This is a genomic window from Streptomyces sp. NPDC029159 (genome assembly GCF_055564055.1).
The window spans coordinates 170,796-226,808 of sequence record NZ_JBVHWT010000004.1 but is presented as its reverse complement, the minus strand read 5'-3'; the positions used below and the strand labels follow the sequence as shown (position 1 = coordinate 226,808).

General features: G+C 73.6%; 53 protein-coding genes and 1 tRNA gene (2 of these 54 running past the window's edge). 23 read left to right on the top strand and 31 right to left on the bottom strand.

The features are described from left to right. Positions 1-438, bottom strand: partial view of a MarR family winged helix-turn-helix transcriptional regulator gene (locus tag ACZ4U4_RS10620; RefSeq protein ID WP_467871430.1) — the 5' portion only. The gene continues 69 nt to the left of window position 1, outside the view; 438 of the gene's 507 nt are visible here — the first part of the coding sequence; it begins with the start codon at positions 436-438; the stop codon falls past the left edge of the window. Between the two features lie 179 nt (positions 439-617). On the opposite strand from ACZ4U4_RS10620, the gene ACZ4U4_RS10615 reads away from it, so the two are divergent. Next, the gene (locus tag ACZ4U4_RS10615; RefSeq protein ID WP_467872084.1) at positions 618-1,385 is read left to right on the top strand and encodes a dioxygenase family protein; all 768 of its coding nucleotides are present in this window, start codon (positions 618-620) and stop codon (positions 1,383-1,385) included. 71 nt (positions 1,386-1,456) lie between these two features. Here the strand turns inward: ACZ4U4_RS10615 and ACZ4U4_RS10610 are convergent, their stop codons facing one another. Further along, positions 1,457-2,506 carry a questin oxidase family protein gene (locus ACZ4U4_RS10610; protein ID WP_467871427.1) on the bottom strand — a complete coding sequence of 350 codons (1,050 nt, stop codon included), beginning with the start codon at positions 2,504-2,506 and terminating at the stop codon, positions 1,457-1,459. Between the two features lie 199 nt (positions 2,507-2,705). Between ACZ4U4_RS10610 and ACZ4U4_RS10605 the strand changes: the two genes are divergently transcribed. Then, positions 2,706-3,182: a cupin domain-containing protein gene (locus tag ACZ4U4_RS10605; RefSeq protein WP_467871424.1), complete on the top strand. Its 477-nt coding sequence runs from the start codon at positions 2,706-2,708 to the stop codon at positions 3,180-3,182. A 239-nt stretch (positions 3,183-3,421) separates the two neighbouring features. Further along, on the top strand, positions 3,422-3,895 hold the full coding sequence (locus tag ACZ4U4_RS10600; RefSeq protein ID WP_467871422.1) for a pyridoxamine 5'-phosphate oxidase family protein: 474 nt from the start codon (positions 3,422-3,424) through the stop codon (positions 3,893-3,895). A 149-nt stretch (positions 3,896-4,044) separates the two neighbouring features. Here ACZ4U4_RS10600 and ACZ4U4_RS10595 read toward each other — a convergent pair whose 3' ends face one another. Next, positions 4,045-4,599: a hypothetical protein gene (locus tag ACZ4U4_RS10595; protein ID WP_467871420.1), complete on the bottom strand. Its 555-nt coding sequence runs from the start codon at positions 4,597-4,599 to the stop codon at positions 4,045-4,047. A gap of 563 nt (positions 4,600-5,162) precedes the next feature. On the opposite strand from ACZ4U4_RS10595, the gene ACZ4U4_RS10590 reads away from it, so the two are divergent. Next, positions 5,163-6,164: a sigma-70 family RNA polymerase sigma factor gene (locus ACZ4U4_RS10590; protein ID WP_467871417.1), complete on the top strand. Its 1,002-nt coding sequence runs from the start codon at positions 5,163-5,165 to the stop codon at positions 6,162-6,164. Positions 6,165-6,357: 193 nt separating this feature from the next. On the opposite strand, the gene ACZ4U4_RS10585 is transcribed toward ACZ4U4_RS10590, so the two are convergent. After that, the gene (locus ACZ4U4_RS10585) at positions 6,358-7,686 is read right to left on the bottom strand and encodes a L,D-transpeptidase (RefSeq protein WP_467871415.1); all 1,329 of its coding nucleotides are present in this window, start codon (positions 7,684-7,686) and stop codon (positions 6,358-6,360) included. 82 nt (positions 7,687-7,768) lie between these two features. Beyond that, the gene (locus ACZ4U4_RS10580; RefSeq protein ID WP_467871413.1) at positions 7,769-8,983 is read right to left on the bottom strand and encodes a CaiB/BaiF CoA transferase family protein; all 1,215 of its coding nucleotides are present in this window, start codon (positions 8,981-8,983) and stop codon (positions 7,769-7,771) included. Positions 8,984-9,324: 341 nt separating this feature from the next. Between ACZ4U4_RS10580 and ACZ4U4_RS10575 the strand changes: the two genes are divergently transcribed. After that, complete coding sequence (locus tag ACZ4U4_RS10575; protein WP_467871411.1) at positions 9,325-9,585, top strand: hypothetical protein; 261 nt, start codon at positions 9,325-9,327, stop codon at positions 9,583-9,585. A gap of 10 nt (positions 9,586-9,595) precedes the next feature. Here ACZ4U4_RS10575 and ACZ4U4_RS10570 read toward each other — a convergent pair whose 3' ends face one another. Continuing rightward, positions 9,596-10,195, bottom strand: coding sequence for a YIP1 family protein (locus tag ACZ4U4_RS10570; protein WP_467871408.1), 600 nt, complete (start codon positions 10,193-10,195; stop codon positions 9,596-9,598). 83 nt (positions 10,196-10,278) lie between these two features. On the opposite strand from ACZ4U4_RS10570, the gene ACZ4U4_RS10565 reads away from it, so the two are divergent. Beyond that, complete coding sequence (locus ACZ4U4_RS10565; protein WP_467871405.1) at positions 10,279-10,995, top strand: VIT1/CCC1 transporter family protein; 717 nt, start codon at positions 10,279-10,281, stop codon at positions 10,993-10,995. Positions 10,996-11,011: 16 nt separating this feature from the next. Here the strand turns inward: ACZ4U4_RS10565 and ACZ4U4_RS10560 are convergent, their stop codons facing one another. The 4 genes from ACZ4U4_RS10560 to ACZ4U4_RS10545 all read right to left on the bottom strand — a co-directional run bounded on the left by ACZ4U4_RS10560 (position 11,012) and on the right by ACZ4U4_RS10545 (position 16,074). Further along, a complete protein-coding gene (locus ACZ4U4_RS10560; RefSeq protein WP_467871402.1) occupies positions 11,012-12,151 on the bottom strand; it encodes a P1 family peptidase in 1,140 nt (379 codons plus the stop codon). 108 nt (positions 12,152-12,259) lie between these two features. Next, positions 12,260-13,066 carry a L,D-transpeptidase family protein gene (locus ACZ4U4_RS10555; protein WP_467871399.1) on the bottom strand — a complete coding sequence of 269 codons (807 nt, stop codon included), beginning with the start codon at positions 13,064-13,066 and terminating at the stop codon, positions 12,260-12,262. 600 nt (positions 13,067-13,666) lie between these two features. Continuing rightward, a complete protein-coding gene (locus ACZ4U4_RS10550; protein WP_467871397.1) occupies positions 13,667-14,824 on the bottom strand; it encodes a low temperature requirement protein A in 1,158 nt (385 codons plus the stop codon). A 218-nt stretch (positions 14,825-15,042) separates the two neighbouring features. After that, positions 15,043-16,074 (bottom strand): methyltransferase, encoded by a 1,032-nt coding sequence (locus ACZ4U4_RS10545; protein ID WP_467871394.1) that lies wholly within the window; start codon positions 16,072-16,074, stop codon positions 15,043-15,045. A 177-nt stretch (positions 16,075-16,251) separates the two neighbouring features. Here ACZ4U4_RS10545 and ACZ4U4_RS10540 point away from each other — a divergent pair, with 177 nt between their 5' ends. Continuing rightward, positions 16,252-17,595 carry an amidohydrolase gene (locus ACZ4U4_RS10540; protein ID WP_467871392.1) on the top strand — a complete coding sequence of 448 codons (1,344 nt, stop codon included), beginning with the start codon at positions 16,252-16,254 and terminating at the stop codon, positions 17,593-17,595. A 317-nt stretch (positions 17,596-17,912) separates the two neighbouring features. Beyond that, a complete protein-coding gene (locus ACZ4U4_RS10535) occupies positions 17,913-19,013 on the top strand; it encodes a MerR family transcriptional regulator (RefSeq protein ID WP_467871389.1) in 1,101 nt (366 codons plus the stop codon). Between the two features lie 297 nt (positions 19,014-19,310). Here the strand turns inward: ACZ4U4_RS10535 and ACZ4U4_RS10530 are convergent, their stop codons facing one another. Beyond that, positions 19,311-20,684, bottom strand: a complete 1,374-nt coding sequence (locus tag ACZ4U4_RS10530; protein ID WP_467871386.1) for an MFS transporter — start codon at positions 20,682-20,684, stop codon at positions 19,311-19,313. Between the two features lie 534 nt (positions 20,685-21,218). Between ACZ4U4_RS10530 and ACZ4U4_RS10525 the strand changes: the two genes are divergently transcribed. Continuing rightward, positions 21,219-21,743: an AMP-binding protein gene (locus ACZ4U4_RS10525; RefSeq protein ID WP_467871383.1), complete on the top strand. Its 525-nt coding sequence runs from the start codon at positions 21,219-21,221 to the stop codon at positions 21,741-21,743. A 119-nt stretch (positions 21,744-21,862) separates the two neighbouring features. Here the strand turns inward: ACZ4U4_RS10525 and ACZ4U4_RS10520 are convergent, their stop codons facing one another. The 4 genes from ACZ4U4_RS10520 to ACZ4U4_RS10505 are packed head-to-tail and all read right to left on the bottom strand — an operon-like array spanning position 21,863 to position 26,230. Continuing rightward, positions 21,863-22,927, bottom strand: coding sequence for a dipeptide epimerase (locus ACZ4U4_RS10520; protein WP_467871381.1), 1,065 nt, complete (start codon positions 22,925-22,927; stop codon positions 21,863-21,865). Next, the gene (locus tag ACZ4U4_RS10515) at positions 22,924-24,072 is read right to left on the bottom strand and encodes a PLP-dependent cysteine synthase family protein (protein ID WP_467871379.1); all 1,149 of its coding nucleotides are present in this window, start codon (positions 24,070-24,072) and stop codon (positions 22,924-22,926) included. Before ACZ4U4_RS10515 ends, ACZ4U4_RS10520 begins: the two co-directional genes overlap by 4 nt. Beyond that, positions 24,069-24,956, bottom strand: a complete 888-nt coding sequence (locus ACZ4U4_RS10510) for a hypothetical protein (protein WP_467871377.1) — start codon at positions 24,954-24,956, stop codon at positions 24,069-24,071. The genes ACZ4U4_RS10515 and ACZ4U4_RS10510 overlap by 4 nt, the downstream gene beginning before the upstream one ends. After that, complete coding sequence (locus ACZ4U4_RS10505; RefSeq protein ID WP_467871374.1) at positions 24,953-26,230, bottom strand: ATP-grasp domain-containing protein; 1,278 nt, start codon at positions 26,228-26,230, stop codon at positions 24,953-24,955. Before ACZ4U4_RS10505 ends, ACZ4U4_RS10510 begins: the two co-directional genes overlap by 4 nt. A 214-nt stretch (positions 26,231-26,444) precedes the next feature. Between ACZ4U4_RS10505 and ACZ4U4_RS10500 the strand changes: the two genes are divergently transcribed. Then, positions 26,445-26,786, top strand: a complete 342-nt coding sequence (locus tag ACZ4U4_RS10500; RefSeq protein WP_467871371.1) for a hypothetical protein — start codon at positions 26,445-26,447, stop codon at positions 26,784-26,786. A gap of 40 nt (positions 26,787-26,826) precedes the next feature. Here the strand turns inward: ACZ4U4_RS10500 and mscL are convergent, their stop codons facing one another. From mscL to ACZ4U4_RS10475, 5 genes are all read right to left on the bottom strand, one after another. Then, a complete protein-coding gene (gene mscL / locus ACZ4U4_RS10495; RefSeq protein ID WP_467871369.1) occupies positions 26,827-27,336 on the bottom strand; it encodes a large conductance mechanosensitive channel protein MscL in 510 nt (169 codons plus the stop codon). 764 nt (positions 27,337-28,100) lie between these two features. After that, positions 28,101-28,934 carry an S-methyl-5'-thioadenosine phosphorylase gene (locus ACZ4U4_RS10490; RefSeq protein ID WP_467871366.1) on the bottom strand — a complete coding sequence of 278 codons (834 nt, stop codon included), beginning with the start codon at positions 28,932-28,934 and terminating at the stop codon, positions 28,101-28,103. 78 nt (positions 28,935-29,012) lie between these two features. Beyond that, complete coding sequence (locus ACZ4U4_RS10485; protein ID WP_467871363.1) at positions 29,013-29,360, bottom strand: FmdB family zinc ribbon protein; 348 nt, start codon at positions 29,358-29,360, stop codon at positions 29,013-29,015. A 68-nt stretch (positions 29,361-29,428) separates the two neighbouring features. Then, a complete protein-coding gene (locus ACZ4U4_RS10480; RefSeq protein WP_467871360.1) occupies positions 29,429-30,727 on the bottom strand; it encodes an MFS transporter in 1,299 nt (432 codons plus the stop codon). Positions 30,728-31,011: 284 nt separating this feature from the next. Continuing rightward, entirely contained in the window at positions 31,012-32,523 is a 1,512-nt protein-coding gene (locus tag ACZ4U4_RS10475; RefSeq protein ID WP_467871358.1) for a potassium/proton antiporter, read from the bottom strand. Between the two features lie 261 nt (positions 32,524-32,784). On the opposite strand from ACZ4U4_RS10475, the gene ACZ4U4_RS10470 reads away from it, so the two are divergent. Further along, positions 32,785-35,505 (top strand): penicillin acylase family protein, encoded by a 2,721-nt coding sequence (locus tag ACZ4U4_RS10470; RefSeq protein ID WP_467871355.1) that lies wholly within the window; start codon positions 32,785-32,787, stop codon positions 35,503-35,505. 124 nt (positions 35,506-35,629) lie between these two features. Here the strand turns inward: ACZ4U4_RS10470 and ACZ4U4_RS10465 are convergent, their stop codons facing one another. Beyond that, positions 35,630-36,199 carry a 5-formyltetrahydrofolate cyclo-ligase gene (locus tag ACZ4U4_RS10465; RefSeq protein WP_467871352.1) on the bottom strand — a complete coding sequence of 190 codons (570 nt, stop codon included), beginning with the start codon at positions 36,197-36,199 and terminating at the stop codon, positions 35,630-35,632. 111 nt (positions 36,200-36,310) lie between these two features. On the opposite strand from ACZ4U4_RS10465, the gene galU reads away from it, so the two are divergent. The 7 genes from galU to ACZ4U4_RS10430 all read left to right on the top strand — a co-directional run bounded on the left by galU (position 36,311) and on the right by ACZ4U4_RS10430 (position 41,718). Next, a complete protein-coding gene (galU, locus tag ACZ4U4_RS10460; protein ID WP_467871350.1) occupies positions 36,311-37,213 on the top strand; it encodes a UTP--glucose-1-phosphate uridylyltransferase GalU in 903 nt (300 codons plus the stop codon). A 4-nt stretch (positions 37,214-37,217) separates the two neighbouring features. Next, positions 37,218-38,534: a molybdotransferase-like divisome protein Glp gene (gene glp, locus ACZ4U4_RS10455; RefSeq protein WP_467871348.1), complete on the top strand. Its 1,317-nt coding sequence runs from the start codon at positions 37,218-37,220 to the stop codon at positions 38,532-38,534. 234 nt (positions 38,535-38,768) lie between these two features. Continuing rightward, positions 38,769-39,251, top strand: a complete 483-nt coding sequence (gene moaC / locus ACZ4U4_RS10450; protein ID WP_467871345.1) for a cyclic pyranopterin monophosphate synthase MoaC — start codon at positions 38,769-38,771, stop codon at positions 39,249-39,251. Then, the gene (locus tag ACZ4U4_RS10445; RefSeq protein WP_467871342.1) at positions 39,248-39,748 is read left to right on the top strand and encodes a MogA/MoaB family molybdenum cofactor biosynthesis protein; all 501 of its coding nucleotides are present in this window, start codon (positions 39,248-39,250) and stop codon (positions 39,746-39,748) included. The genes moaC and ACZ4U4_RS10445 overlap by 4 nt, the downstream gene beginning before the upstream one ends. Beyond that, positions 39,745-40,368: a GNAT family N-acetyltransferase gene (locus ACZ4U4_RS10440; protein WP_467872081.1), complete on the top strand. Its 624-nt coding sequence runs from the start codon at positions 39,745-39,747 to the stop codon at positions 40,366-40,368. Before ACZ4U4_RS10445 ends, ACZ4U4_RS10440 begins: the two co-directional genes overlap by 4 nt. Positions 40,369-40,519: 151 nt before the next feature. After that, a complete protein-coding gene (gene sepX, locus ACZ4U4_RS10435) occupies positions 40,520-41,572 on the top strand; it encodes a divisome protein SepX/GlpR (protein WP_467871339.1) in 1,053 nt (350 codons plus the stop codon). A gap of 73 nt (positions 41,573-41,645) precedes the next feature. After that, positions 41,646-41,718: transfer RNA gene (locus ACZ4U4_RS10430), tRNA-Ala, on the top strand. A 260-nt stretch (positions 41,719-41,978) separates the two neighbouring features. Here the strand turns inward: ACZ4U4_RS10430 and ACZ4U4_RS10425 are convergent. After that, positions 41,979-42,131 (bottom strand): hypothetical protein, encoded by a 153-nt coding sequence (locus ACZ4U4_RS10425; RefSeq protein ID WP_467871337.1) that lies wholly within the window; start codon positions 42,129-42,131, stop codon positions 41,979-41,981. A 35-nt stretch (positions 42,132-42,166) separates the two neighbouring features. After that, on the bottom strand, positions 42,167-43,510 hold the full coding sequence (locus tag ACZ4U4_RS10420) for an aminotransferase-like domain-containing protein (RefSeq protein WP_467871335.1): 1,344 nt from the start codon (positions 43,508-43,510) through the stop codon (positions 42,167-42,169). Positions 43,511-43,851: 341 nt separating this feature from the next. On the opposite strand from ACZ4U4_RS10420, the gene ACZ4U4_RS10415 reads away from it, so the two are divergent. From ACZ4U4_RS10415 to ACZ4U4_RS10405, 3 genes are all read left to right on the top strand, one after another. Next, positions 43,852-44,499, top strand: a complete 648-nt coding sequence (locus ACZ4U4_RS10415) for a LysE family translocator (protein ID WP_467871332.1) — start codon at positions 43,852-43,854, stop codon at positions 44,497-44,499. Positions 44,500-44,622: 123 nt separating this feature from the next. Continuing rightward, on the top strand, positions 44,623-45,150 hold the full coding sequence (locus ACZ4U4_RS10410) for a hypothetical protein (RefSeq protein ID WP_467871330.1): 528 nt from the start codon (positions 44,623-44,625) through the stop codon (positions 45,148-45,150). Then, complete coding sequence (locus ACZ4U4_RS10405) at positions 45,147-45,524, top strand: transcriptional regulator (RefSeq protein ID WP_467871328.1); 378 nt, start codon at positions 45,147-45,149, stop codon at positions 45,522-45,524. The genes ACZ4U4_RS10410 and ACZ4U4_RS10405 overlap by 4 nt, the downstream gene beginning before the upstream one ends. Positions 45,525-45,570: 46 nt before the next feature. On the opposite strand, the gene ACZ4U4_RS10400 is transcribed toward ACZ4U4_RS10405, so the two are convergent. The 7 genes from ACZ4U4_RS10400 to ACZ4U4_RS10370 form a co-directional block, all read right to left on the bottom strand. After that, entirely contained in the window at positions 45,571-47,019 is a 1,449-nt protein-coding gene (locus tag ACZ4U4_RS10400) for a glycosyltransferase (RefSeq protein ID WP_467871325.1), read from the bottom strand. 553 nt (positions 47,020-47,572) lie between these two features. Next, a complete protein-coding gene (locus tag ACZ4U4_RS10395; RefSeq protein WP_467871322.1) occupies positions 47,573-48,406 on the bottom strand; it encodes a MerR family transcriptional regulator in 834 nt (277 codons plus the stop codon). A gap of 380 nt (positions 48,407-48,786) precedes the next feature. Then, positions 48,787-49,185 (bottom strand): GntR family transcriptional regulator, encoded by a 399-nt coding sequence (locus ACZ4U4_RS10390; protein WP_030282050.1) that lies wholly within the window; start codon positions 49,183-49,185, stop codon positions 48,787-48,789. A gap of 181 nt (positions 49,186-49,366) precedes the next feature. After that, positions 49,367-50,389 carry an ABC transporter permease gene (locus tag ACZ4U4_RS10385; protein ID WP_467871318.1) on the bottom strand — a complete coding sequence of 341 codons (1,023 nt, stop codon included), beginning with the start codon at positions 50,387-50,389 and terminating at the stop codon, positions 49,367-49,369. After that, entirely contained in the window at positions 50,386-51,315 is a 930-nt protein-coding gene (locus ACZ4U4_RS10380; RefSeq protein WP_467871316.1) for an ABC transporter ATP-binding protein, read from the bottom strand. Before ACZ4U4_RS10380 ends, ACZ4U4_RS10385 begins: the two co-directional genes overlap by 4 nt. A gap of 167 nt (positions 51,316-51,482) precedes the next feature. Next, positions 51,483-52,007, bottom strand: coding sequence for a P-loop nucleotide/nucleoside kinase family protein (locus ACZ4U4_RS10375; RefSeq protein ID WP_467871313.1), 525 nt, complete (start codon positions 52,005-52,007; stop codon positions 51,483-51,485). Between the two features lie 106 nt (positions 52,008-52,113). Continuing rightward, the gene (locus ACZ4U4_RS10370) at positions 52,114-52,596 is read right to left on the bottom strand and encodes a GNAT family N-acetyltransferase (protein ID WP_467872078.1); all 483 of its coding nucleotides are present in this window, start codon (positions 52,594-52,596) and stop codon (positions 52,114-52,116) included. Between the two features lie 156 nt (positions 52,597-52,752). On the opposite strand from ACZ4U4_RS10370, the gene ACZ4U4_RS10365 reads away from it, so the two are divergent. Further along, positions 52,753-53,556 carry an exodeoxyribonuclease III gene (locus tag ACZ4U4_RS10365; protein WP_467871310.1) on the top strand — a complete coding sequence of 268 codons (804 nt, stop codon included), beginning with the start codon at positions 52,753-52,755 and terminating at the stop codon, positions 53,554-53,556. A gap of 53 nt (positions 53,557-53,609) precedes the next feature. Here the strand turns inward: ACZ4U4_RS10365 and ACZ4U4_RS10360 are convergent, their stop codons facing one another. After that, a complete protein-coding gene (locus tag ACZ4U4_RS10360) occupies positions 53,610-54,422 on the bottom strand; it encodes a MerR family transcriptional regulator (protein WP_467871307.1) in 813 nt (270 codons plus the stop codon). 163 nt (positions 54,423-54,585) lie between these two features. On the opposite strand from ACZ4U4_RS10360, the gene ACZ4U4_RS10355 reads away from it, so the two are divergent. Continuing rightward, positions 54,586-56,013: the 5' portion of a flavin-containing monooxygenase gene (locus ACZ4U4_RS10355; RefSeq protein WP_467871305.1), read on the top strand. The gene runs 96 nt beyond the window's last position; the window shows 1,428 of its 1,524 coding nt (coding positions 1-1,428); it begins with the start codon at positions 54,586-54,588; its stop codon lies off the right edge, out of view.

Here is a 56,013-nt window from a genome sequence, read left to right as displayed (position 1 = left end):
GAGTTGGGCGACCTGTTCGGGGGAGAGGCGGTCGAAGAGCGCACCGCGTACCGCGGCGACGTGTCCGGGGGCCGCCTTCTCCAGGACGTGCAGGCCCTCGTCGGTGAGGTGGGCGAGCTGGCCGCGCTTGTCCGACGGGCAGTTCTCGCGCCGTACCCAGCCGTTCTTCTCCAGGCGGGCGACGGCGTGCGAGAGGCGGGAGCGGGTGATCTTGGCGTTCTGGGCCAGTTCGGTCATCCGCATCCGGCGCCGCGGGGCGCGCGAGAGCTGGACGAGCAGGCCGTAGTAGACGTGCGGCATTCCGGCGTCGCGTTGCAGCTGGCGATCGAGGTGATCCTCCAGCAGCGTGGTGGCGTGGAGGTAGGACTGCCAGGCGTATTGCTCCTCGTCGCTGAGCCAGCGCGGCTCGGCTGCGGGTTCGGTGCTCATGCCATCCATTCTCGCACCGCCCCGACTCTTCTTGAAGGTTGAACAATCCATGCGGAGCGGAGTAGTCTCGAAATATTCGCTTGAAGATTCAAGTAGATGTTCCGAAGGCTTCGGGACGGTACCCCTACGGGTCCGCCCGGGCCCGTACCCATGACGATCTCCGGGGAGTCGCGATGTCCGAGATGCCGATGCCGGCCCTCTATCTCAGCCACGGTGCGCCGCCGCTCGCCGACGACGCCCTCTGGCCTGGTCAGCTGGCCGCCTGGTCCGCCGAACTGCCGCGCCCCACCGCCGTACTGATCGTCTCGGCCCACTGGGAGGAGGCCCCGCTCGCCCTCGGCGCCACGGTCACCACCCCGCTCGTGTACGACTTCTGGGGCTTCCCGGAGCACTACTACCGCGTCCGGTACGCGGCGCCCGGCGCGCCGGAGCTGGCCGACCGGATCCGCCGCACACTGGGGACGGCCGGCACGCCGGTGCAGGACATCCCGGACCGCGGGCTCGACCACGGCGCCTACGTCCCGCTCGTCGAGATGTTCCCGCAGGCCGATGTGCCGGTCCTGCAGATCTCCATGCCGACCCTCGACCCCCGTGCGCTCTTCGCCCTCGGCCGCAAGCTGGCGCCGCTGCGCGACGAGGGCGTGCTGATCGTCGGCAGCGGCTTCTTCACCCACAACCTCGCAGCCCTGCGCCACCAGGGGCCGGGCGTGCCGTCCTGGTCGGCGGAGTTCGACGACTGGGGGCGGCGGGCCCTGGAGGGCGGCGACCTCGACGCGCTCTTCGACTTCGGCCACAAGGCGCCCGCCGGGCAGCTGGCCCATCCGCGCACCGAACACTTCGCGCCGCTCTTCGTCACCCTCGGCGCCGCGGACGCACACGGTCAGCTCGGGGACGGGCGGAGCGTGATCGACGGGTTCTGGATGGGGCTGGCGAAGCGGTCGCTGCAGTTCGGCTGAGCCGGACCGGGTAGCGGCGACCGGCCCGCCGAACGCGGTGCGCCGATCGCCTCCGGGCGTATCGCGGCAGGTCAGGCGCCCGGTTCGATCAGCTCCAGGGCGCGGAGCGCGGCGGCCAGCGCGCGGTCGTCGCCGTCCGGCGTCCAGGACGCCACCTCCAGCGCGGTGTCGGTCATCTTGATGGCGTGCGCATCCCCGTGCTCGGCGGCCCGCCGGAAGACCTCCTCGGGGGTGAGCTGCCCGGTCCGCAGCTCAGGCAGTGCGTCCGCCGCCCCGTAGATGGAGGTCAGCGCCGCGCTCGCGGCCCACGCCACGGTGAACGACGGCGCCCACAGGGTGCGCGGCAGCGCGGGCAGGGTACGCAGCACCGCATTGGGCGCGGTCGCCGCGTGGACCAGCATGATCTCCTCGCCGTGCCCGTGGTCGGCGTAGCGGTGGGTCGCCGCCTGCACGAGCGCGGTGAGCTGCGCCCGGGCGTCGTCCGGATCGCGCGGCGCCCGGACGGCCTCGGCAGCCGTCTGCCAGCCCGGGGTGCCCGGCAGTTGGGCGAGGCCGCCGAGCGCGCTGGTCCGCTGATCGGCGACGCGCGGGAGGGCGTCGAGCGCCTCGTCCGGCGCGACCGTCCCGCCCGGCGTCGGCACCACCGGCAGCGGGGTGTGCCGGGCCGCCCAGTAGCCGAGGGCATGGGCCAGTTCGGCGCGGCGGGGCTCCGTCTCGTCCCCGGTCAGCAGGGTGCGGACGATGTGGCCGACGCGGATGGCGGGGTGGGTGGCCGCGCCCGCGAGGCCGGGCAGCAGCCGGGGCCACCACTCGGCGAGCACCTCGCGCCAGGGCCGCTCGGCGACGGTGCGGGCGAAGTGGTCGGTCCAGTCGGTGACCCGCAGCGGATCACCCAGGGCCTGCTGCCAGTTGGCCTCGGTGAGGGTCTCGCGGGCACCCGGTACGTCCTCCAGCCGCGCGGAGTACGCATCGAGCCAGCGGTGGACGCCGCGCCCCTGCCCGTGGTGGGCCAGGGCCTCGACCGCCATGGGCCCGTGGTTGCTGAGATAGCCGTGGAATTCCGGTCCGGTGGAGTGCAGCCGCTCCAGGGCCTCGTCGAAGGTGCCGTGGTGTGCCGTCATACCCGTGAGGCTAGGAGCACGGACGCCGCCGGGTAACGGGCTGCGGACCTAGACCCCCCGCGCCGTGCGACGGAGGCGCGCTCGGTCGCGGGGAGGGGGACGCGGGGCGGAGCCCCGTGGCGTCGGGCGGAGGGCCTGGTGCGGCCTTCGGACGGGCGAGCGCCGGGACGTTGTCAGTGGCGGCTGGCACCATGAAGTCATGGAGAAAAACAGTGGAGTTGACGGCATGGAGCGCCCGGTCGACGCGGTGGAGAGGGCCGGTGGGGCGAGCGGCGGCGGCGCGGCGCCGGTGGCCGGGGCGACGGATCTGGCGGCGGCCTTCGCCTCGTTCGAGGAGACGTGGTCGCCGCGGGTAGCCGGCGGGGTCAACGACTACGACGTCAAGATCGCGAAGGTGGAGGGTGCCTACGTCTGGCATGCGCACCCCGACACCGACGAGTTCTTCCTGGTGCTCGCCGGTGAGCTGACCCTGGAGCTGGCGGACCGCGCGCCGGTGGTGCTGGGCCCGCAGCAGATGTTCACCGTCGAGCGCGGGCTGCGGCACCGCCCCGTGGCCGCGCCCGGCACCCGCATCCTCATGTTCGAGCGCCGCGGCACGGTCAACACCGGCGACGCCGAGCTGACCGGCGAGGCGGCGTGGGCCCGCGCCTCCCAGGGGGTGCCGCTGGGGGAGTAGCCCGGACCCGGGGGCGATCGGGGGCGCCGCACGGTCGGAAGCATGGAGGAATCCAGACAGCAGATGTCCGGTTGGGAGGCGACCGTGGAGGCATGACAGGAAGCACAGAGGGAGACAGCTGGGCAGACACGGGTGCGCACGGGCCGGAGGTGTGGACCCCGGCCCCCGGGGCGCCGATGCCCGTGCCACCGCGCTCAGGGGCGCCGGGCGCACGGGCGGGGTGCGGGCCGGGTGCGGCCGTGCCGCGCGGTGTCGGCTGGGCGGTGGCCGAGGCGCGGGAGCCGGGGTTCGTCCGTGAGGTGCGGGAGCGGTTCGGGCGGTACCCGCACCATGTGCTGGGCACCCTCCGCGCGGACGGCTCCCCGCGGCTGACCGGCCTCGAAGCGGGCTTCCGCTTCGGCGAGCTGTGGCTCGGCATGCTGACGGGCTCCCGCAAGGGCGCGGACCTGCACACCGACCCCCGGTTCGCCCTGCACGCCAACCCCGGCCCCGGCACGGACCTGTCGGACGGCGACGTCCGGGTCTCCGGCCGGGCGGTCCACATGACCGACGAGGAGGTGATCAGGCGCTACGCGGACGAGGTCCGGCCACCGGAGCCGTTCCTCCTCTTCCGGGCCGAGGTGACGGAGATCGTACGGGTGGCGGTACGGGACGCCACGATGATCGTCCAGAGCTGGCGGCCGGACCAGGGGCTGCGGACGGTCCGGCGGTAGGGCGCGGGCGGGGCGCCCGCGCCGCCGGTACGCGCGAGCCCGCCCGCGCCCGGGTCCCCTGACTTGGGGTGCCCGGGTGCGGGCGGGTACGGGTCCGTGGCCCACGCCGGACGGCCCATGGCGCATGTGCGCCACGCGGTGGCGCCTGCTCAGTGCGCGCCGTGCGGTGTGCCGTGGCCGTCCGGGTGCTGCTTCCGGGGCCGGTGCAGACCGTGGGGTTCGCGGACGCGGTGGCCGCGGAAGATGTAGAGCGAGACGACGAACATCACCGCACCCATCACCAGGCCCCAGGCCGACGACTTCAGGACGGACGGGCCGCTGAGGTTGTAGAGCCAGCCCATGCTGGCGCCGAACAGCACACCGTAGGCGAGCGCCCGCGTGTCGGTGATCATCGTGGACTGGAAGTGCACGAGCACCAGCCCCAGCGCACCGGTGACCACCGCGGCGATCAGCCCGAGCAGCGCGGCATGGCCGCCGCTGGAGCCGCCGGTGTGGTCGATCCAGATCGTGTAGCAGCCGAAGCCGAGCGCGGCGATGACGGGCCACACCACCTTGGCGGACAGCAGCCGGCGGCCGCCCCGGGGGTGGGCCGCCGCGGACTCCGTACCCGGGGCCGGGGCGTCGGCGGTCGCGCCGTGCTCCCGTTCGACCACGCCGTGTGTACCGGCGGCCCGCGCGCCATGGCGCGGAGCAGGGTTCTCCATGACGGGCTCCTCTCGCTTGCCCCTCCTGTCCAGGCGACACCCGCACATCGCCCCCGTCAACTGGATCAGAGGGCCCCGGGAGCAGCCCCGGGAATGCCGAGGAGGCATGGGCGGTTTTGAGGGAATCCGGCAGCCATGGGTGGATTCGGGGCAACCCTGGGGTGGCGCGGGTCGTCTTGGGGGTGGGAAGCCGAGGTCGCAGCGGCCACCGGGACCGCGGGGCCTCCGTCGCGTTCGTCGGTCGCCAGGGCGGCGCAGGGGTGAGAAGCCGCCACCGCAGTGACGGACGTCTCAGGTGAAGGAATTCGCCGCCGCGGCGGAAGGCGCGCGGGGCGGGGCGGGAACGCCATCTGACCTGGGGTTCTTCCGTTCCGGCAGCGCTCGGCCGCCGTAGGTGACCGTGCAGGGTACTGCATGATCAGAAAAATAGACGGGCAGCTTGGGAATTCTGTCCGGTTTCCAGCCGTTGTTTCCTTCGGACGGGGCAGTTCGGGCACCCGGGCTTCCGCGTCCACCGTCCCGCGAACGACTCATCACCGACTCATCGCAAAGGGAGCTCACGCATGGCAACCCGTGCCGTCGCCCGTCGTCAGACCACCAGCAGCGGTGCTGACGGGGGCAGCAGTGTTCGCGCCGTAGGCGGGGAGATCGCCGACCGCGACCTGGTCGGCATGTACCTCGACGAAATCGCGCGCACGCCCCTGCTCGACGCCGCCAAGGAGGTCGAGCTGTCCCAGACCATCGAGGCGGGCGTCTATGCGCAGAAGATCCTCGACGAGGTCGTGACCGACGGCAACGCCGCGGGCGCGAGCCGCGAGGAGCTGGAAGCGCTGATCGCGGAGGGTGAGCGGGCCAAGGACGTCTTCATCCGCTCCAACCTCCGGCTGGTCGTCGCCGTCGCGCGGCGCTACCCGCGAGCCGGGCTGCCGCTGCTGGACCTGATCCAGGAGGGCAACGCCGGTCTGGTGCGCGCGGTGGAGAAGTTCGACTACGCCAAGGGCTTCAAGTTCTCCACGTACGCGACGTGGTGGATCCGCCAAGCCATCACCCGTTCCATCGCCGACCAGTCGCGCACGATCCGGCTGCCCGTGCACCTCGTCGAGGAGCTGGGCCGCATCCGCCGTGTCCAGCGCGAGTTCAACCGCGAGAACGGCCGCGATCCGGAGCCCGCCGAGGTCGCCGCGGAGCTGGGCTCCACCCCGGCGCGCGTCACCGACGTGCTCGACTGGGCCCGCGACCCGGTCAGCCTCAACATGTCCGTGGACGACGACGGCGACACCCAGTTCGGTGACCTGCTGGAGGACACCTCCGCCGCCTCCCCCGAGCAGTCCGTGCTCTCCCTGCTGCGTAGCGAGGAGTTGGAGGACCTGATCGACCGTCTCGACCACCGCACCGCCTCGATCATCAAGGCGCGCTACGGCATCGAGGACGGCCGCGAGCGCACGCTGACCGAGGTCGGCAAGCAGCACGGCCTGACCCGCGAGCGGATCCGCCAGATCGAGAAGCACGCCCTGGTCGAACTGAAGCGGATGGCCCACGACACCGGCTTCGACGCGGCGGCCTGACGCCCCGGCGCGCCTGTCACGGGGTCGGCGCGCCCGTCACGGCGGGTGCGCCCGTAGGGGGCGCGAAACCGCGGACGGCGAGAACGACGGCGCCCTACACATACCGACGGCCGACCCTCACGAGGAGGATCGGCCGTCGATTCGCATATATCCGGCGGTCAGGCGCGGGAAGGCCGCGCGCCCGGGGGCACGCTCAGACCGCGCTCCCCGCCTTCCACTGGGACCAGGAGAGGTTCCAGCCGTTGAGGCCGTTGTCGGGCTGGACGGTCTTGTCGTGGGAGTTCTTGACGATCACCACATCGCCGATGAGCGACTCGTCGAAGAACCACTTGCCGGGGGTGTCCCCGCCGCCGCCCTTCGCGTCGCGCAGACCGACGCAGCCGTGGCTGGTGCCGGACTTGCCGAAGATCGAGGGCGAGCCCCAGTAGTTGCCGTGGATGAAGGTGCCGGAGGAGGAGAGCCGCATGGCGTGCGGGACGTCCTTGATGTCGTACTCACCGCCGAAGCCGACCGTGGATCCGTCCATGCGGGTCTGCGTGAACTTCTCCGAGATGACCATCTGGCCGTTGTAGGTCGGGTGGTCGGAGCTGCCGCCCGAGATCGGCACGGACTTCAGGACCGAGCCGTTCCGCTTGACCGTCATGGTCTGGGTGTTCATGTCGACGGTCGAGACCTGCGAGCGGCCGATGGTGAAGGTGACGGTCTTGGACTGGACACCGGTGATGCCGTTACCGCCCTGCACGCCGTCCAGGTCGATCTTCATCGTGACCTTGGAGTTGGCCTTCCAGTACTCCTCGGGCCGGAAGTCGAGACGCTGCGCGCCGAACCAGTGGCCGACGACCTCCTGGCCGCTGTCGGACGTCACCGTGATGTGGGACTGGACGTCCTTCTTGTTGGTGATGGCCTTGTCGAAGTTGAACGACACCGGCATACCGACGCCGACGGTCTTGCCGTCGTCGGGCGTGTAGTTGCCGATGAAGCTGTGGTCCGACGAGACGGTGCTGAAGGTGGCGTTCTCGGTGGCGGAACGGCCCTTGGCGTCCTTGGCGTTCGCCACCAGCTTGTACTTGGTGCCCCGCTCCAGCTGGGCGCCGGGCTTCCAGGAGGTGCCGTCGCCGGATATGGCGCCTTCGACCGGCGCGCCGCTGTCGGCCACCGTCAGCTTGACGTCGGTCAGCTTGCCGCCGGTGACCTTCACGCCGGTGTCGTTGATGCTGGCGTCCGTCGCGCCGTCCTTCGACGAGACGGTGATCTTGGCGTCCGAGGCGTCCTTCGCGGCGGCGGCGTCCGCGCCCGCCTGGCCGTTCTTGCCGTCGCCCGAACCGGCCTCGGCGCTGCCGCCGCACGCCGAGAGGGTGAGCGCACCGGCCGCGAGCAGCGCCGACAGCGCGAGGGCGCGGCGGTTCCGGCGACCCCGGCGCGGCGCCGCGGTGGCGTCCTGCTCGGGCGGCTGGAGCAGCTGGTGCGAGGTGCGGGACCGTGCGGTGGTGGAGTTGTCCGGCGATGTCACGAGCTGCTCCATACAAGGGTGTTGTGTGATCCGTGCTGGTAAACAGCACGTACGGCGGGAATTGGTTGCGGATGGCCTGAACTTGTGGGCAAGGTCACACGCATGGCGGAAGGGGATGGTCGGGAGGGCCTGACAGCCAGGTTCGCAGCGGTGTGCCGTGTTCGTCCAGACGCGGTGGCGGCGTCGGGGCTGTGACAGGTGTCTCGGAGAGCCGCAGTGCACTGCTGACCTGCGGAATTCTCCCCTCTCCCACAGGAGTCACAGGCGCGAGCCCGAGCCCCTCGGCGAACTCCAGCGCCTCGGAGAGGGTGTTGATGGGCCCACAGGGTACGGAGGCCGCGGTGAGCCGCTCCGTCCACCTCCGCGGTGTATCTGACGAGAGCGACTTCTCCAGCAGTTCGACCAGTTCCGTGCGGTTCTGTACGCGATCCTGGTTGCGGCGGAAGCGGTCGTCATCGGCCAGTTCCGGGGTGCCCAGGGCCTCTGCCAGTGCCCGGAACTGCCGGTCGTTGCCCACCGCGACGGCCAGCAGCCCGCCCCGGCAGGCCAGCGTCTCGTACGGGGCGATGCTCGGGTGCCGGTTGCCCATCGGCCCCGGATCGCTCCCCGTCGCCAGCTGCCCGGACGCCTGGTTGACCAGCGAGCCCAGCAGCGACGACAGCAGATTGACCTCCACCAGCTGGCCCCGCCCGGCGCGCTCGCGGTGGTGCAGCGCGGCGAGGATCGCGGTGGTGGCGTCCTTCGCGGTGAGGACGTCGACGAGGGCCACCCCGGCCTTCAGCGGCGTACCGCCGGGCTCCCCGGTGATGCTCATCAGCCCGCCGACCGCCTGCACCACGAAGTCGTATCCGGCCAGATGGGCGCCGCCGCCGGAGCCGAAGCCGGTGATCGAGCAGTGCACCAGGCGCGGGTTGGCGGCGCGGGTGGAGGCGGCGTCGAGGCCGTACTTGGCGAGGGCGCCGGGCCGGAAGTTCTCGATCAGGACATCGGCGCGGCGGGCCAGTTCGCGGGCGGCGGCCGCGTCGTCGGGGTCGCCGAGGTCCAGCGCGAGGCCGCGCTTGGAGCGGTTGGCGGCGTCGAAGTACGCGGCGGTGCCGTCGGGGCCGAACGGCGGGCCCCAGGTCCGGGTGTCGTCACCGGCGCCGGGCCGCTCCACCTTGACGACGTCGGCGCCCAGATCGGCGAGGGTCGCCGCGGCCAGCGGGCCGGCCAGTACCCGGCTGAAGTCGGCGACGAGCAGCCCGTCGAGGGCGCGGGCGTGCTCCGGGGGCTGCTGCGGAGGCGGTGACTGCGGGGACGGCTGCGGCACGTGCGTACTCCTCACCTCGCGGACGGGTGCGGCCATCGTCGGGGAGGCTCCGGGGCGCGGGAAGGCGCCGCGGTGTCCAAGGCGGACGGGCGCATTCTGCCGCCCCGGAGAGGAGGCGGGGGAGCGGGACGGCCGGAGTCGGCAGACAGTTCCCGCATAATGGTGTGAAGTACTGCAATACCGGTAATTCTCTTGAGGGGTACAGGACTTCACGCGGTGCCCGTAGAGTGCCGCGGGAGGCCGTCCGCATTCTCCCCGATCACGGCATCCGCCCCATCCCCCGTAGCCGCCGCTCCCGCGGGGCCGCACCGTCCACCGCCCGCGTTGCCCTGGAGGACCGCATGCTCCTCACCCTTGAGACCCTTCAGCTGATCGGATTCGCCGTGCTCGGCGTCGCGAGCGTCGTCTGGGTCGTCGGGCTGCTCCGGCTGCTGCGCCGGGAGGAGCACCGGGCGGCGACCGGGCGCGACGGCCGGGCGCTGCTGGACCGGGTGCCGCGGCAGACGGGCCCGGCCGGTCCGCCCGCCGAGTGCGTGGAGCTGACCGCCGCCGAGCGCGAGGCGTTCGCCGTGCTCGTACGGCAGTTGACGCGCCGCGGCTGAGCCCGGTGGGTCACTGCGCGGGGCCGAGCTTGAGCAGCGCCAGCGCCGCCAGCATCTGCACCGATATCGCGGTGGCCGCCTTGTGCGTCGGCAGATGGTGCTGACCGCGTATCAGCAGCACCGCCAGGAAGTAGCCGAAGCCCCAGGTCGTCCACGTCAGCGCCTGGACGAAGGTGGCGTGCGGGGGCAGCCACGTCGCGAGGAGCAGCCGCGGCAGGTCGGTCACCCAGAACAGCACGATGAACAGGCTGGTGGTCGGCGCGAAGCGGCCGTTGCCGCCCAGTGTCCGCGCGATGGCGTGGGTGGCCGCGCCCAGCGCGAAGCTGGCGACGAGCACGCACCCGACGGCCAGCCCCAAGAGCTTCAGCGCCGCGCCCGGGTCGGACGCCCACTGCGCATGGAAGGCGTCCGCCGACAGCACCCCGGTGACACCGCTGACCAGGCACAGCACCACCGCGGCGCTCCACGCGGAGCGGTCCCGCGCCTCGTCCAGGACCTCCACCGGGCGGTACCAGAGGCCGAGGAACAGCCGGTGCCACCACAGCCGCCGCCGCTCGGGTACGGGAGGGGCCGGCTGGACGAGCGTGGGTGGGGGCGGCGGAGCGGGCATACAGCCGTTCTACCATCGGCCGTTCTGCCGCGACGCGGTGGCGTCGGCGCCGGGATCGGGGCCGTGGATGAGAGCCTGCGGACATGAGCGAGCAGACTCCCGATCACGGTGAGGCGCACAGCGGCGGGTTGGGCGGACGGCTCAACTGGCTGCGCGCCGCGGTGCTCGGCGCCAACGACGGGGTGGTCTCCACCGCGGGCCTGGTCGTCGGCGTCGCCGGAGCCACCAGTTCCCCCACCACCCTGCTGACCGCCGGACTCGCGGGGCTGCTCGCCGGGTCCATGTCGATGGCGGCGGGCGAGTACGTCTCCGTCTCCACGCAGCGCGACGCCGAGAAGGCCGCGCTGGTCCAGGAGCGGCGGGAGCTGGCCACCGAGCCGAAGGCCGAACTCATCGAGCTGACCGGCCTGCTCAAGGCGAAGGGCCTGAGCACGAAGCTCGCCCGCGAGGTGGCCGTGCAGCTCACCGCCCACGACGCGCTGCGCGCCCACGCCGAGGTGGAGCTGGGCATCGATCCGGACGAGCTGACCAATCCCTGGCACGCGGCGGGCGCCAGCTTCCTCGCCTTCACCGTCGGCGCGCTGCTCCCGCTGCTGGCGATCGTGCTGCCCCCGGACGGCCTGCGGCTCCCGATCACCGTCGTCTCCGTGCTCGCCGCCCTCGCCCTGTGCGGCTGGCTGAGCGCCCGCCTCGGCTCCGCCCCGGCCCTGCCCGCGGTCCTCCGCAACACCGGGGGCGGGGCGCTGGCGATGATCGTCACGTATGTGGCGGGCTCGGCGCTGGGCGCCAGCGGGGCCTGACGGCGGCGGACACCCCCTAGGACCGCTCCGGGCCCGCCCCGGGCGCGGCCGTCGCGCCGTACAGCTCCGTGTACGAGGGGAAGTGGCCGCCGGGGCCGTCGACGGAGGTGGCGGTGAGGAGGGCGTCGGTGACGGCGCGGGTCAGGACGTCGGCGCCCGCGGCGAGGAGGTCGTTGAGCACCCCGGCCCCGGTGTGCACGGCGAACGCCGGGTCGGTGCCCGCCCCCTCCGGCGCGAGCGGGCGGCCGCAGGTGGACAGCGCGAAGACGGTGTCGCCGTCGGAGAGCAGATGGACGGGGCGCACCGCGCGGGCCAGCCCGTCGTGCGCGGTGCCGGCCAGCTTCTGCGCCTGGGCGCGGGTGAGCACGGCGTCCGTCGCGACGACCGCCAGGGTGGTGTTGAGCGGCGGCCGGGCCGAGGCCGCCGACCGCTCCCGGGAGGTCGCGCGCGCCGCGGCCAGCGCCCGGACCGCCGCCTCGTGCCGCTCCGGTGCGGGCGGCGCGGCGGGCGCCCCGTCCGGCCCGAGGAGCTGCCCGTAGAGCACTCCGGTGCGCGGATCGACGGGCGATCCGGCGGCGTTGACGGCGGCGAGCGCGGCGACGGTGGCGCCGGACGGCAGCAGCACGCTCGCCGTACCGATCCCGCCCTTGAGCCCGCCGGCCACCGCGCCCGTACCGGCGCCGACGTTGCCGCGCTCGACGGGGCCGCCCGCCGGGGAGCGGTCCGCCGCATGGACCGCGGCCCGGCCCAGCGCGGCGTCCGGCCGGGCCCGCCAGTCGCCGCCGCGCCCGAGGTCGAAGAGGGCGGCGGCCGGGACGACCGGCACCACCTGTGAGGGATCCGGGCCGACGCGGAAGCCGCGGCCGCGCTCCTCCAGCCAGGCGGCGACCCCGGACGCGGCGTCGAGCCCGAAGGCGCTGCCACCGGTCAGGACGACGGCGTCGACGCGCTGGACGAGGTTGCGGGGGTCGAGGGCGTCGGTCTCGCGGGTGCCGGGCCCGCCGCCGCGTACGTCGACCGCGGCGACGGCGCCGCCCTCGGGCGCGAGCACCACGGTGGTGCCGGACAGCCGGCCGGAGCCGATGCGCTGGGCGTGGCCCACCCGCAGGCCGGGCACATCGGTCAGGGCGTCGTGGCGGTGCGCTGCGTCAGCCATGCCCCATGCGTACCACGGCGGGCGCGGCACGGGGCAGGGGTGAGGCGGGGCACGGAGCGGCCCCGGGTGCGGCGGGCCGGCCGGGCGCGGGGCCCGGCCGGCGGGCCGTCAGCCGGTGCCCGGGCCCATCACGATGACCGGGTGCTGCGCGGGGTCCAGGGTCCGCAGCAGCTCCCGCATCACCTCGGGCTTGAGGCTCACACAGCCCTGGGTGGGGCCGTCGTGGTCGACGTGCAGCCACACGCCGCCGCCCTTCTCGTCACCGTCCGGACGCTCCGGATCCAGCGGCGAGGTGCCGGGTACGCGGTTGTAGTTGATGGCGATGACGTAGTCGAACGCGCCCGCCAGGGGCTCGCCCTCCACGCCGGTGCCGTTGGCGACGAAGCTGTCGTTGTGGTCGTAGGGGAGCTTGGTGCCCTTGGGGGCGGGCAGCAGGCCACCGGCGTCGGTCAGGTCGAAGACGCCTTCCGGGGACCGCAGGTCGCCGTAGTGGTGGTCGTCGGTCCAGCCGTGCGCGGCGTTGTGGGCGGACCACTGCTCGCCGGCGTGCCAGTCGTCGGAGTCCTTGGCCCGGGTGTAGAGGACCACCTTGGAGTCGAAGGAGTCCTTGTCCGTGCCCCGTACGACGAGGACCTGACGGGAGTTGGCCGGTATCTGCTTCCGCTCCGCGTCGCTGAGGCCCGGGATGGGGCGTGTGGCGTTGGCGACGGTCTTGGCACCGGACGGTTTCTCCGGACCGGATACCGACGCGGGGGTGCCGTTCTTGGCCTCCTGCTGAGCGTCGTGGTCATCGCCGGATGCGGGCCAGGCCCACAGGGCGGTGCCCATCAACGTGGTCAGCGCGAGACCGCTCACGGCCTTCCCGCGGCGGGACATGCTTTTGCGCGCGCGGGGCTGAGCGTGGCGGGCGGCCATGGCTGGCGTCTCCTCAGATACGGATCAGATGCGGACGGTCGGGTACGGCGGTCGGACACAATCGGACGGTACGGGCTCTCAGATGCCTGCGGGCGAGCGGCTCGTAGGCATAAAAAGGGCAATCTGCACCCTACCGCGAGGCGGTCGTGTCGCCGCCCGGGCATCCGTCCGCGCATCCGGATCGCGGGGCCCGGACGCCCGGAATGTACGCCCGAAAGAGGTCGGAGTGTCGCGGTTTACGGTCCCTTCCGGGGTGACGGTGACGGTCCGTCGGCAGGGCCGGAACATGGCTGAAAATTCCCCGCAAAAACCCCTAGCTGTCCACGAGTTGACTCCCAATGCCGAGGAGTCGCAGGTCACGGGCGTACGCCGGAGGAGGGAGACCGGCGCGTGACGCCCCGTTGACCGGGGTGTGGGCGGTCCTGCGGCGCCGTGCGGAGCGGCGGACGGCCCCTCACGCGACCGGGGGAACCTCCCAGGCCACCGAAATCGGCCGCTGTGATTCCCCCGGTCGGGCCGGGGGACTGCTCCGTTCACCGGGGTGGCGGAGGCGCCGGGCCCCGGGCCTACGGGCTCCGGGGCGGTGCCCCTCCGCCGGGCTCACGCGCTCAGCGCCGCACCCTGGCGGGAGGTCAGGGCGACGCCCGCGGCGACCGCCGCCGCGCCCACCAGACCGGCCGCGAACACCGCGTACGTCCCGGCGAAGGTGCAGCCCAGCACCGCGACCGCGGCGACGGGCAGCACCAGCTGCTGCGCCCAGCCCCGCTTCTGATGGCGTGAGTGCAGCAGCCAGACGCTGAACAGGAACAGCGCGGCCGGCACCGTCACACACGCGGACGCCGCCGGGAGCGACAGATGCGAGGCGCCGACCGACTGCTCCACCGCGACCTCGATGCCCGCACCGATCGCCGCCGCCGACCCGAACACGACGTAGTGGCCGTAGCCCCAGACGAACGCCTGACGGCTGGAGCGCAGGTGCAGATGGATGGGGACCGCGAAGTAGATCCAGTACGCGGCGAAGACCAGCAGCAGACCACCGGCGGCGATCGGCAGCAGCGCTCTCAGCTCGTCGTGCTCGTCCAGTGCGGACTGCACCGCGACGGTGGCCGCCGAGATCGTCTCGCCCAGCACGATGATGGTGAACAGCCCGTACCGCTCCGCGATGTGCCCCGGATGCCACGCCGTCGCCCGGTGCCGCTCCGCGAACACCGGTACGCACAGCTCCGCCACCGCCATCACCAGGAACACCCACGGACGGCCCTGCTCCGGCGCGAACAGCAGCCCCAGCCAGCCGACCTGGCACAGGACCACGCCGCCCGCGTACCGCAGCGCGGTGCGGCGCTCCTCGCCGCCGCAGCCGTGCGCGGCCCGCAGCCACTGGCCGACCATCGCCAGCCGCATCACCAGATAGCCGAACCAGACGACCGCGAACTGGCTCTGCCCGAACGCCCGCGGCACCCCCGCCGCCAGGATCAGCACGCCCGCGATCTGCACCAGCGTGGTGATCCGGTAGAGCGTGTCGTCGGTGTCGTAGGCGGAGGCGAACCAGCTGAAGTTCACCCACGCCAGCCAGATGGCGAAAAAGACCATCAGATAGCCGCTGATGCCGTGACCGGGGTGCCCCTCGGCGAGGGCGTGCACGAGCTGACGTCCGGCCTGGGCGATGCCCACGACGAAACACAGGTCGAAGAAGAGTTCCAGCGGTGTGGAGGCGCGGTGCGCCTCGTCGGTGCGGCGGGCTCGCATACGGACCGGCACGGTGCGCTTCCTCCAGGGTCGGCCGGTGATCCACCCTGCGTGATCACACGGCCCGACGGTACGCGCCCCGCCCGGCGGACCGGCGCAGCCAACGCCGCCCCTCTGCCGTCGCGCGCCCGGCCCGGTGCGTGGCGGCTCGGCCCGTGACGCGCGGCGCCCGCCGTGGTCGGGGCGCCGCGCCCGGGCCCGCCGTACGCACGGGCCGGTGCCGGGTCAGCTCACTCTGCCACCGCCTCCACCACGGACGGCGTCGCGGCGGTCGGCAGGACGCGGGTGAGCCGGAAGCCGCTGGACGACAGCAGCGCCGCGAACTCCTCCGACTCCCGCTCCCGCCCGTCGACGACCGCCATCATCGCGACGTCCATCGTCTTGCCGAAGTGCGGGGCGTTGCCCGGCGGCAGCACCGATTCGACGATCAATATCCGGCTGCCGGGCGCCATCGCGGTCCGGCAGGTCCGCAGGATGTCCCGGCACCGCTCGTCGGTCCAGTCGTGCAGGACGTGCTTGAGGACGTAGACGTCGCCGCCCTCCGGGACGGACGTGAAGAAGTCGGCCTCCTCGGTGCGCCAGCGGCCCTTCAGCTCGTCGTCGTGGAGGAGGTGCCGGGCGAGCGGCGGTGCCTGGTCGACCAGGACGCCGGTCAGCTCGGGGCGGCGGAGCAGCACCGCGCGGAGCAGCCCGCCGCGCCCGCCGCCGACGTCGACGACCGTGCCGGTCTCCGGGAAGGGGTAGGCCGCCGCGACCGCCTCGTCCGCGGTGGCCGACAGGGAGGCCATCCCGTCGTCGAGGAGGGTGCGGGCCCGCTCGTCGCCCTGGAGGTACTGGAAGAGGGGCTGCCCGAAGAGACGCTCGAAGGGCGCCTCGCCGTCCCGGACGGTCTCCTCCAGCTTCTCGGACGTCTGCAGGAACAGCGGGTCGGTCAGCATCAGCACCGCGGTGTGCAGCGAATCGGGTGTGTCCGTACGCAGCAGCCGGGCGGCGGGCGTCAGTTGGTAGGTGCCGGAGGAGTCCTCGTGGAAGATGCTGCGGCTGGCGAGCAGCCGCAGCATCCGGCGCAGATGCGGGGCATGGGTGCCGGTGGCCTCCGCCAGCTGCTCGGGGGTGCGGGGGCCGCGGGCGAGGTGGTCGGCGATGCGGAGGTGGGCCGCGGTGCGCAGCGCGGCCGAAAAGAGGTGCCCCAGCGCCTGGTCCGTCAGGTGCGCGACGAGGTCGGTGGGCTCGCCGGTCGGTCGGGGGGATGAAGTGGCCAACGTCCGCCTCCGGTCATTGACGTGAAGGTGCTGGTCCACGGTGGCAGCGTCCGGCCCGCGTGTCACCAGAGCGCCGGGCCGCACCCGCGAAGTCCGGCCAGCCGGGCGCCCGGATCGCGCCGTACGGAGGTGGCCGACAGAGATGCCCGGACAGGCGGACCGTGATCGAATGCGTGTATGGGCCACCGTGACGAGGACCGCGAGACCAGGACCGATGCCACCGCCGGGCGCGGGGGCGGACACCCGGGCGGGGGCGGTCCCGGCGGCGGGGGCGCGGACGCCGCCGCGGACCGGGACGCCGTGCTCGCCCCGCTCGACGACCGCCTCGACGAGCTGGTGGCGCTCTACGAGGATCTGCACCGCCACCCCGAGCTGTCCTTCCAGGAGACGCGCACGGCGGCCGAGGCCGCCCGGCGGCTGACCTCCTGGGGCTACGACGTCACCACCCAGATAGCCGGGACCGGTGTCACCGGGGTGCTCCGCAACGGGTCCGGCCCGGTGGTGCTGCTGCGCGCCGACATGGACGCGCTGCCGGTCACCGAGGACACCGGTCTGCCGTACGCGTCGACGGTGCCCGGCGTGATGCACGCCTGCGGGCACGATGTGCACGTCAGCTGTCTGCTGGGCGCCGCGGATCTGCTGGCGGCCGGGCGGGCGCACTGGTCGGGGACGCTGGTGGTGCTCTTCCAGCCCGCCGAGGAGAACGGCGGCGGCGCCCGCGCGATGCTGGCGGCGGGGCTCTACACCGAGGGCATCGTGCCGACGCCGGACGTGGTGCTGGCCCAGCATGTGGCGCCGTTCGGCGCGGGGCTGATCGCGTACTGCCCCGGGGCGTGCATGGCGGCGGCCGACAGCCTGAAGATCACCTTCCATGGCAGCGGCGGCCACGGCTCCCGGCCGGAGACCACCGTCGACCCGATCGTCATGGCGGCGTCGTTCGTCCAGCGGGTGCAGTCCGTGGTGGCGCGCGAGGTGGCGCCCGGCGAACGGGCGGTGGTCACCGTCGGATCGTTCCAGGCCGGGGACACCGCCAACGTCATCCCCGACCAGGCCGTGGTCAAGCTCAGCGTCCGCACCTTCGACGACGCCGTACGGTCCCGGGTGCTGGGCGCCATCGACCGGATAGCCCGGGCCGAGGCGGAGGCGTCGGGCGCGAAGCGGGCCCCGGAGACCGCGGTCCTGGACGACTTCCCGGTGACCTTCAACGACGCGCGGACGCTGCGGCAGGTCAACTCCGCCTTCACCGGACTCTTCGGTGAGCAGCGGCTGTTCGCGTACGACCCGGCGGCCGGCAGCGAGGACGCGGGGCTGCTGGCGACGGCCGCCGGGGCGCCGCTCTACTACTGGTGGCTGGGCGGCTGGGACCCGGACGCGTTCCACACGGCGTTCGCCGCCGGGCGGTTGGCACAGGACATCCCCTCCAACCACTCGCCGCGCTTCGCGCCCGTCGCCCGCCCGACCCTCACCATGGGCGTCCAGGCCCTCGCCACGGCGGCCCTGAGCAGGCTCGAAGCGCCGTAGCGGCGGGGCGGGCGGCGCCCCGGGCCGGGCGGCGAGGTGCGCCGGAGCCGCTGCGGGGCGGCGGGCCCGGGACGCGGCGGCGCGGCCCGCCGCCGATACCCGTTCCGTACCGCCCGACGGCCGCTCCGACGCCGCCCGGTACGGCCCTGACGGCAGATGCCCGGACCCGGTGACGGACGTGGTTGACCTTGCCCTTGGGGGAAGCCACAGCATCGGTGGAGCCGGGCGACGGGCCCGGTACGAGGAGGACGGCCGGGCGCCTGGGCCGGGCGGCTGCCCGCCCCACGGCGGCCGGACGGCCCGGGAAGGGGCGGACGGTGACGGGGTACGGGGACCGCGGCGACGGGGCGGGGCTGCTGACCATCGGGGCATTCGCCCGCGCCTGCCGGCTCTCGCCCAAGGCACTGCGGCTCTACGACGACCTCGGCCTGCTGCCCCCGGCACACGTCGACCCGCTGACCGGCTACCGGCGTTACGCGCCGGCGCAGTTGGAACGGGCGCGGCTCGTCGCCTGGCTGCGCCGGCTGGGGATGCCGCTGGCCCGCATCCGGGAGGTGTGCGCCCTGCCGCCGGACGCCGCGGCCACCGCGGTCGCCGCGTACTGGGCCCAGGTCGAGGCCGACACCGCGGCCCGCCGGGACCTGGCCGTCTTCCTCGTCGACCAACTGTCCCGGAAGGACTCCACCATGGCGACCACTCCCACTCCCGTGACACTGCGCGCCGCGGCCCTGACCGATGGCGGGCTCGTCCGCACCGCCAACCAGGACGCGGCGTACGCCGGGCGGCGGCTGCTCGCCGTCGCCGACGGATACGGCGCGGCCGGCGGCCGGGCGGCGGCCACCGCGCTCGCCGAACTGACCACCCTGGAGACACGCGAGCCCGGGCCCGCGGATCTCCTCGACGCACTGGAGGAGGCCGCACACCGCGCCAACCGCGCGGTCCGGCAGCTCGCCGCCGAGGGCGCGGAGGCGGGCTGCACCCTGACGGCGCTGCTGCACACCGGGGCGCGGCCGGCGCTGCTGCACATCGGCGACTCGCGCTGCTACGTCCTGCGGGACGCCGGGCTGGTACGGCTGACCCATGACCACAGCCCGGTGCAGTCCCTCATCGACGAGGGACGGCTCACGCCCGAGGAGGCGCCCGGGCATCCGCAGCACGGGTTGCTGTCCCGCGCCCTCGACGGAGGTGAGGGGCTCGCCCCCGACCTTCAGCTGCTGGACGCCCGCCCGGGCGAGCGGTACCTGTTGTGCACCGACGGGCTCCACACCGTCCTGCCGCCCGGCACCCTCCAGGAGGTGCTGACCGCTGCGCCCGGCCCCGAACAGGCAGTGAGCGAACTGATCACGCGGGCGCGGGAGGCGGGTGCGCCGGACAACCTCGGGTGCGTGGTCGCCGACACGGTGGCCGCGGACGCCTGACCGCAGCAGCCGCGGCGGACGGCGCAGCCACCGCCAGGCCCGGCGCGGGTCCCCGCGCCGGGCACGGCACCCGCGCAGGGCGGCGTCGCAGCCGTCCGAACCGTGCTGCTCCGCCCGCCGGCCGATCGTCAACTTCCTCATTTCGTACCCCCGTTGTACTGCGTTCGGTCACGCTCCGTGCTCGTTTCGCGGGCTCAACATACGACCGGAGGCGCGTGTCGCGCCGGGCCTGTGGATAACTCCGCGGAGGTTGCGCGGCGGAGCGCTCCCGGCCGGACGGACGGGCCTGGGCGGCGGTCATTCACGCGTCCCCCGCCCGCCCCTCCGCAGCAGTCGTCGGAGCGTCCGGAGGGCGGCCGGGGCGGTCAGGCCGAGCGCCGTCGTCAGGCAGGCCGCTCCGAGGAGGGCGGGGCGGGGGCCGTCGTCCGGGACCGGCAGGGCGAGGCCCAGACCGGCGGTGACGGTCAGGACCGCCTTGGTCACCCCGGCGGCCGAGCCCGCGCCGTCGGCCGCCGCCAGTGCCTGCGTCCCGGTGAGGGCCAGCGCACCCGCCGTCCCCAGGGCGGCCGCCGCGACCGTCGCCGCCACCAGGAGCGGCAGCGGATCCGTACCGCCCAGGGGCAACGCGCCCCACGCGACGGCCGCCACGGTCAGACAGCCCGCCATCACCACCGTTCCGGCCGCCGGCCGCACCCGTCCGGCGGCCGGACCACCGGCGGCCAACGCCCCGGCCGGCACCAGGAACACCAGGCCGGCGACGGCCGGTGACAGCCCGGCGGACCGCTCCAGGAGCTGCGGCACGGTGAACAACAGGGCCACCGTCGCCGCGTTGGCCACCGCCCCCGAGGCCGTCAGCCGCAGATAGCGACCGTCGTGGAGCAGCGCCGGATCCAGGAGCGGCGCCGCCCGACGCGCTCGCCGTACGCAGCCGGTGCCGAGCACCGCAGCGGCGGCCAGCCAGGCCCACCACCGGGGGCCGCCGCCGAGGCCGAGCGCCAGACAGGCGCAGGCCGCCGTGGCGGCGGCCGCGCCCGCCGCGTCCGGATGCGCCGCGGTCCGCCCGGCCGCCCCAGGGGCGCGCCGGACGGCCGCCGTGGCCGCCAGTGCCGGGAGCGCGGTCAGCCAGAAGACGGCCCGCCAGGAGCCGTACTCCGTGGCCGCGCCGCCCACGAACGGGCCGCAGGCGGTGGCGAGTCCGGCCAGTCCCAGGGCGCGCCCGGTCATCCGCCGCCCCCGGGGGCCGGGGAATACCCGGGTGAGCAGCGCCAGCCCGTTCGGCATGATCAACGCGGCGCCCGCCCCCTGGAGCACCCGGGCCGCCACCAGGAGCGGCAGCGACGGCGCGAGGGCGCAGGCGGCGGCCGCAGCGGCGAACAGCAGCAGCCCGGCACGGAGCATCCGGCGCCTGCCGTACGCGTCGCCGAGCCGCCCGGCGAGCGGCATCAGCGCCCCGGCCGCCAGGAGATAGCCGCCGCTCACCGCGCGCCCCAGGGCAGGTGAGCCCGGCAGCTCGCCCCGGATGACGGGCAGCGCGAGATGCAGCGCGAACGAGTCCAGCTGGACGCAGAACGCGCCCAGCACCACCGCGGTCAGCGCCCACCTGCCGTCCGGCCCGGCCCCGTGCGGCGACGGGGACGACAGGGGCGGCGGGGCGTAAGGGGGCAGGGGCATCCGGGACGGCCTCTCGTACGGGCGCACGCGTGGGGCGCGCGGCGCGGACGGGCGCGCCGGGGCGCGGAGGCGCGTGGCGGGGGCAGATGGGGGCGACATCCGTCGCGGGGGAGGGGATTGGGTGCCCGGAACGAGGGGCAGGAGGGGAGGCGGGCCGGAGCCGTGCGGGGCGTCGGCGGTCGCGGGACCTGAGAAGATCCGCCGGGCGACCGGACGCGGCGCTCCTGGGAGACCGGGCACGGTGTCGGCCGTACGGAACGGCGCAGAAGCCGGAAGCGGTACCGGAAGAGCCGGTGCGCACCAGGTGAGGCACGGTGCGGAACGAGGCGGCCGGCGGTGACCGGTGGGACGGTCGCCGGGCGCGGTGCCCTTCGGTAGCGTAGCGGCCCGCGCCGCATCGGGGGCGCCCACGGGCGAACGGGCCCCGCGGACACGCGCCGTGACCGCCCGGGCGGTACCGCCGGCGGGTGCGTACAGCGGACGTTCAGCGATCGTTGATCGGTGATCTTCAGGCTGGTCCGCATGTTGCGCCGTGTGACCTCAGAGCATGCAGATGGCCCCAGCGAGCCGCGGGCCCCCCGTCGGCCGGGCGGTTCGCGGCCCGCACTGACCTGGTCCGGCGAGCCGGGACGGCTGGAGGAGCTGACGCACGGCATGCTCCTCGACCGGGCGGAGCGCGCCGCGACCGTGCTGAGCCGGTTCGGCGTCGGCGCGGGCGACCGGGTCGCCGTCCATCTGCCGCTGGTCCCGGAATCGGTGATAGTCACCCTCGCCTGCGGACAGCTGGACGCCATCCGGACCACGCTCCCGGTGCAGCTGACCGCCCCGCAACTCGCCGAACGCATACAGGATTCGGGCGCACGGGTGCTGGTCACCGCGGACGCGGCGTTCTGGGAGGGCTCCGTCCGCCCCGTGAAGCCGGTCCTGGACCGGGCCCTGCACCACGCCACCTGCCGCGAGGTGACGGCGCCCGTCCTCGTCGTCAGCCGTTGCGCCCGCCCCGTGGGCTGGAAGCCGGGTCGCGATCACTGGTGGCACGACGAGCTGGAGCAGGTCTGAGCGGTCGGCGCACCGGGTCCGGCCGCCGTCACGCGCCCGGACCGGCCCCCACCCCGCGCGGCCGGTGCGCACGGGCCGAGCCCCGCCGCCGCCTGCCGACCGGCGGCCCGCTCCCCGGCTCAGCCGACCGCCCCCGGGCGCTCTTCCCGAGCCCGCGGACGTACCCCCAACCCGGGGCCGTCGCCCGCCCGTACCGTCCCGTCCGTGCCGCCGATGCCGCGCCACGGGTCGTGGGCGAGGAGCAGATGACCATCGAGGTCGACCCAGCGGGCGCGGTGCAGCAGATGGACGGCGGGTGCGATGCCGAGGGTGCTGGCCGTCAGACAGCCCAGCATCAGCTCCGTGCCACTGCCTGACAGCAGCTCGGCGATGCGCAGCGCCGCGAACACCCCGCCGCATTTGGCGAGCTTGACGTTGACGCCCTGCACCCGGCCCGCCAGCCGCCGCACGTCCTCGTACGACACCGCGTCCTCGTCGGCGATCACCGGTAGCGGCGAGCGCGCCGCCAGCGCGGCCAGCGCCTCGGGATCACCGGGCGCGAGCGGCTGCTCCACCGCCGCCACCCCCAGCTCCGCGCAGCGCGGCAGCAGCTCCCGGGCCTGCGCGGCGCTCCACGCGCCGTTCGGGTCGAGCAGCAGCCGGGCGTGCGGGGCCGCCGCGCGCACTGCCCGGATACGGGCGAGATCGTCCTCCGGGTCGGCCGTGCCCGCCTTGACCTTCAGCAGGGTGAAGCCGCGGCCGGCCAGCCGCGCGGCGAGCGTCCCGGCCCGCTCCGGGGTGGTGATGCCGAGGGTGCGGGCGGTCGGCGCGGACGGCGGACCGGCCGCGCCCAGCAGGTGGTACGCACCGTGTCCTGACCGTTTGCCGACGAGGTCCAGCAGTGCCGACTCGACGGCCGCGGTGACGGCGGGCGGCGCCTGCGGCGACAGCTCACCGGCGCGCACCGCCGCCAGCGCGGACTCCGGGTCGGCATGGCGCGCGACCTCCGCCGACGCGGCACGCAGCAACCGCACCAGCGTGGCCGCGTCCAGCCCGTAGTAGGCGCTGGCCACCGCCTCGCCGTGGCCGCGCAGCCCGCCGTGCGCCACCGTGAACCAGGCCGCGTCCCGGGCGGCCATCGTGGCGCGGGATATCCGCAGCGGCTCGGCGAGTTCGAGGCGCGTGGTGCGCAGCGATGCCTTCACGCGGGGGTCTCCTGTGGGGGACGGGGCGGCCCGGGCGCCGCGCGGGGCGCGAGGACCGTGGTGCAGCGCGTCCAGCCGGTCGCCTCGGCCGCGTGCGGATGGGGGATCTCGACGGGGTGGGTGCGGGCGGCGGCGCAGTCCACGCCGTGCGCGGTGGTGAAGTCGTCGTCGTAGACGGACGACAGATAGCGGTGCGGGCCGTCGGGGAAGACCGTCGCGACGACCGCGCCGGGGCGGGTCCGCGCCGCCCACGCCGCCACCAGCGCCGCGGCGCCGGTGCTCCAGCCCCCGCTGACGAAGCTGGTCCGCGCCAACCGGCGGCAGGCGTCGGCGGATTCGGCCGGGCCCACCCAGTGCACCTCGTCGAACGCGGCGTGATCGACGTTGCGCGGGTGGATGCTGCTGCCCAGCCCGCGCATCAGCCGGGGCCGGGCCCGCTGCCCGAAGATCGTCGAGCCGGTGGCGTCCACCCCGATCAGCCGCAGCCCGGGCCGGGCGCGCCGCAGCGGGCCGATGAGCCCTGCACTGTGGCCGCCGGTGCCGACGCTGCACACCAGGACGTCCAGCCGCGGCAGCGCACCGGCGATCTCGGCGGCGAGCGAGGCGTAACCGGCGCGGTTGTCGGGGTTGTTGTACTGATCCGGCCAGTACGCGCCGGGCAGCTCCGCCAGCACCGTGCGCAGCCGCGCCAGCCGGGCCGCCTGCCAGCCGCCGCGCGCCGCCGGGCGGTCGGCCAGCTCGAGGCGTGCCCCGTACGCCCGCAGCAGCCGCCGCATCGACGGCTCCAGCTCCGCGTCACCGACCAGGACGACGGGATGGCCCAGCGCCTGCCCGGCGAAGGCCAGCCCGATGCCGAGGGTGCCGGACGTCGACTCCACCACCGGCGCACCGGGCCGCAGCTCACCGCGCTCCCGCGCCCCCAGCAGCATCGACACCGCGGCCCGCGCCTTCATCCCGCCGACGCCGTGCCCCTCCAGCTTCGCCCAGAACCCGGGCTGCGGGCCCGGCAGATCCGCGGTGATCCGCGCCAGCGGCGTCCGTCCGACCAGCGACAACAGATGCGGATCGGCAGCGTCCGGCCGCACCCGCCGCTGCGGTGCGCGCGGCGGCGCCGAAAGCGCGGCGGCGGTCGTCGGCGCGCTCATCGGCCGCTCCCCTCGCACCGGACGCCGTCGGCCGGCCCGCCGTAGCGGTACAGCGTGCCGGGCCCGCCGTCGAGCCAGAAGAACGGATACGGCTCCGCGCACACCGCGTGCACGCCCGCGCCGAGGAAGCGGGGCAGCACCGCGCTGCCGGTCTGGGCGAACAGCACCAGCGGCAGCCCGCGCGCGGCGGCCAGCGCGCGCAGCGGTCCGAACGTGCCGTTGCCGAGCGTCATCCCCGAGGCGAGCACCGCGTCACAGCCCCCGACGGCGCCCGCCGCGTCCCGCACCACCGTCTCGCCCCACTCCGTCACCCCGCCCTTCAGATCGCACGGCACATACGCCAGCCCGTACGACCGCAACGCCTCCAGCAGGGAGTTGACGACGCCGACGACCAGCACCCGGCCGCCGGCGGGCACCACCGGCGCCAGCAGCTCCACGACGGCCCGCGCCCGCGCCCGGGACTTCTCCAGGGAGGTGCCCGCGGCCAGCGCCAGCGGCCGCGCCCCGTGCGCCGCGGTGTGCGGCAGCCGGTGCATCAGATACGCGTCGAGCGCGGCGGTCCGCACCACCGGCAGCGGATGCGTCAGCAGCGTCGCCACGTCCGCGCCCACCGCGTCCGTCACCGCCTCGGGCGGCAGTGCGCCGGGCTCCGCCGCGCACGAGCCGACGGCCGCGCCCAGCCGCAGACTCAGCACCTCGTTGCGGTAGCCGCCGGACCGCCCGTCGTGGCGCACCGCCTGGCTGGTGGCGAACGCCGTGGAGATCCGTACCTCCCGCGGATCAAGGCCGAACGCGCCGTCCACCACGGCCTGTTGCAGCGTCTCCAGGTCCGGCCAGCCGGTGAGCGGGGCGGTGGCGGGCCGGACGGCGGGCGGGGCGCTCATCGGTCCACCGCCACACGCGGGCGGACGGCGGCGAGCAGCTCGGCGACGCGGCTGCGGGCGTCACCGGGCGGCGCGCCGCTCCCCGCCGCCATGACGTGCCCCAGATAGCCGTTGTTGTCGGCGGCGGCCCGCACCCGGGTCCCCGGCTCGGCCAGCACCACTTCCAGGACACCGGGGGCCGCCGGCTCCGGCGGCGCCTCGCATCCGGCCGGACCGTAGCCGGTCAGTACGCCGTCGGACTCCGCCAGCAGGAAGCCGATCGCCGCTTCCGGTATGCCCGTCGGCCGGACCTCCAGGTCAGGCACCTCGCCGAGCGCCAGGGCCACGCAGGCGGCCGCGAGGTCGACGCCGGTGACATGGCGGACGAGTTCGGTGATGCGGTTGCCCGCCGGGCGCGGATTGACCTCGATCACCCGGGGGCCGTCCGCGGTCAGCTTGATCTCGGTGTGCGCCACGAGCTGGTCCAGGCCGAGCGCGTCGAGTGCGGCACATGCGGTCTCCGCCGCCGCGGCGGCTTCGCCGGGGGCGAGCGCGGCGGGGAAGAGGTGCCCCGTCTCGATGAACGCCGGGGCGCCGCCCAGGCTCTTGTCGGTGACGCCGATGACGTGTGTGACGCCGCCGGTGGTCACGGTCTCGACGCTGACCTCGGGCCCCTCCAGCAGCTCCTCCAACAGGAGCGCGGGGGAGCGGCGTTGGCCGCGCGCATTGACCGGGAAGGCGCCCAGTGCACGGTGTGCGGCGGCCAGCTCCCGCTCGTCGTCCACCCGCCGGACGAACATGCCCGCACACAGGTCCACCGGCTTCACCACCAGCGGATAGCCGATCTCCGTGGCGGCGAGAGCGGCGGCGGGCAGCCCGTCGCAGACGGCGAACCGCGGCCCCGGCACCCCCGCCGCGGCGAGCGTGCGCCGGGTGCGGTCCTTGCGGCACGCGGCGGCCACGGCGTCCGCGTCCGGACCGGGCAGCCCCAGCTCCCCGGCGAGCGCGGCGACCGTCGGCAGGTAGTAGTCACAGGAGCTGAGCACCCCGTCGAACCCCAGCGCGCCGTGCAGCCGCCGTACGTACGGCAGCAGTGCGGCCGGATCGTTGGTGTCGGCGGTGAGGACGTTGCGGGCGCCGAGCAGCGGGTGGGCGGTCCCCTCGGGGGCGGACCGCAGGTAGTGCTGGAGATCCCGGGTGAGGAACGTGAAGGTGTGCCCGGCGTCGGTCAGTGCCCGTGGCAGCAGCCGGCTCATCGAGCCCACCCAGCTCTCGACCATCAACAGATGTCCCATGACTCCCCATCGCCGCGAGATGCGCGGGGACCCGGAGTCCGGGAACCCCGGACCGCGGTCCCGCAGTGACCCGGGGATCACGGTATCGGTAATGATTTTCAATGTCATGTTGGGGTGTGGTGGCGGGAGTTCGCGGTCCCTCGCCCCCGGGCCGCGGGGCCGCCCCGCCGCGGCCGCCCGGAGGCCGGGCCCGGGCCGGCCGTACCCTGAAGGGGTGAGCACCACCCCCGCATCCGACGACCCGGCCCACCCCCGCGAGCCGCAGCCCGCGCCCGACCAGGACCGGCCGGCCCCGGACGAGCAGGCCGCGGACCAGGCACCCGAAGGCTCCGGCCAGGGCTCCGACGAGGAGCAGGCGGCCAGGGACGCCGACGAGGAGCGGGCCGCCGCCCGGCGCCGGGCCGCCCGGGCCGCGTTGATCTTCGACGATCCGCTGTCCCGCCGCTCCGACGACGACTCGGACCGCGGCTGGGGCGAGCGCCCCACCGGCGAGGCGGCCGGCGCCGCCGCCGACCTCCGGCGCTTCCTCGACGAAAAACCGCCCCACCACCTCTGAGCGAGGCGGTGGAGCGGTTCGAGGGGTCCGCAGGGTCCGGCTACGACTGCGACTTCTGCGTGATGACCGTTCCGCCGGCTTCCGATGCGGACGAGGCCGACGAGGAGCCGTTGCGCTGCGCGATCAGGGCGTCGCGGATCTCCGCCAGCAGCTCGACCTCGGTCGGGTCCGCCGGGGCGTCCTCCTCCGGCTTGCGGGCCTCCATCCGCTGCTTCCACTTGTTCATCGGAAGGATCATGAGGAAGTAGACCACCCCGGCGGTGATCAGGAAGGTCAGCACCGCGCTGAGGACCGAGCCCCACAGGATGTAGATCCCGTCGGTGAACTCGCCCGTCTTCTTGTCGACGACGCAGGTGGTGAGGCAGGTCTTGTAGTTGTCGAGGTTCTGTGAGCCGAAGGCGCCGACGATCGGGTTGATCACGCCCTTCACCACCGCGTTCACGATGTTGGTGAAGGCCGCACCGACGACCACCGCCACCGCGAGTTCGATGACGTTGCCCTGCATCAGGAAGTCCTTGAATCCCTGCAGGACGCTCTTGCTCTCGCTCACCAGTGGGCCTCTCTCCATGCTCATTACGGACGGTGCGCCGACAAACGGCACCGCAACTTACGCCAGGGCGGGGCGGCGGTGTCCAGCCACCCCACACGAACCAGTGAGCGGCCAGAGCGTCAGTACGGATCACATCCGGGGCGCCGCGGGAATATCGGGCGCGCTCCGGGCGGCGTGCGGCAGCGGCCCCGCCGCCCGGAAAAGTCTCGCCCGGCCGGGAAACGGACGCCACTCGATCTTGCGTCATGGACTACCGCCCCACCGGCGTCGCCGAAGCGGCACAACCGGCGCCCGACGGAGCCCGACCTGCGTCCGATAATTCCGCAAATGCCCATGTCGCAGCGGTGATCGCGAGCCCGGCGGCGGCCAGTCGCCAGCGCATGGCCCGGCGCCACGGACGCCGGGTGCCACCGAGCCGGAGCGGCGGGAAGTGGGGCACTTCACACGGTGCGGGCGCGGGCAGCGGCGGCGGGGCCGGCCGGACGGCCGGAGCGGTGGACGGGAGAAGCGGGGAGTGGGGCACGGGAAACACCGCCTGCGGTGAGGGAACGGGACCGACGGCACCCACCGTGCCCGCTTACCCCGCCGCGCGTACGGGCCTGTGGACGGCCCCGGCGGATGTGGACAACTCCGCCACCCGCCGGAGGGACCCGCCCCGAGGGTCGCGGCGGATCCGGCCCGGAAAGCCCGCCGTGGAACCGGCCCGCGAGCCCGGCCCCGGCTCGGCGCTCGAAGGCCCGCCCCGCAGGCCCCGCCCCGTACCCCTACGGCAGCTCGATCCCCAGCTTCCAGCCGTCGTGCACCTCGGCGCACCCGCAGGTCCGGGTGTCCGTGGCCGGGAGGGCGCCGACCGCGTTGAAGAGGACCTCGCGCAGCCGGCCGACGTTCTTCCCGAAGACCTCCAGAACGTCGTGGTGGGAGACGCCCTCGCCCGTCTCGGCGCCCGCGTCCAGGTCCGTGACCAGCGTCAACGAGGCGTAGCACAGACCCAGTTCGCGGGCGAGCGCCGCCTCGGGGTGGCCCGTCATACCGACCACCGACCAGCCCTGTGCGGCGTGCCACCGGGACTCGGCGCGGCTGGAGAAGCGCGGCCCCTCGATCACCACGAGCGTGCCGCCGTCCACCGCGTCCCACTTCCGGCCGCGCGCCGCCGTCAGCGCCGCCGTCCGGGCGGCGGGGCAGTACGGGTCGGCGAACGGCAGGTGGAAGACGCGCGGGATGCTGCCGTCGGCGAGCGGGACGCCGTCGAAGTACGTCTGGGCGCGGGCCTTGGTGCGGTCCACCACCTGGTCCGGGACGAGCAGCGTGCCCGGTCCGTACTCGGGCCGCAGACCGCCCACCGCGCACGGGCCGAGGACCTGCCGGACGCCGACGGAGCGCAGTGCCCAGAGGTTGGCGCGGTAGTTGATGCGGTGCGGCGGAAGGTGGTGGCCGCGGCCGTGCCGGGGGAGGAAGGCGACCTGCCGCCCGGCGATCTCGCCGAGGAACAGGGAGTCGCTGGGGCTCCCGTAGGGGGTGTCCACCGTGATCTCGGTCACGTCGTCGAGGAAGGAGTAGAAACCCGATCCGCCGATGACGCCAATCTCCGCGTCAGCCATGCCGGTCAGCCTACGGGGTGCCGATACGCACGAGACCCCCGCCGTCGGTGCGACGGCGGGGGTCCGGAAAAGCGGGGATCAGGCGGCGGAGCTGCTGCTCGCCGAGCCCGAGGTGCTGCTCGCCGACGAGGACGGCGTGCTGGACGACGTACCGGACGACTTCGAGTCCGAGCCGGAGCCGGACGACGAGGAGTCGGACGTGCTCGTCGAGGAAGAGGAGGACTTCGCCGGGCTGCTGCTGGACGACGAGCCGCGGCTGTCGTTGCGGTAGAAGCCGGAGCCCTTGAAGACGATGCCGACCGCGGAGAACACCTTCTTGAGGCGTCCCTGGCAGCTGGGGCACTCGGTGAGCGCGTCGTCGGTGAACTTCTGCACCGCCTCGTGGCCCTGGCCGCACTCGGTGCACTGGTACTGGTAGGTCGGCACTTGTCTTCCTCCTGGCACTCTCACTCGATGAGTGCTAACGACGATCCATAGTGCAGTATTCCGGCCCGTCAGTCCACTGTGGCCGCCGTACGGTGACCGACTCCACGCTCCGCCGCCTCGTCCGAGGCCGCCGCGGACGGCGTCACCACGCGGCTCGCCCCCCGGGGCAGCAGCCGCGAGCGCAGCGCCAGCAGCACCGCCGCGGCCAGCGCGGTACCGGCCAGCGGCACCAGGAAGCCGCTGCTCGGCGCGTAGGCGTCGGCCAGCCGGCCCGCCGACGTCGCCGCCGCGGCCTGGCCCAGCGCCACCGCGCCGGTCAGCCAGGTGAACGCCTCCGTACGGGCGCCCGCCGGGACCAGCGACTCCACCAGGGTGTAGCCGGTGATCAGCGCCGGGGCGATGCACAAGCCGATGACCAGGCCGTTCGCCGCCAGCAGCGGTACCGCCGTGATCGCCCACAGCGGGACGGTGGCCAGCGCCAGCAGCCCGTAGGCGACGAGCAGCCGGCGGCGCGGGCCGGTCTTCCAGGCGATGGCGCCGCACGCGATACCGGCGAGCATGTTGCCTGCCGCGAAGATGCCGTAGAGGACGCCGTTGATGCCGGGGCGGCCGATGTCCTGGGTGAACGCGGTCAGCGTGACCTGCATACCGCCGAAGACCGCGCCGATGCCGAGGAACGCCACGATCAGCACCCGCACGCCGGACACCGACAGCGCCGAGACGCGCGGCGCATCCCCTTCGTGGCCGCGGTGGACCGGCGGCTGGCTGCGCCGCTGCGCCGCGAAGAGCAACCCGCCGACCAGCGTCAGCGCCGCCTCGGCGACCAGTCCGGCGGCCGGGTGGACGCCGGTGCACAGCGCCGTGGCCAGCACCGGACCGACCACGAAGGTGAACTCGTCGGTGACCGATTCGAACGCCGCCGCCGTCGGCAGCAGCGGACTGCCGCCCAGCCGGGCCGCCCAGCGGGCCCGCACCATCGGGCCGACCTGCGGCGTGGAGGCGCCCGTGGGCACCGCGACGGCGAGCAGCGCCCACAGGGGAGCGTGCGACAGGGCCAGCGTGATCAGCGCGGCGATACCCGCGACATGCACCAGCACGCCGGGCACCAGCACCGCGCGCTGCCCGAACCGGTCGGCGAGCTTGCCGCTCTGCGGGGCGAACAGCGCCATCGCGACGCCGGTCGTCGCCGAGACCGTACCGGCGGTGCCGTACGAGCCGGTGGTGTGCTCGACCAGCAGGACGATGGAGATCGTCAGCATGGCGAAGGGCTGCCGGGCCAGGAAGCCGGGCAGCAGGAAGGTCCACGCACCGGGGGTGCGCAGCAGTTGTCCGTATCCGGGACGGGAGTCCTTGACCGCGGATGCCACGGCCGGGCCTTTCCGCTGCCTGGTAGCGCACGGCCGCGAGTGCTCACGGGTGGTGCGCCGAGAGCTGTCCTCTCGCGCAGGACCGAGTGATACCGCGTGGCCCGCACCGGGCCGCGGCCGCCGAGCGGTCGCGCCAGCTCTGCATCAGGCAGAGTGGTTCGTCGATGTGCTGAGGGGATTGTACAGGCCGGTACGGGTGAAGCCCTGGGATCGGCCAGGGCTTCACGGGGCTCGCCTTCGGATCGGTGGTGCGCCGCCGCACACCGGGGCGGCGCACCGATCCGTCAGTCGCGAGGGGCGCTCCGGCCGCCGGCGGTGGCGGGCGTCTTCCGCCGTCCGCGGCGGCGCACCGCCTCCACCGGCGCCTCGGCCACGGTGCCCAGCCAGCCGGCGAGCTTGCCGCCCTGGGAGACGGCCTGGAGCCGCTTCTCCGCCGCGTCGCGGACCTGGTCGGTGGCGACGACCAGCAGCTCGTCGCCGCGGCGCAGCACCGTCGTCGGCGTCGGCACGAAGCTCGTGCCGTCCCGGACGACGAGGGTGACGGCGGCGCCGGACGGCATCCGCAGCTCCCCGACCTCCACGCCGTGCATCCGGGAGGTGGCGCCGATCGAGGTGGAGAGCAGATGGCCGCGGAGCCGCTCCAGCGGCGCCGACTCGATGCCGAGGTCGGCCGCCTCCTCGCCCTCACCCAGCCGCAGCCGCCGCGCCAGCCACGGCAGCGTCGGCCCCTGGACGAGGGTGTAGACCACGACGAGGACGAAGACGATGTTGAAGACGCGTTCGCTGCCCGGGACGTGGCCGACCATCGGGATGGTGGCGAGGACGATGGGCACCGCACCGCGCAGCCCGGCCCAGGACAGCAGCGCCTCCTCCCGCCACGGCACCCGGAACGGCAGCAGCCCGAGGAAGACCGACAGCGGCCGGGCCACGGCGGTCAGGATCAGGCCGATCAGCAGCGCGGGGACGATGTCGTCGAGGAGGTTGTGCGGCGTCACCAGCAGGCCCAGCAGGACGAACATGCCGATCTGGCCTATCCAGCCCAGCCCTTCGGCGAAGCCGCGGGTCGCCGCGGCGTGCGGCAGCTTGGCGTTGCCGAGGAGCATCGCGGCCAGGTAGACGGCGAGGAAGCCCGAGCCGTGCGCCAGTGCGCCCGCGGCGTACGCCGAGACCGCGATGGCCATCACGGCGATCGGGTACAGACCCGAGGCGGGCAGCGCCACGTGCCGCATCCCGAACGCGCCGATCCAGCCGACGGCCAGTCCGACCGCCGCGCCGATCGCCAGCTCCAGGGCGATCTCGCCGATCAGGACGTACCAGTGCTCGACCGGTCCGGCGGCCGAGAAGGCGACGACGAGGATGACCACCGGGGCGTCGTTGAAGCCGGACTCGGCCTCCAGCACACCCGTCAGGCGGGGCGGCAGCGGCACCGAGCGCAGCACGGAGAAGACCGCGGCGGCGTCCGTCGACGACACCACCGCGCCGATCAGCAGCGCCTGACGCCACTCCAGCCCGGCGAGATAGTGCGCCCCCGCCGCGGTGACCCCCACGCTCACCGCGACGCCGAGCGTGGAGAGCAGCGCCGCGCGGGGCAGCGCGGGCCGGATCTCCTTCCACTTCGTCCCGAGGCCGCCCTCGGCGAGGATCACGACGAGGGCGGCGTAGCCGAGCAGCTGGGTCAGCTCGGCGTTGCTGAAGTCCACGCCGCCCAGGCCGTCCTGCCCGAGGGCGATGCCTATCCCGAGGTAGATGAGCAGGCTGGGCAGCCCGCTGCGCGAGGAGAGCCGTACCGCGGCCACCGCGACGAGCAGTACGAGCGAGCAGAGCAGCAGGAGTTGGTTGAGATGGTCGACAGTCAGGAGCTGGTCCTTCCGCGCGCGGTCCGGTGCCGGGTCCGGGGTCTTTCCCTGGCGTAATCCTTACCGTATCTAGTTACTGAGGCTAACAATTTACCATTACTTGAATCTTGGGTGCGCTGGTCATGACTCCGCGTAGGGGTCGCCCGACTGGGGGGCCTATCGTTGCTCCAGCACTCCCACCCTGCCCCTCGAAGGACAGAGATGCCCGCCAACAAGACCGGCCCAGCCCCCAAAAAGAAGAAGGGGCGGCGCGGCCGCCTCGTCGCCGTCGCGGTCGTGCTGCTGCTCGTGGCGGGCATCGCGTTCGGCGCCTTCTGGGGGGTGAACACCGTGCGGGCGTCGTTCCCGCAGACCACCGGGTCGCTCAAGCTCGCGGGCCTGACCGACCCCGTCGACGTCCGCCGCGACGCGCACGGGATACCCCAGATCTACGCCGACTCCGACGAGGACCTCTTCCGCGCCCAGGGCTACGTCCAGGCGCAGGACCGCTTCTGGGAGATGGACGTCCGCCGCCACATGACGGCCGGCCGCCTCTCCGAGATGTTCGGCAAGGACCAGGTCGACACCGACGCCTTCCTGCGGACGATGGGCTGGCACCGCGTCGCACAGCAGGAGTACGACACCAAGCTGTCGCCGGCCACCAAGAAGTACCTCCAGGCATACTCCGCGGGCGTCAACGCCTACCTCAAGGACCACGAGGGCGCGGCGCTCTCCCTGGAGTACGCGGCGCTGGACTTCCAGAACGACTACAAGCCCGAGAAGTGGACGCCCGTCGACTCGGTCGCCTGGCTCAAGGCCATGGCCTGGGATCTGCGCGGCAACATGCAGGAAGAGATCGACCGCTCGCTGATGACGAGCCGTCTCACCCCGCAGCAGATCGCCGAGCTGTACCCGGCCTACCCGTCCAAGCGGAACAAGCCGATAGTCGAGGGCGGTGCGGTCAACCCCGTCACCAAGGAGTTCGACCCCAAGGGCAGCGGCCCCGGCAACACCGCGAACGGCACCCCCGCCGGCGCCGCCCACGATCTCCAGTCCGGGCTCTCCGCGCTCTCCACCTCGCTCGACAAGATCCCGGCGCTGCTCGGCCCGAACGGCAACGGCATCGGCTCCAACTCCTGGGTCGTCTCCGGCGCCCACACCACCACCGGCAAGCCGCTGCTCGCCAACGACCCGCACCTCGCCCCGCAGATGCCCTCGCTCTGGTACCAGATGGGCCTGCACTGCCGCACCACCGGCCCGAAGTGCAACTACGACGTGGCGGGCTACACCTTCTCCGGCATGCCCGGCGTGATCATCGGCCACAACCAGGACGTCTCCTGGGGCATGACCAACCTCGGCGCCGACGTCACCGACCTGTACCTGGAGAAGGTCACCACCGACGGCTACCTCCACGACGGCCGCCGCCGCCCCTTCACCACCCGCAAGGAGACCATCAAGGTCGCCGGCGGACCGAGCCGCGAGATCACCGTCCGCGCCACCGACAACGGGCCCATAGTCTCCGACCGGAACGGCGAGCTGGCCACCGTCGGCAAGCGGGCCCCCGTCGGCAACGCCGCCCCCGACCGCGGCGACGGCTACGCGATCTCGCTGCGCTGGACCGCGCTCGACCCCGGCACCTCCATGGACGCCGTCTTCGAGCTGAACCGCGCCAAGGACTGGACGAGCTTCCGCAAGGCCGCCGCCGACTTCGAGGTCCCCTCGCAGAACCTCATCTACGCCGACACCAAGGGCAACATCGGCTACCAGGCCCCCGGCCGCATCCCCGTCCGCGGCAAGGGCGACGGCTCCCTCCCGGCCCCCGGCTGGGACCCGGCCTACCGCTGGACCGGCTACATCCCGCAGTCCGCGCTCCCCTGGGAGTACAACCCCGACCGCGGCTACATCGTCACCGCCAACCAGGCCGTCGTCGACGAGAAGAAGTACCCCTACCTGCTGACCAAGGACTGGGGCTACGGCGCCCGCAGCCAGCGGATCAACGACCTCATCCAGTCGAAGATCAAGGACGGCGGCAAGGTCTCCACGGATGACATGCAGAGCTTCCAGCAGGACAACAGCAGCCAGATCGCCCGGATCCTGACGCCGTACCTCACCAAGGTCAACATCTCCGACCCGTACGTCCGCGAGGCGCAGCAGCTCCTCGACGGCTGGGACTTCACCCAGGAGCCGGACTCCGCGGCCGCCGCCTACTTCAACGGCGTCTGGCGCAACCTCCTCAAGCTGGCCTTCGGCAACAAGATGCCCAAGGAGCTGCGGGTCAAGGGCGAGTGCCTGACCGTCCGCCCGGCCGAGGGCAGCGGGCCCGTCGACGACCTCGACAAGTTCGTCCGCGAATGCGGTGAGCGCGCCCCCGACATGGCCCAGCCCGACGGCGGCGACCGCTGGTACGAGGTGGTCCGCGCGATCCTCGACGACCCGAACAACGCCTGGTGGAAGACCGAGGACCTGCCCGGCCACCCCGGCGACAAGAACCGCGACCAGCTCCTCGCCCACGCCATGAAGGACGCCCGCTACGAGCTGACCTCCAAGCTCGGCAAGAACATCGACAACTGGACCTGGGGCCGGCTGCACCAGCTGTTCCTGAAGAACCAGACGCTGGGCACCGCGGGCCCCGGCCCCCTCCAGGGGCTCTTCAACCGCGGCCCGTGGAACGTCGGCGGCGGCGAGGCGGCGGTCAACGCCACCGGCTGGAACGCCTCCGGCGGCTACGGCGTCACCTGGGTCCCGTCCATGCGGATGGTCGTCAACCTCGCCGACCTCGACAAGTCCCGCTGGATCAACCTCACCGGCGCCTCCGGCCACGCCTACGACGCCCACTACTACGACCAGACCGACAAGTGGGCCAAGGGCGAACTGCTCCCCTGGGCCTTCGGTGACGCCGCGGTCAAGAAGGGCACGAAGGACACGCTGACGCTCACCCCGTGAGCACCTGAGCCGAACGGCCCCGGCCCCCGCCCGCACGATGCGGACGGGGGCCGGGGCCGTTTCCGTCGCCGCGGCAGCAGCCATTTCCGGTCAATACCCGACGGCCGGAAATCGATGTCCCCGCTCACTCCCGCGCCGCGAACCGCCACACCCCCGACGGCGTCACCGCCGCGTCCACCGGCCGGTCGTGCGCCTCCGCCGGGACCTCGTCCAGCACCTCGCCGTCGTGGAGCAGCACCACCGTCGCCGGCTGCGCACCGGCCCGCTCCAGCCGCGCCAGTACCCGGTCGTACGAGCCGCCGCCACGGCCCAGCCGCAGCCCGTGCCGGTCCACCGCGAGGCCCGGCAGCAACACCGTGTCCGCCGCCGTCACCGCCTCGGGGCCCAGCCGAGGCCCGGCCGGCTCCAGCAGCCCTCGGCCCGCCTTCACCAGGCGCTCGGCGCCCTCGTAGACCGCCCAGTCCAGATCGTTGTCGGGCAGCAGCACCGGCAGCAGCACCCGCGTCCCCGCCCCGTGCAGCCGCTCCAGCAGCGCGCGGGTGGACGGCTCGCGCCCCACCGACACGTACGCCGCGACCGTCCCGGCGTCCGCCAGCTCCGCCAGCTCCAGCGCCCGACGGGCCAGCTCCGCCCCGGAAACCGCCGCGACATCGGCCGGCAACGCTCTCCTCACCTCCAGGAGATGGCGCCGCAACCTCTGTTTCCTACTGTGATGCACGCTCACCGTGTGGCCTTGCTCCCGCTCTCGGGCAGTATTCACCGGACACTCATCATCCTTCCGTTTGAGCCGGTTATCGTTCTGCGCATGACCCCATCGCACCCCCGGATCAGCAAGGCTGTCATCCCGGCGGCCGGCCTCGGCACCCGCTTTCTCCCCGCCACGAAGGCCACCCCCAAGGAGATGCTGCCGGTTGTCGACAAGCCCGCCATCCAGTACGTGGTGGAGGAGGCGGCCGCCGCCGGCCTCTCCGACGTCCTCATGGTGACCGGCCGCAACAAGCGGCCCCTGGAGGACCACTTCGACCGCAACTACGAGCTGGAAGAGGCGCTGCACCGCAAGGGCGACGAATCCCGCCTCGGCAAGGTCCAGGAATCCAGCGACCTGGCGACCATGCACTACGTCCGCCAGGGCGACCCCAAGGGCCTCGGCCACGCCATCCTCTGCGCCGCCCCGCACGTCGGCGACCAGCCCTTCGCCGTCCTCCTCGGCGACGACCTCATCGACCCGCGCGACCCGCTGCTCCAGCGCATGATCGACATACAGGAGCGGCACGGCGGCTCCGTCATCGCCCTCATGGAGGTCGACCCGGCCCAGATCCATCTCTACGGCTGCGCCGCCGCGACCCCCACGGGCGACGACGACGTCGTGGTCGTCTCCGACCTGGTCGAGAAGCCCGACGTGGCGCAGGCCCCCTCCAACCTCGCCATCATCGGCCGCTACGTCCTCGACCCGGCCGTCTTCGACGTACTGCGCGAGACCGCCCCCGGTCGCGGCGGCGAGATCCAGATCACCGACGCCCTCCAGACGCTCGCCGCCGACCCGTCCCTGGGCGGCCCGGTGCACGGCGTCGTCTTCAAGGGCCGCCGCTATGACACCGGCGACCGCGGCGATTACCTCCGTGCCATTGTCAGACTGGCATGCGAACGTGAGGACCTGGGCCCGGAGTTCCGGACCTGGCTGCGCAGTTACGTCACCGAGGAGTTGTAGGGCCTTGAGCGGTACCACCGACCCGACCCGCCGTCCGCACCGTGTCTGGTCGGTGGCCGACCATCTCGACGACGTCCTCGCCAAGGTCCGCCCCCTGGACCCGATCGAGCTGCAGCTGCTCGACGCCCAGGGGTGCGTCCTGGTCGAGGACGTCACCGTCCCGGCCGCCCTCCCGCCGTTCGACAACAGCTCCATGGACGGCTACGCGGTCCGCGTCGCCGACGTCGAGGGCGCCACGGAGGAGTTCCCCGCCACCCTCACCGTCATCGGGGACGTCGCGGCGGGCAGCGGCGAGCTGCCCGCCGTCGGCCCCGGCCAGGCCGCCCGCATCATGACCGGCGCGCCCCTCCCGCCCGGCGCCGAGGCCGTCGTCCCCGTCGAGTGGACCGACGGCGGCAGCGGCGGCGGCCCCGCCGACTCCATGGCGGCCCACGGCGCATCCCCCGCGGGCGCCTCCGGCGAGGTCCGGGTGCACCGCCCGGCCGCCGCCCGCGCCCACATCCGCGCCGCGGGCAGCGACGTCAGCGCCGGGGAGCGCGCCCTGCGCGCCGGTACGGTCCTCGGCCCGCCGCAGATCGGCCTGCTCGCCGCCATCGGCCGCGGCACCGTCCGGGTCCGGCCCCGCCCCCGTGTCGTCGTGCTGTCCACCGGCAGCGAACTGGTCCAGCCCGGCGAGACGTTGGGCCCCGGCCAGATCCACGACTCCAACAGCTTCCAGCTCACCGCCGCGGCCCGGGACGCCGGCGCCATCGCCTACCGCGTCGGCGCCGTCGCCGACGACCCCGACATCCTCCGCGCCACCCTGGAGGACCAGTTCATCCGCGCCGACCTGCTGGTCACCAGCGGCGGCGTCAGCGTCGGCGCGTACGACGTGGTCAAGGAGACGCTCACCGACCTCTCCGCCGAGGAGGGCAGCGTCGAGTTCCGTCGGCTCGCCATGCAGCCCGGCAAGCCCCAGGGCTTCGGCCTCATCGGCCCCGACCGCATCCCGCTGCTCGCCCTCCCCGGCAACCCGGTCAGCGCCTACGTCTCCTTCGAACTCTTCGTCCGCCCCGCCATCCGTACGCTGATGGGCCTGCCCGACGTGCACCGCGCCACCGTCCCCGCCGAGTGCACCGAGGCGATCACCGGCTCCCCGGAGGGCCGCCGCCAGTTCCTGCGCGGCTCCTACGACCGGGACGCCGGCACGGTCACCCCCGTCGGCGGCACCGGCTCCCACCTCATCGGCGCACTCGCCCACGCCAACGCCCTGATCGTCGTCCCCGAGGACACCACCGAGGTGGCCGCGGGCGGCGACGTCGAGGTCGTCCTGCTCGGCTAGGCCCTGTCGTCACACTCCCGTCTGCCTCGCGACGCCTGGCACGCACGCTCGCCGCGTTGTCGGGATCGTCCCGGTACACCCGGTACCGGGGCGACCCTCCGCCTTGCGATCGCACGCACCAGACGCCGCGAGGCCGCCCTTCGGGCGACGACGGGAGTGTGACGACAGGACCTAGCCCTCGTGCCCCAGGGGTACGGTGTCGTCGCACAGGCGGCAGTGTGGAGCAGGAGAACGATGAACAGCGGCCAGCAACATCTCACCCATCTCGACGCGGCGGGAGCCGCCCGGATGGTCGACGTCACGGCGAAGGACGTCACCGCCCGCACCGCGCGCGCCACCGGCCGCGTCCTGGTGTCGCCGCAGGTCGTCGCGTTGCTCCGGGGCGAGGGCCTACCCAAGGGCGATGCGCTGGCCACCGCACGGATCGCCGGGATCATGGGCGCCAAGCGGACCCCGGAGCTGATCCCGCTCTGCCACCCGCTCGCCGTCTCGGGCGTCACCGTCGACCTCACCGTCGCCGACGACGCCGTCGAGATCGCCGCCACGGTCCGCACCACCGACCGCACCGGCGTCGAGATGGAGGCCCTCACCGCGGTCTCCGTCGCCGCGCTCACCGTCGTCGACATGGTCAAGGCCGTCGACAAGGCGGCCGTGATCACCGACGTCCGGGTCGAGACGAAGACCGGCGGCAAGTCCGGCGACTGGAGCCGCGGATGACCGCCCCGCGCGCCCTCGTCGTCACCGCCTCCAACCGCGCGGCCGCCGGCGTCTACCCCGACAAGGGCGGCCCGCTGCTCGTCGAGGGGCTGACGGCCATGGGCTTCACGGTCGACGGCCCGCGCGTCGTCGCGGACGGCGACCCCGTCGAACAGGCCCTCCGCGAGGCCGTCGCCGCCGGGTACGACGCCGTCCTCACCACCGGCGGCACCGGCATCTCGCCCACCGACCGCACCCCCGAGGCCACCCGCGCCGTCCTCGACCGCGACATTCCCGGCATCCCGGAGGCGCTGCGCGCCGCGGGCCGCGAGGCGGTGCCCACCGCGGTCCTCTCCCGTGGTCTGGCCGGGGTCGCCGGCACCACCCTCATCGTCAACCTCCCCGGCTCGACCGGCGGCGTACGCGACGGCCTCGCCGTTCTCGCCGACCTCCTGCCGCACGCCGTCGACCAGATCCGCGGCGGCGATCACCCCAGACCTCCGCGGAGTACCCACTGAACGCGCCCTGGCCGGTCGTCCTCACGGACAACGACGTCACCCTCCGGCCGATAAAACTGCGCGACCAGCGGGCCTGGCGCGAGGTCAACCGCCGCAACCGCGACTGGCTGCGTCCCTGGGAGGCGACGGTCCCGCCGCCCCCGCCCGGCATCCCCGTACCGCACCGCCCGACCTACCGTCAGATGGTCCGCCATCTGCGGGCGGAGGCGTACGCGGGCCGGATGCTGCCGTTCGTCGTCGAGTACCGGGGCCGTCTGGTCGGTCAGCTCACCGTCGCCGGGATCACCTGGGGCTCGATGTGCTCGGGCCATATCGGCTACTGGGTCGACCAGGAGGTCGCCGGCCGTGGCGTCATTCCGACCGCCGTCGCACTCGCCGTCGACCACTGCTTCCACAGCGTCGGGCTGCACCGCATCGAGGTGTGCATTCGTCCGGAGAACGCCCCCAGCCGCCGCGTCGTGGAGAAACTCGGATTCCGCGAGGAGGGGCTGCGGCCGCGCTATCTGCACATCGACGGCGCCTGGCGTGACCACGCCGTATTCGCGCTGACCGCGGAAGAGGTGCCGGACGGCCTGCTGAACCGCTGGCGACGGCAGAAGCCCAGCACATCCCACAAATGAAATACCTGTTCGAATTAATCCACCGAATACCCACATTCGGAGAGTGCTGATCTCAACAATCACAAAAAAAGTTCGAGATATCAGCCAGATCGTGCGACACACCGGCCCAATTGGCGGATGGCCCCCCGCAAACCCCTCTACCGTGTGAGTCGTGAGAAGCAGCGGCCTCATCTACGCAGTCATCGTCGGGGCCTGGGCTGCCTACTTGGTGCCGATGTGGCTCCGTAGGCAGGACGAGCTGAACGAAGCGCGTCCCACGGAGCGCTTCAGTACGGCCATCCGTCTCCTCTCCGGCCGTGCGGCCATGCAGCGCCGCTACGACAAGGAGCAGGACGGCCTCGCCGACGATGCCGCCGACGAGCAGGAACCGGACCACCGGCCCGACGGGGCCGACGTCCGGCCCCCCGGCGACCCCGCGACCGACCCCCGTACCCGGGTCGCCGCTCACCCGTCGCGCCCCTCGCTCACCGAGCGCGCCAAGCGGGCCAAGGTCCTCGCCCGCCGCCGGCGCACCATCACGGTCCTCTTCCTCACCTTCACCGTCGGCGCGGTCGTCGCCGCGGTCGGCGGCACCGCCTTCCTCTGGGCCCCCGCCGCCCCCGCCCTCCTGCTGAGTGCGTACATCGTCTACCTCCGCACCCAGGAGCGCCGCCGCTTCACCTTCACCATGGACCAGCGCAAGGCGGAGGCGGCGGCGCAACGGCTGCGGGAAGGCCGCCCCCGCCCTCCGCGGGCGGCGGACCAGCCGCCCGCCGCCGACCACCCGGCCGACCCCGTCGCTGACGCCCCGGCCGAACCCCACCCGGAGCCGCGCCCCGAGCCCGCCCAGACGGCCGGCCGCCGCGCCCTCGTGGAGGAGACCGACCACGCCGAGTGGGTCGACCAGCAGCGCGAACGGGAGCGCCCCCACCCGGCCCCCGGCAGCTGGGAGCCGGTCCCCGTACCGCTCCCCACCTACGTCACCGCCCCGGTCGCCCCCCGCGCCACCAGTCACGTCGACCTCGACGCCGACGACGCCTGGAGCTCCGCCCGCTCCAGCGCCGCCGCCGAGCACCCCGAACCCCCGCGCCAGGACCAGCCCACCGCGTCCCGCCGCCCCCGGGGCCGCACCCCGCTGTTCGACCAGTACGCCTCCCCGGCACCCGCCGACCACGCCGCCGCCGACCCGGACGACTACGACCGCCCGCGCGCCGCGAACGAGTAGCCCCCGCGCTGACCAGCACGGGAAGCGATTTCCGAGCACCGCCATCAAGGTGCTAGAGTTTCACTCGTCGCAAGGGCCTGTGGCGCAGCTGGTAGCGCACCTCGTTCGCAACGAGGGGGTCAGGGGTTCGAATCCCCTCAGGTCCACCGACGGAGCCGGTCACGAGAAATCTCGTGACCGGCTCTTTTGTGCTCTGCTCAACTTGGCGGGAGAAACGGGTATCCGCCTGGCTGTCGAGCCTCCGCCCCTCGGGACGGAGTGATGAGGGTCACGGGTCCCGTGCGGGATCGGGCGGCGGTGGCTGGGGCGTAGGCACGGAGCCTGGTCGCTCACCGGTAGATGACGCCGTGTTGAAGACCTGTCGTGGCCTGGCCCCTGATGTTCGGGCCGGAACTGCCGGCCGTGATCACGTAGGCGCATACCTGGTATTTCTCGCCGCGACCAGGTCGCTGCGGACCTCCCACTCGCGCCACTGCGGGGCGTTGTCGCGGGGCTCGGGCCAGGCAGGCATCTTGTGGAAGCCCACGCCGTTCGGCTTGTCGGGGCCGGGGTGGATCACTGAGGGGGTTCTTCGGTTCTGCTTCCGGGGTGAGGTCAGTCGTCGACGAGCCCCTCCGGGGAGCTGCGGGCGAGGTCGGCGAGGGTGGTGAGGGCCTGGGTGAGGACGTCCGATCGGGGGGAGGCGAGGCCGAGGCGGAGGGCGTTGGGGGCGTGGGCGCGGCCGACGGTGAACGCGGCGGCGGGCACCACACCGATGCCGTGCCGGGCCGCGGCGGCGACGAACGTCTCGGCGCGCCACGGGCGGGGTAGCCGCCACCAGCAGTGGTACGAGCGGGGGTCGCCCTGTACGTCGAACCCGTCGAGGTGCCGGGCCGCGAGCTTCTGGCGTTCCGTCGCCTCCTGCTGCTTGGCGGCCACCAGGGTGGCCAGGACGCCGTCCTGTTGCCAGCGGTGGGCGGCCTCCAGGGCGAACCGCATGGGGGACCAGCCGCCGGACCGGAGCGCGGCGGAGAGTACGCCGCCCAGCGCGGCGGGCGCGACCAGGAAGCCGAGGGTCAGGCCGGGGGCGGCGCGTTTGGAGAGGCTGTCGATCAGGACGGTGCGTTCGGGGGCGTGGGCGGCCAGCGGCGGGAGTTCGTCGCGGAGGAAGGCCCAGACGGCGTCCTCGATCGCGGGGAGACCGAGCCGGAGCAGGGTCTCGGCCAGGTGCGCCATCCGGGCGTCGGGCATGGTGAGCGAGAGCGGGTTGTGCAGCCGGGGCTGGACGTAGACGGCGTGCAGCGGGGCGGCGGCATGGGCCTCCGCGACGGCCTCGGGGACCAGCCCGGCGTCGTCCATGGTCAGCGGTACGAGGGTGATGCCGTGGCGGGCGGCGACGGCCTTCACGACCGGGTAGGTCAATTCCTCGACGCCGAGTCGTCCGCCGGGCGGCACCAGGGCGGTGACGGCGGCGGCGAGGGCCTGCCGGCCGTTCCCGGCGAAGAGGATCCGCGCCGGGTCGGGGCGCCAGCCGCCGCGGGCGAGGGTGTCGGCGGCTGACTCCTGTACGGCGGGGAGCCCGGCCGTGCCGACCGGTTGCAGCGCGTACGCGAGGCCGTCGGGGCGCAGCAGTCCGCCGAGTCCGGCGGCGAGGAGGGCGCTCTGGTCGGGGGCGACGGGGTAGTTCAGCTCCATGTCGATGCGGCTTCCGCCGGGTTCGGTGAGCGCGGGGGAGGCGGCCGGGGCCGTGGACTCGGCGCGGACGAAGGTGCCGCGGCCCACCTCGCCGACGGTCAGGCCGCGCCGGGCCAGTTCCCGGTAGACGCGGGTCGCGGTGGAGGCGGCGATGCCGTACTTCCGCGCGAAGGTGCGCTGTGGGGGGAGGCGGTCGCCGGGCCGGAGCGCACCGGTCCGGATCTCCTCGGCCACCGCGTCGGCGACGCTCCGGTAGTCCTGCATGGCGCTCTTCCTGTCGTTTCGTTGTCCGGGCGGTGGGTTGGTCTGTTGGGCCCGACGGTCAGAGTATGGGGATATTGCACTCGGTGCAATGTTTTTATTGCGCCGAGGTGGGGGTGCTTCTAGGGTCCTGTGGTGGCGGTCGTGATGCCGTGAATCCGCAGTGTGCAGGTGTGTTGGTGGTGGTCGCGCCTCGGTGCAATGTTCTTTTTCGCTCCTGATTGGTCTGAGGCGGGGTGGGTATTTCGGTCGGCTGCTTGGTGGCGTCCCTATGGGGGCGCGATCCGAGGGGCGGTCATGCAACCGATCGGCGTGGGACGGGTTTTCCTGAACGAGGAGGTTTCATGCTGGAGTTGAGCGGAGTTCTCGGGGTGTCGGCGGTGGCGCTGGGCATGGTGCTCACGCCCGGGCCGAACATGATCTATCTCGTCTCCCGGAGCATCACCCAGGGGCGGCGGGCCGGGATGATCTCGCTGGGCGGGGTGGCGCTGGGCTTTCTGGTGTATCTGCTCGCCGCCAATCTGGGGCTGTCGGTCGTCTTTCTCGCCGTGCCCGAGCTGTATGTCGCGGTGAAGTTGGCGGGCGCGGCCTACCTCGCCTACCTGGCGTGGAATGCCCTGAAGCCGGGTGGGCCGGCGGTCTTCTCGCCGCAGGAGGTGCCGCCGGACTCACCTCGCAAGCTCTTCGCCATGGGGCTGATGACGAATCTGCTCAACCCGAAGATCGCCGTCATGTACCTCTCGCTGATACCGCAGTTCATCGATCTGGACGAGGGGCATGTGCTGTTCCAGGGACTGGCCCTCGGTGCGGTCCAGATCGCGGTGAGCGTCGCGGTGAACCTTGTCATCGTCCTGGCGGCCGGAGCGATAGCCGCCTTCCTCGCGCGTCGCCCTTCCTGGCTGAAGGTGCAGCGGTACGTGATGGGTGCGGTGTTGGGGACGCTCGCCGTCACGCTGGCCGTCGACACCTCGGGGCCGTCCAGGGTGAGTTGACGGGCGGGGTGGGACCGGGCCTCTCTCGGGAAAGTATTTTCCGCTGTGGAAAGTGTGTGGCAGGGTGGGGTGTACGACGTTCGGTGCCCGGTCGGGGTGCCGGGGAGAGGGGTGGCGAGCGTGATGGCGGCGCAGGAAGGTGTACCGGGCGGCGGGGCGGAGGCCCTCGCGCTGGATGCGACGAGCGGGCTGCGGGAGGCGGAGGCGGCCCGGGCGCGGGCCGAGGTTCAGGCGCGCATCTTCCCCGCGTGGTTCGGGCCGGTGGGCGCGCTGATCGTGGTGGGGATCGGCGCCGTGCAGAGCTGGAGCTGGGACCAGCAGGGTTTCCCGGCCCTGCTGGCGCTGGTGGTGACGCTCGCCGGTCTGGTGGCGGCCTGCACGGTGCGGTGGATCGCCAGGCGCCGCACGGGAGTGGTGCGGTACGTACCTCTGTCCGCCCGGTTGTGGCGCAGCCGGTACGGCCTCTTGATCACTGCGGTGGCGTGTGCGGTGACCTGGGGTGCGGCGCTGCTGCTCGGGGTCGGAGGGAGCGCCTCGCGCCTCGCCGTGTACGTGGTCGGTGCCCTCTGCGTGTGGGGCAACTTCGTATGGCGCAACGCCGCTGCCCGGCAGGAGCTGGCGCGGCTGCGGGACGAGCCGGGGGCGGTGTGAGCGGCGATGCCAGACCCGGCGCGTCCGGGGCTCCGCAGCTGGATGCGGTGATCCATCACCCGACGCGGCTGGCGGTGGTGGCCTTCCTCTCGGCCTGTGACGAGGCGGAGTTCGCCGCCGTACGTGACACCTGCCAGGTGTCCGACTCGGTGCTCAGCAAGGCCGCGTCGGCGCTGGAGGCCGCCGGTTATGTCGCCATCCGCAAGGGGTACGCGGGCAAGCGCCCCCGTACCTGGCTCGGTCTCACCGACGCCGGTGAGCTGGCGCTCAACCAGCATCTGGCGGCGCTCCAGGACATCGCGGAGACGGCCCGGAGCGCGGGCGCGCGGACGCGCTCCGGTGCGGCGGAAGAGGGGGAGGCGAAGAGGGAGTAGCCGGGGGCCGTGGGGCGCTGGGGGCGCGAGCCGGCCCGGCGGGGTGTCAGCCGGCCAGGCGTGCCACGGCGGAGACGACGGCGGCGATGCCGTCCTCCGTGGCCATCCGGCGGGCGGCGTCGGCGGCGTGGGTGCGGAGAGCGGGCTCGGTGGTGGCGCGGAGGAGCGCCGCGGCCAGCCGGTCGGCGGCCTCGTCGTCGGAGAGTGCGGCGAACGGGATCGCGGGAGTTGCCGCCCCCACCGTGGCCAGGCGGCCCGCCCAGAACGGCTGGTCGGCGGTGACCGGTACCGGCACGCTCGGGACGCCCGCGCGGAGCGCGGCGGCCGAGGTCCCGGCGCCCGCGTGGTGCACCACCGCGGCGGTGCGCGGGAAGAGCAGGGCGTGCGGGATCTCCCCGATGGTGAGGATGTCGGATGCGGTTCGCGGGGTGGCGGGGGATGCGGGGTGTGGGGTGTGCGCGGTACGGGTGCACGTCTCGGCGGTGGGGGCTGCCATGCCGGTGCGGGTTCTCGTAGAGGAAGTGCCGTTGGCGGCTGTGTCTGAGCGTGCTCCTGTGGCCGTGCCGGTGTCGGCGGGGTGAGGGCCGGTGTGGGGGCAGGTGTCGTCGGGGGCGGAGGAGGCGCCGGGGCCGGTCAGACCTGCGGTGCCTGATTGGAGGATGCCGCGGAGGTTGGCGCGGCGTAGGGCTTGTACGGCGAGGGTGCCGAGGCGTTCGCCTTCGCCGGCGGCCATGCTGCCGAAGCCGATGAAGACCGGGGGAGGGCCGTCGGCCAGGAAGTCTTCGATGGCGGGCGGGAGTTGGGCGTCGGGGGCGTGCCAGGGCCACCAGTTGCCGACGACGTCGAGGCCGGGGTGCCAGTCGGCGGGGCGCGGCAGCAGGACCTCGCTGAAGCCGTGCAGTACCCGGGGCCGGGCCGCCTCGAAGCGGCGGCGGACGGCGCCCGGGGTGGCGGGCGGCAGGCCGAGGCGGGCGCGGAGGGCGCGGGTCGCGTCGGCGTACAGCCGGTCGACGATGCGGGGGGCGAGGCGGCCCGCGAGGCGGTTGCCCCAGGGGCCCAGGTTCCGGCCGCCGGACACCACGGGGGCGAACTCCCTGGTGGGGGCGGTCGGGTGGAGGGGCAGATCGAGCGCGGGGATGCCGTGGGCCTCGCAGAGGTGGCGGCCGAGCGGGGCGGTGGTCGTGGAGAGCAGCAGCAGTTCCGTGTCCGGGGTGACGGCGTCGGCCATGCCGGCGCCCAGTTCGTCGACGAATGCGGCGGCGGTACGCAGCAGGGCCCGCCGATCGCCGCGTCCGGGACCGGTGTCGTCGGGGCGCCGGGCGTGCGGATCGGCGGGTAGCCGCCGGAACTCCGGTCCGGCGGCGCGGACGAGCGGGGCGAAGGTGTCGTGCGTGGCGATCGCCACCTCGTGACCTGCGGCGATGAGGGCGGCGCCGATACCGGTGTACGGGGCGACGTCGCCGTACGAACCGGCGGCGGTGAGGAGGATCTTCATGGTGTTGCCTTCCGTGAGGGAGTGAGGGAGTGAGGGAGTGAGGGAGTGAGCGGGCGGAGCCCGGGCCACGAAGTCCGGGCCCGGTCCCGGAACGCGGAGCCCGGAGCCCCGGCCACGGAGCCCGGTGCCACTGAGCCCGGATCCCGAAGAGAGGAGCCGTTGCGGCGGTGGGTTGGGGGGCGGCCCGGGTGACGCGGATCGGCCCGTAGGAGCAACTGGCCTCCCCGTAAGGGGGTGTCCATCCGACTCGTACGGCGGCGTCGGGCGGAAGGGCTTCGGGGGCAGGCCGCAGAGGGCGGGCCCTAGGGACGTTCGCCCCGTCGCCCCCTGGCCCCGTACAGGAGCCTTCTGCCAGCCCGTAAGGGAGAACCCGGCTGCTCTGCGGGAAACCCCGTCCGGGACGGAGCGCGCCGGTCCGCTCTCAGGCGCTCCCCGTCCGCTCTGAGCGGCGCCGGGCGGCCGGGCGAAGGGTGCCGACCGCAGGGAACGCGGGGCCACTTCACGCGGCGGCACGGCTGGCAGGGCGTGCGTATCCCGGACGCGCGCTCCGGGGTCAGGGTGCGGGCGTCGCCCCCGATGGCGACGGGCGCCCCGTTTCGGGCGGCTCCGTGTCCGTGCCCGGTGCCCGTACCGCATTGGCGTGGATGGCGGTGTGCAGGTAGGAGGCGAGACCGGGGCGTTGTTCCGATGGGGGGACGAGGAGGGCGAAGGCGCGGGGGTCGGTGAGGAAGTCGTCGGCGATGCGGGTGTGCATGTCGGTGGGGCAGGGGGTGAACCAGCGGCTGATGTGGGCGCGGTGTTCCTCGGCCAGGTCCATCGCCGTCGGGCCGTCCGGGGGTTCCTCGGCGTCGTGGGCGGCGAGGAGGCGGGTGCGCCAGGCGGCGGCCTCGGCCATGAGGCGGGCCCAGTCCTCCTTGGTGTGGCTGTCGGCGCGGGCCATCGCACGCCGGTGACCTGGGCTGTCGTGCCATTTGCGCTCGGCGTCGGTGGCGTAGCTGAGGTCGAAGGCGACCTCGCCGAAGACCTCGAACCGTTCGTCGGGCGTCAGCCGTACGCCGGTCTGCTGGACCTCCATGGCGCGCTCGGCGACCTCGACCAGGCGGCCGAGGCGGGTGATCTCCTCGGTGAGCCGGCGGTGGCGGGCGCGCAGCCGGTCGAGGAGGTCGGCGTCCGGGGCCCGGAGGAGGGCGGTGATCTCGTCGAGCGGGAAGCCCAGCTCGCGGTAGAAGAGGATGCGCTGAAGCCGGGCGAGGTCGGCGTCGGTGTAGAGGCGGTACCCGGCCGGGCTGCGGTCGCCCGGGCTGAGCAGTCCGGCCTTGTCGTAGTGGTGCAGGGTGCGCACCGTGATCCCCGCGAAGCGGGAGACCTGGCCGACCGTGTAGCTCATCGCGGCGCCTTCCGTCCTGGCTCGTCGCGGCGGAGCCCCGGACCACCCGTAGGGGTCCGGGGCGGGCCGCCCCCGTCACCCGTACAGGGTGCGCCCTGACGCGACGTAAGGGTCAAGCGGGGACGGGCGACGAGCCGAGCGGGAAACGGGCGACGAGCCGAACGGGAGCGCGCGGCCGGGCGGTGCGAACACCCTGCGAGTACCCCGGGGAGCGACCGCCCCGGCCCCGTAGGAACCACAACGCCCCCGGAAGCGACGAGGCTTCTCAGGGGCGTTGCAGCGAAGGGCAGGAGCCCGGCGGTCCGGGCCAGGCGGGGCGGGGTTCCGGGATCCGGGCCCGGCGGGCCTCCGGGCCCCGGCCGCAGGCGAGCCGCAGCCCCTCACCCCCCCTCCGGATACATCTCCTGCCACACCGAGGTGAATTCCGCCTGGGTGTCCTCGCGGGTGAGGCCGGCGGTGCGGGCCCGGGTCATCCAGGCGCGCAGTTCCTCGCGGAGTTGGGTGTCGGCCGCGGATTCCGGGCGGGCCAGGGTGCGGCTGACGAAGGTGCCGAGGCCGGGGCGCGGCTCGACCAGGCCCTCGCGTTCCAGCTCGCGGTATGCCTTCAGCGTGGTGTTCGGATTGACCTTGGTGGTGGCCGCGACCTGCGCCGCCGTCGGCAGGCGGTCCCCTTCGACCAGGATGCCCAGCCGCAGCGCCTGCTGGACCTGCTGGACGATCTGGAGGTAGGTGGCCACGCCACTGCGCCGGTCGATCCGGAACTCGACCACGCTCACCACCTCTCCGACTCTTCCGCCCGTCGCGGCCCGGCGGCCCCGCGCGGGCCCGGCCGTCCCCACTGCCACCGTAGGCCGCGGGGGCCGGACTCCGTACGGTCCGACCGATTGATGATGGTGCGACCACTACCGGCTGTCAAAGCGCGGCACGGCTGGTGACCGGGGACGACGGGCCGGTCGGCGCTCAGAGCGGCCGCCGGTGGGCGCGCCAGGCGACGAACCCGAGGATCACCGCGGTCAGTGCGAACAGGATGGCCGATCCCCGCCATTGCATGCCCATCATCTGGTCGAAGCCGAAGTAGTCGGTGACGCTCTGGGTGATGCCCAGCTTCGCCCGGCACGCGTCGGTGGCCGCGTCGGTGGATTCCAGGCAGGTGCCGAAGCCGTAGAGCTTGCCGTCGGCGGTGGCCACCCAGTTGTCGATGTTGATGGCGTCCGGCGCGAGCGACACCTCGTGGCCGAGCGGGACGAACGCGTGCCGCAGCTCCCCCAGGTGCGAGGGGACGCGGTCCCAGGCGATGCTGAACGCGCCCATGAAGACGACGGTGGCGACCATCGCGGTGATCAGGCGCTTGAGGAGCATGCCGAGGGCGATGCCGCAGACCGCGAAGAAGAGCGACATGGCCGGGAGCATCGGCCCGGTGACGTCGAACGGTCCGCTGATCAGCCAGTCACCGTTGAACGCCAGGGTGTGGGCCGGAAGCCACATCCACCGGTAGGACAGCGACAGTGCGGTGGTGCAGACCACGACGGTGGCCAGCGGCAGCGCGAGCGTCACGGCGAGCCACCGGGCGCGGCTGACGGACTGCGTGGTGACCAGCCGGATCGTGCCGTGCTCCTGCTCACCGGAGATCAGCGGGGCGCCGAGGAAGAGCCCGATGAGCGCGGGCAGGAACGCCAGCAGTCCGGCGCCGGCGCGGAAGATCCTGCCGAATTCGTCGGTGAACTTCGGAGAGGCGCTTTCGCCGGGCTGGGTGCCGTACTGCTGGACGAAGTCGACGACGGCGAAGTGCTGGTAGATGAAGTACGCGGAGGCCAGCAGGGTGACGGCGACGCCGCCGACCAGGGCCGCGCGGTGGCGGCGCCAGACCAGCCAGGGCAGACCGTGCAGCAGCCCGCCGGGGGCGCGTCCGGTGGTGGTGTCGCTCATGTCGGAGGCGTTTCCCTCGTACCGGGGGCGGTTCTCCGCCCGGATGTCGGTGCTCATGCCGCACGTCCGGCGGCCGGGGCGTCGAGGCGGGCCTCGTCCGTGATCAGCGTGGGCGCCTGCGGCGACCGCAGGTAGGCCAGCAGGACCTCCTCCAGGCCCGGCACCTGCACGTCCCAGCTGTCGGAGAGCGGGCCGCCGGGGCGGACCAGCGCGGTGAACTGCCGCCCGGTGACCCGGGATTCGACGACGGTGTGGTGGCGCGACAGCTCGTCCGGGACGCCGTTGCCCGCGGCGACGCCCGTCACCAGGGAGTGCGCGGGGACCAGCTCGTCGGTCGCGCCGCCCATCCGGAGCCGGCCCTCGGCGAGGACGAGGAGGAAGTCACACATGTCCTCCATCTCGGAGAGCATGTGGGACGACATCAGGACGGTCGTGCCGTGCTCGGCGGCCTCGGCCATCAGCAGCCCGGCCATCTCGTGGCGGGCCAGCGGGTCCAGGTCGGCCATCGGCTCGTCGAGCATCAGCAGGTCGGGGCGCTTGCCGAAGGCCAGCGCGAAGGCGACGCGGGTGCGCTGGCCGCCGGAGAGGGTGCCGACCTTGGCGGTGAACGGGACGTTGCCCGACTTCACGATCCGCTCGGCCAGGGCCTGGTCCCAGCCCGGGTTCAGCTCGCGGCCCATCCGCAGCGTCTCGGCCACGGTGAAGCGCGGGTAGAGCGGCTTGTCCTGGGCGAGGAAGGCGATCCGCTGGAGGACCGCGGGGTCGGAGACCGGCACCCCGAACAGCCGCAGCGAGCCGGTGGACGGCTGCACCAGCCGCGTCGCGGTGCCCAGGAAGGTGCTCTTGCCGGCGCCGTTGGGCCCGACCAGCGCGCAGATACGCCCCGCCGGGAGCCGGAACGAGCAGTCCTGCAGCGCCCAGCCGCGACGGTACTTCTTCCCCAGGCCGTCGGCCTCGATCGCCCATGGGCTCTGGTCGCTCACCCGGCTCACCCCTTTAGCTAGTTGATTAGTGGAATGAGTATGGAGAGGTGGGCGGAGACCTGTCAAACAGGGAGAGGGGGCGGTCGGCGGGAGGGCGTGGCGGGGGTCGCCCCGGGGCGTGGCGTGCGGGCCCTCGCGGGCGCCCCCGGAGCGCGTGGCTCAGACGGTTACGAGAACGACGGCCACCGGTCGGCGGCCCACGCCCGCCAGTCCGCCCAGCCGGGAGGCGGGCCGTCGATCCCGCGGCCTGTCAGCTCCGCCGCGTCGGGCTCCTCGAAGTGCGCTCGCCCGTACGCGATGTCGGCCTCGGTCATCGGGAGCGTCTCCTCGGGGGCGGTGGCCCGGCGGTGGGCGATCCGGGCGCGTCGGGTCTCCTCGTCCACCGGGAGATACACCATGCGGAAGCGTGCGCCCTCGGCCTCCGTCAGCCGGCGGATCGCGGACCGTTCGTCCCGGGACCAGCAGCCGTAGTCCACCACCACGCCGGTGCCCAGCCGGACCGCCTCCAGGGCGAGCCGGAGCATGCACCCCTCCAGCACGTCGCGCTTCCCGTCCGCCTCCGCCGTGCCGAACAGGGGGATCATCCAGTCGTCGGGCGTCAGGCGCAGCGCGCCGTGCTCCGCGGCGAGCTGCCGGGCCCGCGTGGTCTTTCCGGCCCCCGGCAGGCCGACCATCAGGAACAACGTGGCCATCCCCGGATCGTGTCAGGGGAACCGGGCGGGCGGCCACCGCTTTGCCGGCCGGTCACGGTCCGGTCCGCGGGCGGGGCGAGGCCGCGCGACAGGCCGGCCGGCGGCCCTACACCAGCGCCTTCCGCATGCACCGGCTGTCGTCGTACGTCCGGAACTCCCCGAACTTCTCCGGCTCGGGGACCATCAGGTATCCGCAGGACGCGTACAGGGACAGCGCCTCCGGCTGTGCGGTGCCGGTCTCCAGCACCATCCGGGTGCGGCCCGCCGCCCGCGCGTCGGCCTCCAGCGCGGCCAGGATGCGCCGGGCCAGGCCGCGCCCCCGGGCCTCCTCGATCACGAACATCCGCTTGATCTCGGCGTCCCCGGCGGCGTACCCCTTGGCGGGGTCCTCCTCGGTGCGCCAGCCGCCGGTGGCCACCGGGCGGCCGCCGTCGTACGCGAGCAGGTACCTGCCGCGCGGCGGGGCGAACATGGCGGCGTCGAGCGGTGTGAAGTCCGTCTCGCCGTAGCGGCGGACGTACTCCTGCTGTACCAGCGCGTCGAGGACCACCGCGTCGGGGTGGTCGTAGCGAACGGGACGTATCTCCACACCGGTCTCCATTCCGGAAAGCGTACGGCGCGCCCGCCGGACCGGGCGAGTGGCTTTGCGGACGGGCCCGGTGGCCTGGGTATCGTGCCGGGATGCTCACCGTGACGGGGAACGCGTGGGACTGCCGCCGCCGCTTGCGAATCTGAGGAGCCCGCCTTGCTCACCGTGACCACCGTGAACGTCAACGGCATCCGTGCCGCCGCCAAGAAGGGCTTCGTACCGTGGCTGGCGGAGACCGCCGCGGACGTGCTCTGCCTCCAGGAGGTCCGCGCCGAGGCTGCCCAGATCCCGGCGGAGGTCCGCGACCCCGAGGGCTGGCACACCGTGCACGCCCCCGCCGAGGCGAAGGGCCGCGCGGGCGTCTCGCTCTACACGCGGCGGGAGCCGGACGCGGTACGGATCGGGTTCGGCTCGGCGGAGTTCGACGCGAGCGGCCGCTACGTCGAGGCCGATCTGCCCGGTGTGACGGTGGCCTCGCTCTACCTGCCGTCCGGCGAGGTCGGCACCGAGCGCCAGAACGAGAAGGAACGCTTCCTGAAGGAATTCCTGCCGTACCTCACCGAGCTGCGCGCCCGGGCGGCGGCGGACGGCCGCGAGGTGCTGGTCTGCGGCGACTGGAACATCGCCCACCAGGAGGCCGACCTGAAGAACTGGAAGGCCAACGGCAAGAAGTCCGGCTTCCTCCCCGAGGAACGCGCCTGGCTGACCGAGGTCCTCTCCGAGACCGCCGGCGGCTACGTCGACGTCGTCCGCGCCCTGCACCCGGACACCGACGGCCCGTACTCCTGGTGGTCCTACCGGGGCCGCGCCTTCGACAACGACGCGGGCTGGCGCATCGACTACCACATGGCCACCCCCGGCCTCGCCCGCCGCGCGACCAAGGCGTTCGTGGAGCGCGCGGAGAGCTATGACATGCGGTGGAGCGATCATGCGCCGGTGACGGTGGTGTACGGGGGCTGAGCGAAGGCGGGCAGGGGCCCGTACGAGGGCTGAGGGGCGGAGGCGGTGCCGGGTCAGGCGCCGCCTTCGTCCTGTGTGCGGCCCCCATCGTCCGCCCGCTCCCCGTCCCCGTCCGCCCTCTCCCCCCGTACCCAGCACTCCAGCTCCGCGCGCACCCGGCGGTCCATCGCCATGGTGATCTCCGCGTCGATGACGGCCTGGAAGACGGGGTGGAGCTCTTCGAGGGTGGCGGTGAGGTGGGCGATCTCCTGGGGGGCGGGGGGTGTGCCCGTGGGTGGGGTGATGAGGTGGGTGCGGAAGAGGGTTGCCGCGATGGCGGCGACGGCGTCGGCGTGGGTGCGGACGGCGCGGCCCGCCTCCAGGACGGCGGCGAGCGGGATGCCCCGGGCGACGAGGGTGGTGGAGGCGTCCAGGAGGCGGCGGCTGGTGTGGACGAACTCGTCGCCGTCGACGGCGAGATAGCCGATGTCGAGTGAGGTGGCGAGGTTCTCGGCGGTGACGTCGCCGCTGTAGTGGTCGGCCAGTTCCTCGGGGGTGAGGCGGACCGGGGTCTCGTCCGACCAGGGGGTCGTGAACGTCGCGTCCAGGCCCAGGAGTTCGCCGACGTCGCGGCCGCTCTCGAAGGCGGCGAGGAGTTCGGTGATGCCGCCGAGCGTGTGGCCGCGCTCCAGGAGGGCGGCGATCGAGCGGAGCCGGGCCAGGTGGTGCTCGTTGTACCAGGCGATACGGCCCTCGCGGCGCGGCGGCGGGATCAGCTTGCGCTCGCGGTAGAAGCGCAGCGTCCGGACGGTGATACCGGCTTCGGCGGCCAGCTCCGCCATCCGGAACTCGCGCTGTTTGTCGTTCGGGTTCTCGTTCGCGGCCACCCGGTCACCTTATGCGCGGCGCATCCTGGCGGCCCGGGGTGCAACCGCCGGTAACTTCCTTGCGCGCGGCCTCTACCGCTCGGTACGGAGCTGCCTTACGCTCCAACCGTGCCAGTGATTGCTGGCGCGATCGGCGGTGTTGGTGATCCGGGGAGGCGGTGGCATGTCCGAGCGGGAACACGTGCGGGTGGCGGTGATCGGATCGGGGTTCGGCGGTCTGGGGGCGGCCGTGCGGCTGCGCCGGGAGGGGATCACCGACTTCGTGGTGCTGGAGCGCGCCGGATCGGTGGGCGGCACCTGGCGGGACAACAGCTATCCCGGGTGCGCATGCGACGTTCCCTCGCACCTCTACTCGTTCTCCTTCGCCCCCAACCCCCGGTGGCCGCGGAACTTCTCCGGGCAGCCGCACATCCGCGCCTATCTGGAGCATGTCGCGGACACCTTCGGCATCCGCCCCCACCTGCGCTTCCACTCCGAGGTGGAGCGCGCGCGGTGGGACGGTGACGCGCTGCGCTGGGAGATCGAGACGGCCCGCGGACCGCTCACCGCCGATGTCCTCGTCTCGGCGACCGGGCCGCTCTCCGACCCGAAGATCCCCGACATCCCCGGCCTCGACGGCTTCCCCGGCAAGGTGTTCCACTCCGCCCGCTGGGACCACGACTACGACCTGCGCGGCAAGCGCGTCGCCATGATCGGCACCGGCGCCTCCGCCATCCAGATCGTCCCGGCCATCCAGCCCGAGGTCGGCCGCCTCAGCCTCTTCCAACGCACCCCCGCCTGGGTGCTGCCGCGCGCCGACCGCAAGATCACCGGGCTGGAGCGCCGGCTGCACGCCAAGGTGCCCGCCACTCGCGCGGCCCGCCGCGGAATCCTCTGGGGCATCCGGGAACTCCAGGTCAGCGCCTTCACCAAGCGGCCGAACACGCTCGGTCTGGTCGAGGCCGTCGGCCGCGCGCACATGCGGCTGGCGGTCAAGGACCCCGCGCTGCGCGCCAAGCTCACCCCCGACTACCGCATCGGCTGCAAGCGGATCCTGCTGTCCAACAGCTACTACCCGGCGCTCACCAGGCCGAATGTCGACGTGATCGCCGCCGGGCTGCGGGAGGTCGACGGCGCCACCCTCATCGGCTCCGACGGCAGCCGCACCGAGGCCGACGCGATCGTCTTCGGCACCGGCTTCCACGTCACCGACATGCCGATCGCCGAGCGCATCACCGGCGCCGACGGCAGCACCCTCGCCGAGCGCTGGAAGGACGGCATGGCGTCGCTGCGCGGCGGCAGCGCCGATGGATTCCCCAACTTCCTCACCCTCATCGGCCCCAACACCGGCCTGGGCAACAGCTCGATGATCCTCATGATCGAGTCCCAGCTGAACTACCTCGCCGACTACCTGCACCAACTCGACGTCCTCGGCGGCCGGATCGCGCTGGACGCCCGCCCCGAGGCGGTGGCCGCCTGGAGCGACGAGATGCAGCGGCGGATGGCACGCACCGTGTGGACCACCGGCGGCTGCGACAGCTGGTACCTCGACGCCAACGGCCGCAACACCACCGCCTGGCCCGGCACCACCGCCGAGTTCCGGCGCGAGACC

Coding starts and splice junctions, on each gene's coding strand:
- ACZ4U4_RS10420 (WP_467871335.1), bottom strand. CDS start 43,510: ATGCAGGACTACCGGAGCGTCGCCGACGCGGTGGCCGAGGAGATCCGG.
- ACZ4U4_RS10515 (WP_467871379.1), bottom strand. CDS start 24,072: ATGAGCGCGCCGACGACCGCCGCCGCGCTTTCGGCGCCGCCGCGCGCA.
- ACZ4U4_RS10445 (WP_467871342.1), top strand. CDS start 39,248: ATGACCGCCCCGCGCGCCCTCGTCGTCACCGCCTCCAACCGCGCGGCC.
- ACZ4U4_RS10615 (WP_467872084.1), top strand. CDS start 618: ATGCCGGCCCTCTATCTCAGCCACGGTGCGCCGCCGCTCGCCGACGAC.
- ACZ4U4_RS10385 (WP_467871318.1), bottom strand. CDS start 50,389: ATGAGCACCGACATCCGGGCGGAGAACCGCCCCCGGTACGAGGGAAAC.
- galU (WP_467871350.1), top strand. CDS start 36,311: ATGACCCCATCGCACCCCCGGATCAGCAAGGCTGTCATCCCGGCGGCC.
- ACZ4U4_RS10540 (WP_467871392.1), top strand. CDS start 16,252: ATGGGCCACCGTGACGAGGACCGCGAGACCAGGACCGATGCCACCGCC.
- ACZ4U4_RS10565 (WP_467871405.1), top strand. CDS start 10,279: ATGAGCGAGCAGACTCCCGATCACGGTGAGGCGCACAGCGGCGGGTTG.
- ACZ4U4_RS10560 (WP_467871402.1), bottom strand. CDS start 12,151: ATGGCTGACGCAGCGCACCGCCACGACGCCCTGACCGATGTGCCCGGC.
- ACZ4U4_RS10395 (WP_467871322.1), bottom strand. CDS start 48,406: ATGAGCTACACGGTCGGCCAGGTCTCCCGCTTCGCGGGGATCACGGTG.
- ACZ4U4_RS10470 (WP_467871355.1), top strand. CDS start 32,785: ATGCCCGCCAACAAGACCGGCCCAGCCCCCAAAAAGAAGAAGGGGCGG.
- ACZ4U4_RS10570 (WP_467871408.1), bottom strand. CDS start 10,195: ATGCCCGCTCCGCCGCCCCCACCCACGCTCGTCCAGCCGGCCCCTCCC.
- ACZ4U4_RS10490 (WP_467871366.1), bottom strand. CDS start 28,934: ATGGCTGACGCGGAGATTGGCGTCATCGGCGGATCGGGTTTCTACTCC.
- ACZ4U4_RS10530 (WP_467871386.1), bottom strand. CDS start 20,684: ATGCCCCTGCCCCCTTACGCCCCGCCGCCCCTGTCGTCCCCGTCGCCG.
- ACZ4U4_RS10505 (WP_467871374.1), bottom strand. CDS start 26,230: ATGGGACATCTGTTGATGGTCGAGAGCTGGGTGGGCTCGATGAGCCGG.
- ACZ4U4_RS10575 (WP_467871411.1), top strand. CDS start 9,325: ATGCTCCTCACCCTTGAGACCCTTCAGCTGATCGGATTCGCCGTGCTC.
- ACZ4U4_RS10590 (WP_467871417.1), top strand. CDS start 5,163: ATGGCAACCCGTGCCGTCGCCCGTCGTCAGACCACCAGCAGCGGTGCT.
- ACZ4U4_RS10375 (WP_467871313.1), bottom strand. CDS start 52,007: ATGGCCACGTTGTTCCTGATGGTCGGCCTGCCGGGGGCCGGAAAGACC.
- ACZ4U4_RS10595 (WP_467871420.1), bottom strand. CDS start 4,599: ATGGAGAACCCTGCTCCGCGCCATGGCGCGCGGGCCGCCGGTACACAC.
- ACZ4U4_RS10510 (WP_467871377.1), bottom strand. CDS start 24,956: ATGAGCGCCCCGCCCGCCGTCCGGCCCGCCACCGCCCCGCTCACCGGC.
- ACZ4U4_RS10555 (WP_467871399.1), bottom strand. CDS start 13,066: ATGGCCGCCCGCCACGCTCAGCCCCGCGCGCGCAAAAGCATGTCCCGC.
- ACZ4U4_RS10585 (WP_467871415.1), bottom strand. CDS start 7,686: ATGGAGCAGCTCGTGACATCGCCGGACAACTCCACCACCGCACGGTCC.
- ACZ4U4_RS10410 (WP_467871330.1), top strand. CDS start 44,623: ATGGCGGCGCAGGAAGGTGTACCGGGCGGCGGGGCGGAGGCCCTCGCG.
- ACZ4U4_RS10415 (WP_467871332.1), top strand. CDS start 43,852: ATGCTGGAGTTGAGCGGAGTTCTCGGGGTGTCGGCGGTGGCGCTGGGC.
- moaC (WP_467871345.1), top strand. CDS start 38,769: ATGAACAGCGGCCAGCAACATCTCACCCATCTCGACGCGGCGGGAGCC.
- ACZ4U4_RS10400 (WP_467871325.1), bottom strand. CDS start 47,019: ATGAAGATCCTCCTCACCGCCGCCGGTTCGTACGGCGACGTCGCCCCG.
- ACZ4U4_RS10610 (WP_467871427.1), bottom strand. CDS start 2,506: ATGACGGCACACCACGGCACCTTCGACGAGGCCCTGGAGCGGCTGCAC.
- ACZ4U4_RS10605 (WP_467871424.1), top strand. CDS start 2,706: ATGGAGAAAAACAGTGGAGTTGACGGCATGGAGCGCCCGGTCGACGCG.